At 35.3% G+C, this 53,531-nt stretch carries 41 protein-coding genes and 5 pseudogenes (1 of these 46 only partly in view); 32 read left to right on the top strand and 14 right to left on the bottom strand.

Going from position 1 to position 53,531, the window contains the following annotated elements:
• The 8 genes and pseudogenes from ACFQZ1_RS21100 to ACFQZ1_RS21135 form a co-directional block, all read left to right on the top strand.
• Positions 1 to 406 (top strand): annotated as a pseudogene (locus tag ACFQZ1_RS21100) (PhnE/PtxC family ABC transporter permease) (its annotated part extends 219 nt beyond the left edge of the window); the annotation flags it as partial.
• A 165-nt stretch (positions 407 to 571) separates the two neighbouring features.
• Positions 572 to 1,306 (top strand): MerR family transcriptional regulator, encoded by a 735-nt coding sequence (locus ACFQZ1_RS21105; protein WP_377884111.1) that lies wholly within the window; start codon positions 572 to 574, stop codon positions 1,304 to 1,306.
• Positions 1,307 to 1,757: 451 nt separating this feature from the next.
• A complete protein-coding gene (gene tkt, locus ACFQZ1_RS21110; RefSeq protein ID WP_377884112.1) occupies positions 1,758 to 3,758 on the top strand; it encodes a transketolase in 2,001 nt (666 codons plus the stop codon).
• 246 nt (positions 3,759 to 4,004) lie between these two features.
• The gene (gene sirA, locus ACFQZ1_RS21115; RefSeq protein ID WP_377884113.1) at positions 4,005 to 4,445 is read left to right on the top strand and encodes a sporulation inhibitor of replication protein SirA; all 441 of its coding nucleotides are present in this window, start codon (positions 4,005 to 4,007) and stop codon (positions 4,443 to 4,445) included.
• A gap of 78 nt (positions 4,446 to 4,523) precedes the next feature.
• Positions 4,524 to 4,745, top strand: a complete 222-nt coding sequence (locus ACFQZ1_RS21120) for a YneF family protein (protein WP_098309636.1) — start codon at positions 4,524 to 4,526, stop codon at positions 4,743 to 4,745.
• Positions 4,746 to 4,871: 126 nt separating this feature from the next.
• Complete coding sequence (locus tag ACFQZ1_RS21125) at positions 4,872 to 6,623, top strand: ABC transporter transmembrane domain-containing protein (RefSeq protein WP_377884114.1); 1,752 nt, start codon at positions 4,872 to 4,874, stop codon at positions 6,621 to 6,623.
• Complete coding sequence (locus ACFQZ1_RS21130) at positions 6,623 to 8,386, top strand: ABC transporter ATP-binding protein (protein WP_377884115.1); 1,764 nt, start codon at positions 6,623 to 6,625, stop codon at positions 8,384 to 8,386. The genes ACFQZ1_RS21125 and ACFQZ1_RS21130 overlap by 1 nt, the downstream gene beginning before the upstream one ends.
• 200 nt (positions 8,387 to 8,586) lie before the next feature.
• A complete protein-coding gene (locus ACFQZ1_RS21135) occupies positions 8,587 to 9,165 on the top strand; it encodes a DUF2238 domain-containing protein (protein ID WP_377884166.1) in 579 nt (192 codons plus the stop codon).
• A 339-nt stretch (positions 9,166 to 9,504) separates the two neighbouring features.
• Here ACFQZ1_RS21135 and ACFQZ1_RS21140 read toward each other — a convergent pair whose 3' ends face one another.
• On the bottom strand, positions 9,505 to 9,711 hold the full coding sequence (locus ACFQZ1_RS21140) for a DUF3903 domain-containing protein (RefSeq protein WP_377884116.1): 207 nt from the start codon (positions 9,709 to 9,711) through the stop codon (positions 9,505 to 9,507).
• Between the two features lie 139 nt (positions 9,712 to 9,850).
• Between ACFQZ1_RS21140 and ACFQZ1_RS21145 the strand changes: the two genes are divergently transcribed.
• From ACFQZ1_RS21145 to ACFQZ1_RS21160, 4 genes are all read left to right on the top strand, one after another.
• Complete coding sequence (locus tag ACFQZ1_RS21145) at positions 9,851 to 10,249, top strand: NUDIX hydrolase (protein ID WP_377884117.1); 399 nt, start codon at positions 9,851 to 9,853, stop codon at positions 10,247 to 10,249.
• A gap of 240 nt (positions 10,250 to 10,489) precedes the next feature.
• Positions 10,490 to 11,395, top strand: coding sequence for an acetoin biosynthesis transcriptional regulator AlsR (alsR, locus tag ACFQZ1_RS21150; protein ID WP_377884118.1), 906 nt, complete (start codon positions 10,490 to 10,492; stop codon positions 11,393 to 11,395).
• A 271-nt stretch (positions 11,396 to 11,666) separates the two neighbouring features.
• Positions 11,667 to 13,562, top strand: coding sequence for an FtsX-like permease family protein (locus ACFQZ1_RS21155; protein ID WP_377884119.1), 1,896 nt, complete (start codon positions 11,667 to 11,669; stop codon positions 13,560 to 13,562).
• 171 nt (positions 13,563 to 13,733) lie between these two features.
• Positions 13,734 to 14,309 (top strand): FtsX-like permease family protein, encoded by a 576-nt coding sequence (locus ACFQZ1_RS21160; protein WP_377884120.1) that lies wholly within the window; start codon positions 13,734 to 13,736, stop codon positions 14,307 to 14,309.
• A gap of 84 nt (positions 14,310 to 14,393) precedes the next feature.
• Here ACFQZ1_RS21160 and ACFQZ1_RS21165 read toward each other — a convergent pair whose 3' ends face one another.
• On the bottom strand, positions 14,394 to 15,302 hold the full coding sequence (locus ACFQZ1_RS21165; RefSeq protein ID WP_377884121.1) for an EamA family transporter: 909 nt from the start codon (positions 15,300 to 15,302) through the stop codon (positions 14,394 to 14,396).
• A gap of 383 nt (positions 15,303 to 15,685) precedes the next feature.
• Between ACFQZ1_RS21165 and ACFQZ1_RS21170 the strand changes: the two genes are divergently transcribed.
• A complete protein-coding gene (locus tag ACFQZ1_RS21170) occupies positions 15,686 to 16,393 on the top strand; it encodes a cytochrome c biogenesis CcdA family protein (RefSeq protein WP_377884122.1) in 708 nt (235 codons plus the stop codon).
• Between the two features lie 89 nt (positions 16,394 to 16,482).
• Entirely contained in the window at positions 16,483 to 16,989 is a 507-nt protein-coding gene (locus ACFQZ1_RS21175) for a CcdC family protein (RefSeq protein WP_377884123.1), read from the top strand.
• 26 nt (positions 16,990 to 17,015) lie between these two features.
• Here ACFQZ1_RS21175 and ACFQZ1_RS21180 read toward each other — a convergent pair whose 3' ends face one another.
• Positions 17,016 to 17,447, bottom strand: coding sequence for a DUF2621 domain-containing protein (locus ACFQZ1_RS21180; RefSeq protein WP_377884167.1), 432 nt, complete (start codon positions 17,445 to 17,447; stop codon positions 17,016 to 17,018).
• 104 nt (positions 17,448 to 17,551) lie between these two features.
• Positions 17,552 to 17,851 (bottom strand): hypothetical protein, encoded by a 300-nt coding sequence (locus ACFQZ1_RS21185; protein WP_377884124.1) that lies wholly within the window; start codon positions 17,849 to 17,851, stop codon positions 17,552 to 17,554.
• A gap of 257 nt (positions 17,852 to 18,108) precedes the next feature.
• On the opposite strand from ACFQZ1_RS21185, the gene ACFQZ1_RS21190 reads away from it, so the two are divergent.
• Positions 18,109 to 18,801, top strand: a complete 693-nt coding sequence (locus ACFQZ1_RS21190; protein ID WP_377884125.1) for an aspartate/glutamate racemase family protein — start codon at positions 18,109 to 18,111, stop codon at positions 18,799 to 18,801.
• Positions 18,802 to 19,024: 223 nt separating this feature from the next.
• On the opposite strand, the pseudogene ACFQZ1_RS21195 reads toward ACFQZ1_RS21190, so the two are convergent.
• Positions 19,025 to 19,552, bottom strand: a pseudogene (locus ACFQZ1_RS21195) (class I SAM-dependent methyltransferase); the annotation flags it as partial.
• 215 nt (positions 19,553 to 19,767) lie between these two features.
• Here ACFQZ1_RS21195 and hutP point away from each other — a divergent pair.
• The 6 genes from hutP (at position 19,768) to ACFQZ1_RS21225 (ending at position 30,220) form a co-directional block, all read left to right on the top strand.
• On the top strand, positions 19,768 to 20,208 hold the full coding sequence (gene hutP / locus ACFQZ1_RS21200; protein ID WP_336481194.1) for a histidine utilization transcription antiterminator HutP: 441 nt from the start codon (positions 19,768 to 19,770) through the stop codon (positions 20,206 to 20,208).
• Between the two features lie 107 nt (positions 20,209 to 20,315).
• Positions 20,316 to 21,833, top strand: coding sequence for a histidine ammonia-lyase (hutH, locus tag ACFQZ1_RS21205; protein WP_377884126.1), 1,518 nt, complete (start codon positions 20,316 to 20,318; stop codon positions 21,831 to 21,833).
• Positions 21,834 to 21,849: 16 nt separating this feature from the next.
• Positions 21,850 to 23,508, top strand: coding sequence for a urocanate hydratase (gene hutU, locus ACFQZ1_RS21210; RefSeq protein WP_377884127.1), 1,659 nt, complete (start codon positions 21,850 to 21,852; stop codon positions 23,506 to 23,508).
• Positions 23,509 to 23,520: 12 nt separating this feature from the next.
• A complete protein-coding gene (gene hutI, locus ACFQZ1_RS21215; protein ID WP_377884128.1) occupies positions 23,521 to 24,792 on the top strand; it encodes an imidazolonepropionase in 1,272 nt (423 codons plus the stop codon).
• Positions 24,771 to 25,742 (top strand): formimidoylglutamase, encoded by a 972-nt coding sequence (gene hutG, locus ACFQZ1_RS21220; protein ID WP_377884129.1) that lies wholly within the window; start codon positions 24,771 to 24,773, stop codon positions 25,740 to 25,742. Before hutI ends, hutG begins: the two co-directional genes overlap by 22 nt.
• Before the next feature lie 269 nt (positions 25,743 to 26,011).
• Positions 26,012 to 30,220 (top strand): S8 family serine peptidase, encoded by a 4,209-nt coding sequence (locus tag ACFQZ1_RS21225; protein WP_377884130.1) that lies wholly within the window; start codon positions 26,012 to 26,014, stop codon positions 30,218 to 30,220.
• A 181-nt stretch (positions 30,221 to 30,401) separates the two neighbouring features.
• On the opposite strand, the gene ACFQZ1_RS21230 is transcribed toward ACFQZ1_RS21225, so the two are convergent.
• The 3 genes from ACFQZ1_RS21230 to ACFQZ1_RS21240 all read right to left on the bottom strand — a co-directional run bounded on the left by ACFQZ1_RS21230 (position 30,402) and on the right by ACFQZ1_RS21240 (position 33,528).
• Positions 30,402 to 31,817 (bottom strand): IS4 family transposase, encoded by a 1,416-nt coding sequence (locus ACFQZ1_RS21230; RefSeq protein ID WP_377884131.1) that lies wholly within the window; start codon positions 31,815 to 31,817, stop codon positions 30,402 to 30,404.
• Between the two features lie 159 nt (positions 31,818 to 31,976).
• Positions 31,977 to 32,444: a GNAT family N-acetyltransferase gene (locus tag ACFQZ1_RS21235; protein ID WP_377884132.1), complete on the bottom strand. Its 468-nt coding sequence runs from the start codon at positions 32,442 to 32,444 to the stop codon at positions 31,977 to 31,979.
• Positions 32,445 to 32,742: 298 nt separating this feature from the next.
• Entirely contained in the window at positions 32,743 to 33,528 is a 786-nt protein-coding gene (locus tag ACFQZ1_RS21240) for a TrmB family transcriptional regulator (protein ID WP_377884133.1), read from the bottom strand.
• Positions 33,529 to 33,641: 113 nt separating this feature from the next.
• Between ACFQZ1_RS21240 and ACFQZ1_RS21245 the strand changes: the two genes are divergently transcribed.
• Positions 33,642 to 34,409: a TSUP family transporter gene (locus ACFQZ1_RS21245; protein WP_377884134.1), complete on the top strand. Its 768-nt coding sequence runs from the start codon at positions 33,642 to 33,644 to the stop codon at positions 34,407 to 34,409.
• 125 nt (positions 34,410 to 34,534) lie between these two features.
• On the opposite strand, the gene ACFQZ1_RS21250 is transcribed toward ACFQZ1_RS21245, so the two are convergent.
• Positions 34,535 to 35,056 (bottom strand): hypothetical protein, encoded by a 522-nt coding sequence (locus ACFQZ1_RS21250; protein ID WP_377884135.1) that lies wholly within the window; start codon positions 35,054 to 35,056, stop codon positions 34,535 to 34,537.
• Positions 35,057 to 35,681: 625 nt separating this feature from the next.
• Here ACFQZ1_RS21250 and ACFQZ1_RS21255 point away from each other — a divergent pair.
• Together ACFQZ1_RS21255 and ACFQZ1_RS21260 are read left to right on the top strand one after the other, a co-directional pair.
• Complete coding sequence (locus tag ACFQZ1_RS21255; RefSeq protein ID WP_377884136.1) at positions 35,682 to 36,839, top strand: serine hydrolase domain-containing protein; 1,158 nt, start codon at positions 35,682 to 35,684, stop codon at positions 36,837 to 36,839.
• 605 nt (positions 36,840 to 37,444) lie between these two features.
• Entirely contained in the window at positions 37,445 to 38,776 is a 1,332-nt protein-coding gene (locus ACFQZ1_RS21260) for an erythromycin esterase family protein (protein WP_377884137.1), read from the top strand.
• Positions 38,777 to 39,109: 333 nt separating this feature from the next.
• On the opposite strand, the gene ACFQZ1_RS21265 is transcribed toward ACFQZ1_RS21260, so the two are convergent.
• The gene (locus ACFQZ1_RS21265; protein ID WP_377884138.1) at positions 39,110 to 39,682 is read right to left on the bottom strand and encodes a recombinase family protein; all 573 of its coding nucleotides are present in this window, start codon (positions 39,680 to 39,682) and stop codon (positions 39,110 to 39,112) included.
• A gap of 863 nt (positions 39,683 to 40,545) precedes the next feature.
• On the opposite strand from ACFQZ1_RS21265, the gene ACFQZ1_RS21270 reads away from it, so the two are divergent.
• The 3 genes from ACFQZ1_RS21270 (at position 40,546) to ACFQZ1_RS21280 (ending at position 44,940) form a co-directional block, all read left to right on the top strand.
• Entirely contained in the window at positions 40,546 to 41,217 is a 672-nt protein-coding gene (locus ACFQZ1_RS21270; RefSeq protein WP_377884139.1) for a response regulator transcription factor, read from the top strand.
• Positions 41,214 to 42,293, top strand: coding sequence for a HAMP domain-containing sensor histidine kinase (locus ACFQZ1_RS21275; RefSeq protein ID WP_377884140.1), 1,080 nt, complete (start codon positions 41,214 to 41,216; stop codon positions 42,291 to 42,293). Before ACFQZ1_RS21270 ends, ACFQZ1_RS21275 begins: the two co-directional genes overlap by 4 nt.
• Before the next feature lie 430 nt (positions 42,294 to 42,723).
• The gene (locus tag ACFQZ1_RS21280; protein ID WP_377884141.1) at positions 42,724 to 44,940 is read left to right on the top strand and encodes an MMPL family transporter; all 2,217 of its coding nucleotides are present in this window, start codon (positions 42,724 to 42,726) and stop codon (positions 44,938 to 44,940) included.
• 335 nt (positions 44,941 to 45,275) lie between these two features.
• Here the strand turns inward: ACFQZ1_RS21280 and ACFQZ1_RS21285 are convergent.
• Together ACFQZ1_RS21285 and ACFQZ1_RS21290 are read right to left on the bottom strand one after the other, a co-directional pair.
• Positions 45,276 to 46,705, bottom strand: a pseudogene (locus ACFQZ1_RS21285) (IS4 family transposase).
• A 329-nt stretch (positions 46,706 to 47,034) separates the two neighbouring features.
• The gene (locus ACFQZ1_RS21290; protein ID WP_377884142.1) at positions 47,035 to 47,802 is read right to left on the bottom strand and encodes an alpha/beta fold hydrolase; all 768 of its coding nucleotides are present in this window, start codon (positions 47,800 to 47,802) and stop codon (positions 47,035 to 47,037) included.
• Between the two features lie 201 nt (positions 47,803 to 48,003).
• Here ACFQZ1_RS21290 and ACFQZ1_RS21295 point away from each other — a divergent pair, with 201 nt between their 5' ends.
• The 3 genes and pseudogenes from ACFQZ1_RS21295 (at position 48,004) to ACFQZ1_RS21305 (ending at position 50,408) form a co-directional block, all read left to right on the top strand.
• Positions 48,004 to 49,215: a helix-turn-helix domain-containing protein gene (locus ACFQZ1_RS21295; RefSeq protein ID WP_377884143.1), complete on the top strand. Its 1,212-nt coding sequence runs from the start codon at positions 48,004 to 48,006 to the stop codon at positions 49,213 to 49,215.
• A gap of 60 nt (positions 49,216 to 49,275) precedes the next feature.
• Positions 49,276 to 49,461: pseudogene (locus ACFQZ1_RS21300) on the top strand (MepB family protein); the annotation flags it as partial.
• A 179-nt stretch (positions 49,462 to 49,640) separates the two neighbouring features.
• Positions 49,641 to 50,408: an arylamine N-acetyltransferase family protein gene (locus ACFQZ1_RS21305; protein ID WP_377884144.1), complete on the top strand. Its 768-nt coding sequence runs from the start codon at positions 49,641 to 49,643 to the stop codon at positions 50,406 to 50,408.
• A 19-nt stretch (positions 50,409 to 50,427) separates the two neighbouring features.
• Here ACFQZ1_RS21305 and ACFQZ1_RS21310 read toward each other — a convergent pair whose 3' ends face one another.
• Together ACFQZ1_RS21310 and aiiA are read right to left on the bottom strand one after the other, a co-directional pair.
• Positions 50,428 to 50,610: a hypothetical protein gene (locus tag ACFQZ1_RS21310; protein ID WP_377884145.1), complete on the bottom strand. Its 183-nt coding sequence runs from the start codon at positions 50,608 to 50,610 to the stop codon at positions 50,428 to 50,430.
• Between the two features lie 438 nt (positions 50,611 to 51,048).
• A complete protein-coding gene (gene aiiA / locus ACFQZ1_RS21315; RefSeq protein WP_377884146.1) occupies positions 51,049 to 51,801 on the bottom strand; it encodes a quorum-quenching N-acyl homoserine lactonase AiiA in 753 nt (250 codons plus the stop codon).
• A 483-nt stretch (positions 51,802 to 52,284) separates the two neighbouring features.
• Here aiiA and ACFQZ1_RS21320 point away from each other — a divergent pair.
• Both ACFQZ1_RS21320 and ACFQZ1_RS21325 read left to right on the top strand, forming a co-directional pair.
• A pseudogene (locus ACFQZ1_RS21320) lies at positions 52,285 to 52,761 on the top strand (recombinase family protein); the annotation flags it as partial.
• Positions 52,762 to 52,861: 100 nt separating this feature from the next.
• A complete protein-coding gene (locus ACFQZ1_RS21325; RefSeq protein ID WP_377884147.1) occupies positions 52,862 to 53,227 on the top strand; it encodes a cupin domain-containing protein in 366 nt (121 codons plus the stop codon).
• Positions 53,228 to 53,531 lie beyond the last annotated feature (304 nt).

Here is a 53,531-nt window from a genome sequence, read left to right on the forward strand (position 1 = left end):
CTTTTTATAAAAGCAGTTGGCCCTGGTTCTTTTGCAGGAGTTTTAGTTTTAGGATTACATTCAATTGGGATGCTTGGGAGAGGCTATTGAAAATATTGATAAAGGTCCTAATGAGGCATTAGTTGCTACTGGAGCGAATCGTTTTCAAGTGCTTTGGTTTGCAGTTTTGCCGAAAATCTTTCTAGATTTTTCATCTTATACGCTGTATCGTTTTGAAATTAACGTCCGCTCTGCTGCTATTTTAGGTGTAGGGGGGATTGGAACACCATTAATATCTGTATTGAGCTCTCGAAATTGGCCTCGTGTAGGAATTATTTTGCTAGGGATTATTATAATGGTAATTGTCATTGTCATTGTCATTGTCATTGATTTCATTTCTAGCTCAATTCAAAAACGGATTGTATAAAGTTCAGCTTCCTTCAGTAGGATCGCAAATGGTGGAGCTTGGTAGTTTTTATTGAAAAACACCTTCTATTTCATGTGAATGAATAGAGGGTGTTTTTTATATATTTTTCTATTGACCCTAACGCTACGTTATACTTTATTGTAGGAAATGAGGGAGGGAAAAGCGATGACAATGAAAGTGAAAGAAGTAGCAAATTTAGTTGGTATTAGTGTGCGCACACTACATCATTATGATGAAATTGGGTTATTAACCCCGGAGGAGACGACCGAATCTGGTTATCGTCTTTATTCCAACGATAATTTGGGGACATTGCAACAAATCCTGTTTTTTAAAGAGCTTGGCTTCCCTTTACAGAAAATTAAAGAAATTATCAATGATCCCTCATTTAATCGGGAAGAGGCACTCGTTTTGCATCGTAAAATGTTGCTTGAGAAGCGCTCTAGACTCGATAAAGTGATTGCGACGATTGATAAGACGATTCAACATTCGAGAGGAGAAATTCAAATGACGAACAAAGAAAAATTTGAAGGATTTGATTTTATTCAAAACCCATATGAGCAAGAAGCACGCGAAAGATGGGGAAATGAAGCTGTTGACAAGGCAAATAAAACAGCTGCAAACATGACGAGAGAGAAACAAGAAGAATATAATGCAATCTATAGAAAACTTGCAGCACTTCGTAATGATTCACCTGAATCAGCACAGGCTCAAAAAGCAATTAAAGAATGGTATGATTATTTGCAGAACTTTGGTCATTATTCATTAGATGCATTTAAAGGTCTAGGGCAAATGTATGTCGATGATGAACGTTTTACAAAAAATATTGACCAATTCGGTGAAGGTTTGGCAGAATTTATGCGTGATGCCATGGCAGTGTATGCAGAGCGTAATAAAAAGTAAAATGTATATTTACAAATTTAAAGGTCCTATTCTCCATTTGGGAGAATAGGACCCTTTGTTTGTGGAATAAGAAAAAATTGGATTTTCTATTAGAAAATGAAGCGTGGTTATCAATCATGATCAAAATACGATATTTTAAATCATAAAAAAATATGTGTATCATTTCGGATGCAATGTTTAAAGATAATGAGGAATTATATGTAATTACTGATTGGTGCAAGAAATAAAGGATTTAGGGGTATAAGGAAGACTTGGAGATAAAAGTATGAAAATCTAAAGAATATAGCAAATTGAACTCCCGATACATCATGAATTTTAGTACGTTTTTTGAACAAATCTGAAAAAACATCAACATATTTGTCCGTACATGTTGTATAATCTTGCAAGGAAAGATATCATATAGTTGTGTAAAACGAAAACGTTTACTACTATAAGCGAAGGGAAGAATAGCATGTCACATTCAATCGAACAACTTTCTATCAACACGATTCGCACACTATCCATTGATGCGATTGAAAAAGCAAACTCTGGTCACCCAGGAATGCCAATGGGTGCAGCACCAATGGCATATACACTATGGACGCAATTTATGAAACATAATCCAAATAATCCAACATGGTTTAACCGTGATCGTTTCGTATTATCTGCAGGGCATGGCTCAATGTTACTTTACAGCTTACTTCATCTATCTGGTTATGACGTAACAATGGATGATTTAAAGAATTTCCGCCAATGGGGAAGTAAAACACCAGGTCATCCTGAGTTCGGTCACACACCAGGTGTAGATGCAACAACAGGTCCACTTGGACAAGGTATTGCAACAGCTGTTGGTATGGCAATGGCTGAAAGACATTTAGCAGGAAAGTACAACCGTGATGAGTATAACGTTGTTAACCATTATACATACGCAATTTGTGGAGATGGAGACTTAATGGAAGGCGTTTCTGCTGAAGCATCTTCATTAGCGGCTCATTTAGGATTAGGCCGTCTTGTTGTGTTATATGATTCTAACGATATTTCATTAGATGGTGATTTAAATCGTTCTTTCTCTGAAAGTGTAGAGGATCGCTATAAAGCATATGGCTGGCAAGTTATCCGTGTTGAAGATGGGAACGATATCGGAGCAGTTGCGAAAGCGCTTGAAGAAGCAAAAGCTGACGAAAAACGTCCAACATTAATCGAAGTAAGAACAACAATCGGATTCGGCTCACCAAACAAATCTGGAAAATCAGCTTCACATGGTTCTCCGCTAGGTGTAGAAGAAACGAAATTAACAAAAGAAACATATGCTTGGGCATTTGAACAAGACTTCCATGTACCAGAAGAAGTGTATGAAAACTTCCGTAAAACAGTACAAGATGCTGGGCAAACAGCAGAAGCTGAGTGGAATACAATGCTTGATGGTTATGCAAAAGCACATCCTGAATTAGCAGCTGAACTGCAAGCAGCAATGAAAGGTCTTCTTCCAGAAGGTTGGGATAAGAACTTACCAACATACGAACTTGGTTCAAAAACGGCAACTCGTTCATCTTCAGGACAAATTATTAATGCAATTGCTGAATCTGTACCATCATTCTTTGGTGGATCTGCAGACCTTGCTGGTTCTAACAAAACATACATGAACAAAGAAAAAGACTTCACAAGAGAAAACTACAGCGGTAAAAATATTTGGTACGGTGTACGTGAATTCGCAATGGGTGCAGCAATGAACGGTATCGCACTTCATGGCGGTTTAAAAACTTACGGTGGTACGTTCTTCGTATTCTCTGACTACTTACGTCCAGCAATCCGTCTTGCTGCGTTAATGAAACTGCCAGTAACATATGTGTTCACACATGATAGTATCGCAGTTGGAGAAGATGGACCAACGCATGAGCCAGTTGAACAGCTTGCAGCTCTTCGTGCAATGCCAAACGTATCTGTTCTTCGTCCTGCTGATGGTAACGAATCTGTTGCAGCTTGGAAGTTAGCGTTAGAATCTACAAACACACCAACAGCATTAATCTTAACTCGTCAAGATCTTCCAACATTAGAAGGTGCAAAAGATGATACGTATGAAAAAGTTGCAAAAGGTGCATACGTAGTTTCTGCAAGCAAGAAGGAAACTGCTGATGTAATTTTACTTGCAACTGGATCTGAAGTAAGCTTAGCAATTGAAGCGCAAACAGCATTAGCACAAGATGGTGTTGACGCAGCTGTTGTCAGCATGCCGTCTATGGACCGCTTTGATGCGCAATCTGCTGAATATAAAGAATCTGTATTACCAAAAGCAGTAACGAAACGTTTCGCAATTGAAATGGGTGCTACTTTCGGATGGCATCGTTACGTTGGTCTTGAAGGAGATGTATTAGGTATCGATACATTCGGTGCTTCTGCTCCTGGTGAAAAGATTATGGAAGAATACGGATTCACTGTAGAAAACGTTGTTCGCAAAGTAAAAGAAATGCTTTAATGATTTTGGAAAAATCTCTCCGGCATGGAGGGATTTTTCTATATAAAAGGGTTTATTCCGCTGTTCAGAGACGGTAAGACTCTAACTGGTAAGATGTTTCCATCAATAAAGTGAAAATCCATGTTGATGGAAGTGTCGCTTTATTCGACAGAAAAAGTTTTTTCTTTCTCCGCAGTCAGACAATCATTGCATATTTGTTTCTATATAATGAAGGGAAATGAAGTTGTCCAATGCGGGAGGGAAAGTATGAGAACGTATGAACTGTATTTAATTCAAGAAGATGTTACGAAGTCGTATTTCGGTCGTGAGTTTTTATTGTTTGATTTGTTTGCCCGTTTTGCGCAGTCTCGTTCCCTTTCAGAAAAGAAAGTGTTGTATAAACAAATGAAATATATTACATTGCCCTTACAAGTAATGAAATTACATCATAAAATGGAACAGGCACTGCGAACATACGGGAAATATGAAAGAAATGAGCATACGCATATTATATCTAATGAAAATGTGTATGGGAAAGTGATTATTAAGCCGCAGTATATTCGAATGCATACTTCCGAAAATGTTGAAATGGAAACAATTATTTTTGAAGTACTTAGAAAATGCGAATTAACATTTCTTGCGATGGATTATGAGAGTAAACAATACGGATGGTTAAATCCTCTCAAACAAGCACGTACTTATATATAAAAAATGTCGAATACAATCTTGTCTTATTGAAAAGGTTTTAGTACACTGTAAGGTAGACAACATGAAGGAGGAAAATATATGTCAATTTGGGTAGTTGTTCTAGTGGGCGTTTTAGCACTAGTAGCAGGCGTTGCGTTAGGATTTTTCATCGCACGCAAATATATGATGAACTATTTACAAAAAAATCCACCGATTAATGAACAAATGTTAAAAATGATGATGATGCAAATGGGACAAAAACCATCCCAAAAGAAAATCAATCAAATGATGAGCGCAATGAATAAACAACAACTGAAATAAGCGCTATAAAAGGCACTCGTATTCGAGTGCCTTTTTATTTTGTCCCTTAAAAATGTTTCAAACTTTTAAAAATTCAGTAATTTTGATAAACTGAAAACATCGCTCATTTGGGATAGGAGGTATATAATGAAAGTTTTTTTAGACTTGGCGTGGTTTTTTAAGCAGGAGAAACGAGCGTACATAACTGGGGTTTTTTTGTTGTTCGGTGTTGCTCTACTTGAACTTGTGCCGCCAAAAGTGATCGGTATCGTTATTGATGAAATTAGCAATAATGCATTAACAGCTGAGAAGCTATTACAATGGGGAGGGATCTTAGTTGTGGCTGGGGTGATGATGTATATTTTGCGTTATGCGTGGCGCATAATGATTTTCGGCTCTTCATTAAAGTTAGCACGTCAATTACGTCAAAAACTGTATAAGCACTTTACAAATATGAGCCCATCATTCTACCAAAAGCATCGTACTGGTGATTTAATGGCACACGCAACAAATGATATTCAAGCAGTTCAGCAAACAGCTGGTTCTGGGGTGTTAACGTTTGTAGACTCATTAGCGGTGGGCGGATGTGTTCTTGTTGCGATGGGGGTTACGATTAGTTGGAAACTAACACTACTTAGTTTAATTCCAATGCCAATCGTAGCGATTGCGACAAACTATTATGGAACGTTGTTACATCGTCGTTTTCATAAAGCGCAGCAGGCTTTTTCAGAAATCAATGATAAAGTTCAGGAAAGTATGAGTGGAATGAAGGTAATTCGTTCACTTGGCCAAGAAAAAGAAGATTTACAAGCATTTCGCGATAAATCGGAAGATGTAGTACAAAAAAATATTCTTGTTGCTCGCATTGATTCATTATTTGATCCAACAATTTCTTTAATTGTAGGTTTTTCTTTCTTAATTGCAGTGTGTTATGGTTCCGTATTGGTTATTCGTGGTGAGCTTACGATAGGTGAACTTATTACGTTTACTTCTTATTTAGGGACGCTTGTATGGCCGATGTTAGCGTTTGGTTGGCTGTTTAATATTATGGAGCGTGGCCGTGCTTCTTATGATCGTATTCAAAATTTATTTATGCAAGTGTCTGATGTAGTGAATAGAGAAGAGGCAAGTGAAGAAGTAGCAAGTGGCAATATCGAGTTTGATATTGAGACATTCTCGTATAAGAAAAATGAAGTAATAAATCTACAAGATATTCATTTTTCTTTACGAAAAGGGGAAACTTTAGGAATTGTAGGACGTACGGGAGCAGGTAAAACGACATTATTAAAATGTTTAATTCGAGAATATGATCATTTTGATGGAGGCGTGCGAATTGGAAAAACTGATATTCGAGATATGACACTACATGCTATTCGTTCCGCTATTTCATATGTACCACAGGATCATTTTTTATTTTCTACGAGTATAGGAGAAAATATTGCATTTGGAAAACCAAGTGCTACATATAAAGATATTGCACATGCTGCAACTATAGCGTGTATTCATGAGGATATTACGAAATTTCCAGAAGGATATGAAACAGTGGTTGGTGAACGCGGTGTTTCTTTATCGGGTGGTCAGAAACAACGTATTTCGATTGCGCGTGCATTATTAACAAATGCTGAAATTTTAATTTTAGATGACTGTTTATCAGCGGTAGATGCGAAGACAGAAGAAACGATTTTGGCGGCATTAAAGCGTGAACGCCAAAATAAAACGACTATTATTACAGCGCACCGCTTAAGTGCAATTCAACATGCAAATTTAATTCTTGTTATTGATGATGGAAAGATTGTGCAGCGTGGTACTCACGAAAGTTTAATGCAACAAGATGGTTGGTATAAAGACATGTATGAGAGTCAGCAATTAGAAACTCTAGTTGAGAAAGGAGGAGTATGATGCACGAGAAAAAACAAAGTGACTTATGGCGTTTATTATCATATTTGAAGCCGTATAAGAAACTGCTGACTGTTGCATTTTTATTTTTAGTTGGTGCAACTGTTGCGGAAATGATGGGACCTTTTTTAATTAAGATATTTATTGATGAACATTTAGTTCCGAAGAATTTTGAGCAAAATGTATTAGTGACGTTATTTGTTGTGTATATAATCTTTCATTTATTAAAAGTGTTCTTTACGTATTTGAATTTATTATATTTCCAAAATATTGCCTTCAAAATTGTGCAAGATATGCGTGTAGAAGTATATGAACATGTTCAAAGTTTATCGCTTAGCTTCTTTGATCGTACACCAATTGGAACGCTCGTTTCTCGGATAACGAATGATACGGAAGCAATTAAAGATTTCTTCGTAAGTGTATTATCTACTTTTGTAAAAAATATTGTATTTTTAATTGGTATTTTAATATCTATGTTTCTACTTAATGTGAAACTTGCTTTATTTTCATTACTTCTTATTCCAATTATGATTACGATTATGGCTTTTTATCGTCGCAAGAGTTCAGTCTTTTATTTAGAACTTCGCAATCAATTGAGTATATTGAATGCAAAGTTGAATGAATCTATTCAAGGTATGAGCATTATTCAAGTATTTCGTCAAGAAAAACGGATGCGTAAAGAATTTGAAGAAGTGAATGAAAAGCACTATGGAGCAGGACGTCGCAATTTGAAGTTAGATGCACTGTTTTTACGTCCGGCAACCGATCTTGTTCATATTATGGCAATTGTATTGGTGTTAACGTTGTTTGGAATTGATGCAATGCATAGTCCCGTTGAAGTTGGTGTATTATATGCCTTTGTTAACTACATTCATCGTTTCTTTGATCCAGTAAACGAAATGATGATGAAACTGTCTTTCTTCCAGCAAGCAGTTGTGTCATCATCGCGTGTGTTTCTTTTAATGGATGAAAAAGATTTAGCACCAGTACAACAAGGTAATGGAACTCCGCTCATGACGGAAGGGGAAATTGAGTTTAAAAATGTTACCTTTTCTTATGATGAAAAGCGCGATGTACTTAAAAATGTGTCTTTTCATGTAAAACCGGGGCAAACTGTTGCTTTTGTCGGGCATACAGGTAGTGGGAAAAGTACAATTATGAACTTATTGATGCGTTTTTATCATATAAATCAAGGAGAAATTGTAATTGATGGAGTTCGGTTAGAGAACTTTCAAGAGATGGAAATACGAAAACGTATCGGTCTTGTACTACAGGATGCTTTCTTGTTTGCTGGAACAGTTAAACAAAACATTCGCATGTATGATGAAAGTATTACGGATGAGGAAGTGGAAGAAGCTGCAAAATTTGTGCAAGCAAATGCATTTATTGAGCAGCTATCAGATCAATATGATACAGAGGTCGTTGAAAGAGGAGCGGCGTTTTCAAGTGGTCAAAGACAACTTGTAGCGTTTGCGAGAACTGTTGCTACAAATCCGAAAGTATTAGTACTAGATGAGGCAACAGCAAACATTGATACAGAAACAGAGGAAGCAATTCAAACGGCACTGCAGCGTATGCGAAAAGGGAGAACAACCATTGCGATCGCACATCGCTTATCGACAATTCAAGATGCTGACCAAATTTTTGTAATGCATGATGGTCAGATTGTTGAGAGGGGAACGCATCAAGAATTGTTGATGCAACAGGGTTTATATTACAGTATGTATTTGTTACAGAATAAAGGAAGCCTTCAGAAAGCCTTGTGAGAACAAGGTTTTGAAGGCTTTATTTTGTTAAAATGAGCATATGGGATTTAATACTGAATTTCTAGAGAGTTTTTAATAAGGATTGTATGAGATAAGGTAATTTATATTTAAATTAAATGTATATTCTTTGGATGTGTTGAAATATGGTATAAGTAACTTAATTATAGGAGGAGGAGAACTTGACGATATATCGTTCACATATGCTATTATTTGTTAGTTTTTGGATCGCTGTACTTATCTCAGGAATACAGCCGAAAGATTTGTTTACGTGGTGGCTAGAGGTATTACCAGCTATTATTCTTGTATTGATTTTAGCAGCAACATATCATCGTTTTCAATTTACGACGTTTACATATGTTTGGATTTGGTTCCATATGCTTATATTACTTATTGGTGGACATTATACATACGCAGAAGTACCTCTCTTTAATTGGTTACGTGATACGTTTCATTTAGAAAGAAATTATTATGATCGCGTAGGCCATTTTGTGCAAGGGTTCGTTCCTGCTCTTTTAACACGTGAGGTTCTCATTAGAGTAGTAGAAATTCAAAAAAGGGGATGGTTATCAATCCTTGTAATTGCTGTGTGCTTAGCATTTAGTGCGCTATATGAATTACTTGAATTTTTAGTTGCCAAATTGACAGGAACAGCAGCAAATGCCTTTTTAGGTATGCAAGGAGATTTGTGGGATACACAGTGGGATATGACTTTAGCATTAATAGGTGCAATTGTAGCTCTTTTATTGTTTAGAAATGTACAAGATAGAAAGATGAAATAAGGGGATTAATATGTATTACATATTAATTATATATGTAATACATATTTCCCATATGAAGAAAAATACTATACTATAATAAATGTAACATTTGAATGTTTGATGTATTACCGGTAATATCCCTATCCCTTTTCTAAAAATGCGAACTAGATTTACCCTTTTCCGGAGAATTTATTATAGATTGTACGGAAATATTGTTCGATATCCATTATGGAACGTACATGATGGAAAAATCCCGATCTCTTAGAGGATGCCCCTAATCTTCATGTGATAATATGTACGGAAAGAAAGCATGAATGTTTTCTCCGTTTACGATCGGAAAAAGAAAGCTGACCATTTTGGTCAGCTTTCTTTTTTTTCTACAATGATGTCTTCCCTTACAATCTCTGTTTTTAATAATAATGATTTTCCAAAACGGCGCTGACATTCTTCAGTTATTTTTTGAACTGCTAATGTGTTAGAAGAAGCAGCAATAGTTACCGATGTTTGTCTCGTTCCTCGATTTTCCTCACAAAACACACAATCCACAACATACTTAGAAACTTTCACAGAATCCTTCCTTTCTGTTTTTTAGGAGTGCACTGTCTTTGAAGTTGCTGAAAGTATTCGATAGATTACAAGTTTTTTCCTCTTTTTTCGAGGGGAAATCAAGTAAAAGACAGAATAATATGTAGGGGAGGGATAGAGGATGAAGCGTTGGATTGGAGCAGCAGCAATTTGTATGAATGATAATAATGAAGTGTTAATGGTCTTACAAGGGAAACGAGAGGAAGAAAAACGTTGGTCTGTACCTTCAGGTGGGTTGGAAAAAGGAGAAACGATAGAAGAGTGTTGCATACGTGAAGTATGGGAAGAAACAGGGTATCGTGTTGAAGTTATTGAAAAAGTGCACGAAAAAATAGGTGTTACATTCAATATTCCTGTACAAGTTCACTATTATGTTGTGAAAATAGTAGGGGGAGAAAGAAAAATTCAAGATCCGGATGGATTGATTCATAGGATTGAGTGGAAACCACTCCAAGAACTTAAAAATATTCCCCTTTCATTTCCGGAAGATTATGAGTTGTTGTGTCAGTGGAGTATTTAGTGTAAATGCTAGGAAATGATTGAGGCGAGAAATATGAAAATGGATATGGAGAGATAATTAAATATTGAAGGGAATAAAAGAAAACGTATATTAGGATTCTCTTGTATACGTTTTCTTTTATTCCGTAAAAGCACGATTGGTGAGGGCTTTCCATTAGTGGGGGGGTTAAAAATATTTGTCTAATATATAATTCTTATGTTATTAATTTATTATATATATTAATAAAAAAGGGTGTTCTATATGGAATTACGGCATTTGCAATACTTTATTGTTGTAGCAGAAGAGCTTCACTTTGGAAGAGCGGCAGCTCGCTTACAGATGACGCAGCCACCGCTTAGTCAACAAATTCAACAATTAGAACAAGAAATGGGAGTTACACTATTTTCAAGAACGAAACGAAGAGTAGAGTTAACAGAAGCAGGAGAATTGTTTTTAAAGGAAGTGAAAAAAGCTTTTACGCAAATTGAGAAAGCAGTCGAAGTTGCCCAGCGAGCACAAAGAGGAGAGATTGGATCGCTGTCTATTGGTTTTGTTGGTTCAGCAATGTATGATATTTTGCCGCCAATCGTTCGAGAATATCGAAATAAATTTCCGAATGTATCCGTTGTACTGCATGAATTATCTACACCAGAACAAGTAGATGCACTTCATGATAATCGAATTGATATCGGGATGCTGCGTCCACCTATTACAAGTCAGTTATTACAATTGGAAACAATTCAACATCTTCCTTGTACACTTTGCTTACCGAAGGCGCATCCGCTTGCGAATAAACAAGCAATATATATTGAAGACTTGCAAAAAGAATCCTTTGTTTTTATTTCTCGAAATGTTTGGCCAACATTATATGATAATATTCTCTCTTTATGCCGAGGTGCAGGATTTAGTCCGCAAATTGTACAAGAGGCAACAGAGTATCAAACAGTAGTAGGACTTGTTGCCGCTGGAATTGGGATAACGGTAATACCAGTGTCTGCAAATAAATTATATCAATCAGAAGTTGTATATAAAGAAATATGTGATTCTAATTTTGTGGCAGAACTAGCAGTTGCGTATCGAAAAGCAAATATAAATCCAGAATTACAAGAGTTTTTGAAAATAGCGAAAGCAAGGAGAATGAATTTATCCTGCACTAACGGGCAGTAAGGTTGTGGAAGAACGGGAAGAAAAACTGCCCGTAAGAGCCCGATTGGTTCAACTAACCATCGGAGAAAAGGTACTCCGATGGAAGTTTCACTTTATAAAATGACGAGAAAAATGACAAAACTGTAAGATTGTACTGAAGCATGTAAGGAAGTTCAATGTTTTCTTCATTCTTTTTTTATTATAGTGAAAGAGAAGAAAGAATAAGGAGATGTCATGCTCATGAAGATACATATTTTGATAAAAATAAAAAAAGCGTGGGAGGGGAAAAGAGATGACGTTTTCTCAACTTGCGTTTAAAAATGTTAGTCGAAATATACGTGCATATGCCGCGTATTTTTTAAGCAGTGCATTTTCAGTTATGATTTTCTTTTTATATGCTTTATTTATTTATCACCCTGATATTTATGGAAGTAAGGAATTTCCAGGTGCTGTGCGGCAAGGAATGCTTGTTGCAGAATACATTATTTATTTCTTTTCTTTTTTCTTTATTTTTTACTCTGTTAGTTCATTTTTAAAGGTTAGGAATAAAGAGTTTGGTATTTTTGTTATTCATGGTATTACAAAGCGGCAATTGATTCGGATGATTTTCTTTGAAAATATGATTGTCGGGATAAGTGCTCTTATAAGCGGTATTGCTTTCGGTTTTTTATTTGGAAAGTTATTTTTTATGTTAGCAAGTACAGTGATGAACTTAAAAAGTTTGCCGTTTTATATGCCATGGCAAGCTATGAAATTAACAGCGGTTGTGTTTTTGGTATTGTTTTTCATTGTTGCTTTTATGACAAGTTTATTTGTGCAAAGCAAAAAAGTGATCGCGCTATTAAAAGGGAATAAGAAGCCAAAGCCTGAACCGAAAGCTTCTATTTTATTATCTATAGTTGCAGCAAGTTTGATCGCAATTGGATATATTTTATCTATGGCAGCAACTCCTGGTACTATCATGTTTTTATTGTTACCTGTTACAACAATTGTAATTATTGGTACCTATTTTTTATATTCACAACTTAGTGTATTTATCATAAGGTTTTTAAAACAATGGAAACATATATATTGGAAGAAAACAAATTTATTATCCTTTTCTATGTTAGCTTACCGCATGAAAGATAATGCACGTATGTTCTTTATGGTAACGATTGTGTCGACTGTTGCTTTTTGTGCCATTGGAACGTTTGCTGCTTTTTTAGAAGCGCAAAAGGATGAAACGATGAATAACATACCATTTGCTTTTAGTTTGATGACTTATAATGAACATCAAGCACAGAAAGAACAATACGAAAAAGAAATTGAAGCTACTTTTCAAAAGGAAAAAATTATCTATAAAAAGGTCAGTGCAAAGTTGAGTTTTCAAGCAATTTCTAATCAGACGCAACTAGCGGTTATTATGAGTCAGGCTGATTATAATATATTTGCAAAGCAGCTTGGTTATGAAACGGTGACATTAACAGGGAAAGAAATAGCTCGTGTTCCTTCTTTTGGACAAAGTAATTATATTGATACTTCTAAAGAAACAGATGTAACGTTACAAGAAAGCGGAACACAACTTCATGTTTCTCGTGTGTTGCAACATAATATTTTTTCCGGCGCTGTATTTCCGGGGCAAATTCTTGTTGTTTCTAATGAAATGAAACAATTGATTACAGAGGGACAGAAAACAGTAAGTTATACAGCGTATGAAGTGAAGAACTGGGAAGAAACGACGCAAGTAGCAGCGCAATTAGAGAAACAAATAAACCAAAAAGGGCAATATGAATTTTCATCACGCATTACAACTTATAATGAGATTAAACAAATGACAAGCATTATTTTATTTATCGGTTTGTTTGTCGGAGTGATATTTTATTTATCTGCTGTCAGCTTTTTATATTTTCGTTTATTTACTGATTTAGAAACGGATAAACAATATTATCAATCGCTTATGAAACTAGGTATGAGCGAAGACGAAATGAAACGAATTATGACTGTACAAATGGGAGCATTATTCTTTATTCCGATTCTCATAGCTGTTTTACATACGAGTGTAGCTTTAATGACGTTGCAAAAATTATTCATAACAGAGATTCTTCGTTCTTCACTTATTGTTATTGGGGTATTTTTATTCGTTCACACATGTTACTTTTTACTATTAAGAAAACGATACTTTTTACAACTAAAAAAGCAAATTATGTGATAAAAACAGCGATGTTACTTTGTAACATCGCTGTTTTTATCTTCAATACAATATGTATTTTTCAATCTAAGTCTAAAGGCTTAGATATAATTCCTATTGGAGTTCGATGCGAAGGCACATATCATTTTATATACTAATTTGTGGTATAGGAAGTTATACGGAGGAGTTGTTATGTCGTTATTTCAATTAGCAAGGAAAAATATACAGGTACATGCGGCAGAACGGTTACTACATTTTGTTTTTATAGCTTGTAGTGTAATTGTATATTTTCTCTTATTATCCATTCAATATAATGAAGCTGTTGTAGGAGCATTAAAGCATAAATCGTTATTTATGAAATTTTTATATTATGGATCAACAATAGCCTTCAGTTTTTCATGTCTGTTCATACTGTATGTACATGCTCGTTTTATGAAAAAACGCCAAAAAGAATTACAATCGTATCGATTAACTGGCACGAAACGAAGGCAAATAGGGCTTATACTATGCTATGAGCAACTCATGATAGGAGGAGGAGCACTAATAGTGGGGCTTCTTCACGGTATGTTATTTTTAAAGTTATTTACTGTTGTTATTCTGAGAATAACGGGTTGTCATGGGATAAGTAGTGCACCGATTACAATATATGGTCCTTTGTATACAGCTATTTTATTTCTTATTATGATTTTACTGACGATGGGACAATGTTATCGATGCGTGTATCAGTTGACTGTTATAGACTCATATAACGTGAAAGAGAAAGTATAAAGTGAAACTTCCGTCAGTGGGGGGGTACTGTCCGTTAATGCAGGATAAAATGAAAACCGGGCTTCCTAGAGAAGTCCGGTTTTTTTATGCTGCCACTTTTTTATGTGTATGCTGTCTTGTGTATCGTCCGCGCATTTTATATGCAATTTGAGGAATTGTAATGCCGACAAGGATAAGCGTAACACCAAGCCATTGTGAAGTCATTACAGCTTCTTTTAAAAGAAGTACGGACATAATTGTTGTAACTGGTAGTTCAGCAGCGCCTAAAATCGTCGCTAAACCAGAGCCAATTTTGGGAATTCCAATTGTAAATGTAATGGTGGGAATCACAATACTAAATGTCCCTAATGCTAACCCGTATTTCCATAATCCGTTTGTAAGTGCACCATTGTATATAAACGTTGGTGGGAAAGCAATCATTACTAATGTTAATGCGCCTGCCATAAGCAATACGCCGCGAGGTAATGATGGGACTTCTACTGCCACTCTTCCGCTCACGAAAATATAAAAAGCAAATGCAATTGCTGATAATAGTCCGAAGAAAATCCCCTTCATATCAACGCTTCCCGCTGATTGTTCGAGTAATCCGCTAGAAAGAAATGTTCCAGCTATTAAGAAAAGTACAGAAATCATTTTCTCTCTTGAAGGGAATGTTTTTGTTGCAACTGCTTCAATAATAATTCCGATCCAAACAAATTGAAATAGTAAAACAATAGCGATAGAAGCTGGTACAGTTTGTAATGAACCGTAATAAAAAATACCTGTTAAGCTGGCTGATGTTCCTGCGATAAACAAAACAATCATTTGCTTTAATGGTACACGATGTCTAGAGATTAATAATGTAATCGCAAGTAAAATGAACCATCCGAACAAATATTGACTTCCGATTACTTCTCCTAGCGTAAATCCTTCACTGTACGCAAATTTAACAAAGATTGCTAAAATACCGTAACTACATGCTCCTAATAAAACGAGTAATGAATAACGAAGCATCTATATCCCTCCAATCACTTCTATATGGTAATCCTGTTCAAAACGAACAAATATAGCTAGATGGAAGTATACAAAATTAAAAATGTAGGGTCAACTGAAAGAAAAGTGTGACATTTTATAGAATAATAATAAAAGTATGATGTTTATGCATAATGATGAAAAAAAGAGAATACATTACTTGAGAATATAAGGAGAATATGAATATAACTTTCATTATAAAAAAATATTTTTCGATAATAAATCAAGTGAAATATAAACGAGATAAATAGGAGGATTATGAATAAGATTTCGCTATATTCATAGTGATAATAGTATGTTCATGAATTTTTCATGGTATTCGCTGTAGATTTTGCTACAATAAATAAGAAGAGAGGAGGCGTAATATGCAAGATATTAATATCTTTTTAGCGTTTGGGGCAGGTTTTTTATCATTTATTTCTCCATGTTGTTTACCGCTCTATCCAGCATTTTTATCGTACATAACAGGGATGTCTATTTCTGATTTAAAAGAAGAGAATGCCATGCTTCGTAAACGGAGTATGTTGCATACAGCATTTTTCTTAATTGGATTTTCGATTATTTTTATTGCAATTGGTTTTGGAACAAGCTTTGTAGGGGAATTTTTTGTAGATTATCAAAATTTAATTCGCCAATTAGGAGCTATTTTTATTGTTGTTTTCGGTCTCATTATAACAGGAGTGTTTAAACCAACATTCTTAATGCAAGATCGAAAAATTACATTTAAAAGTAGACCGAGTGGTTACTTTGGTTCTACTTTAATTGGAATCGCATTTGCTGCGGGATGGACACCTTGTACAGGACCGATTTTAGTGTCGGTTATTGCACTTGCTGCGACAAATCCACAATCAGCGATGTTATATATGGTTGCTTACATACTTGGTTTTGCAATTCCATTCTTTATTTTGTCGTTCTTTATTACAAAAATGACTTGGATTAAAAAATATAGTGCATCGTTCGTTACAATTGGCGGTTATATTATGATTGCGATGGGTGTATTACTTTATTTTAATGGTCTTACAAAAATCACTATATTCTTTTCGAATTTATTTGGTGGATTTAAAGGATTTTAGTCTTTTTTATAGAAATGTTGGAAATACTAAAAGTAGAGCATATAATGAGACTATATTTTCGATATTTCCAAAACAAAGGGTGAGTACGAATGAATTTAGCTCTTTTATCAAGTATTTTTGCGATTTGTATGGCTGTCGGAGTCATGTTTATTCGTTTAAAAGCGGCAAAAAAACCAGCAACCTTGAAAAAAATTGTACTTCCACCAATCTTTATGAGTACGGGAGCAATTATGTATCTTCTCCCTGAATTTCGTTTAACAGCGCAAGAAATATTAGAAGCAATTACAGTAGGGTTAATTTTTTCTATTTTTCTTATTAAAACGTCAAAATTTGAAATACGAGGACAAGAGATTTATTTAAAACGCTCTAAAGCGTTTATCTTTATTTTAATCGGTTTACTTGTTGTTCGTATTGCATTTAAATCATATTTAAGTCAGTCACTTGATGTAGGACAATTAAGTGGAATGTTTTTCTTACTTGCGTTTGCTATGATTGTATCTTGGCGCGTTGCAATGTATCGTTCGTTTACGAAATTACAAAAAGAAATGAAAAAACAATCTGAGTTTTATAATGAAAAAGATATAAAATTAACGTAAAAAACCTCAAGAATTCTTGAGGTTTTTTATTTTGCAAATAACGATTGATAACGTGAGTAGTCAATTTGCTTTTCTTTTAATTTTTTTATTAAAAATTTATGATCCCGTTTTGGAGTTGCTAAAATATATCCTTTAATGATTAAATCTTCTGTTATTTGTGATGCTCTTTCTTCTAAAGCGAGTGCACCAATTTTACCAGCTATTTTAGAGCGAGCGACATCGCGAAATAGTTCTGGAACAGGGCTGACAAGCTCTTCTAATAAAGCTCTTTGCTCAGCTTTCCATAAATGTCTCGTTTCATCGATATAATGTTGTTCCCAATCTAAGATGGACATACCATCTTCTTTCGGTAATCGTTTTAAGAATTTTCGGAACATAAAGTATCCACCAATAGACATGAGTCCTAGTAAAATAACTGTCCATATGACAATAAACCAACTGAACCATCCCTCAAGCAACATAATTCCCCCTTTTATGCTATTAGAAACCGATTCTTTTATGTTTATTATAAGCAGTGAGATTCACAGAAAGCAAGAAAGCTTGACCTATTGGCCAAGCTTTCTTATACAAAGTATAATTGTTCAATTCGGAATGTTTCTGTATCATCTTCGAAATATTCGATGATTAGCGTGCCAACTTTGCGATTTTTATCCTCGGTTGTGAAAATAGAGTAAGAAGTAAAGCGTGCTGCTGATAAGCCGCTAATATGTGTAGGAAGGGCAATATATTCGTTGTTTTGAAAGAAAGTCATAAGCTCAATGTCTTCAAACTGCTTGCGATTTTCAACTGCTTCTCCAGTATAACGCTTTTGCAATTGTTTCAATGTTTCGTTCCATGATCGTACCTTAGTGTCGTATACCATTGTTCAAGCTCCTTACTGTATGTAGTGAAAAGAACATACGTTCCTATGTAGTATACTCCTTTTAAAAGAAAAGGAAAAGCAAAAAATAATGTAAGCTTGGTTTTTCAAGCTTACATAGCGGAAAAATACGTTCAATTTAATCTCTGTTTTTTATTATAAGACAGATAGAAAAAGGAAACAAGGAGATAAGTATCTTGCTTATAATTTTGAAAATTCCATATAATTAATGGAGAAGATTTTTTGTAGGGAGGAAAATTATGAAAACGATTGGGCTTATTGGTGGAATGAGCTGGGAATCAACTGTAGAGTATTATCGGGTTATTAACGAAGAAATAAAAAACAAATTAGGAGGGTTACATTCAGCAAAGTGCCTTTTATATAGTGTTGATTTTGAAGAAATTGAACGTTATCAATCAGAGGATAACTGGAAACAAGCAGGTGAAGTGTTGGGGGAAGCTGCATTTTCATTAGAAAAAGGTGGAGCTGATTTCATTGTTATATGCACAAATACGATGCACAAAGTTGTAGATGACGTAAAAGAAAAAATCAATATTCCTATTTTACATATTGCCGATGCTACGGCTAATCAAGTAAAAAAGAAAGGAATTAGCACGGTAGGTTTACTTGGAACAAAATATACAATGGAGCAAGAATTTTATAAATCTAGATTAAAGTCAAATGGTATGAAGGTGATAGTCCCAAATGAAAATGATAGGGAATTTGTAAATAAAGTGATTTATGAAGAATTATGCTTAGGAAAAGTGTGTCAAAAATCAAGAGATTACTACAAAGAAGTAATTAAACGTTTAGTTTGTAACGGAGCCGAAGGAATTATATTAGGCTGTACAGAAATTGGGTTATTAGTAAAACCAGAGGATTCTAGCGTTCCATTATTTGATACGGCTTTCATACATGCTGTTGAAGCTGTTAATAAATCTTTAGAAAATTGAGGGAATCCAACGAGAACTAAGGAAATGTCGTTCACAGGCTATTTTTTTTATCATATCTGGCGAGAAGACCCCACCTCAAGCGTGAAGTGCTAGGTGGGGAATGAATCGCTTTTTTTGTTTTTTTAAGTATATAAATAGAAACGTACGTTCTTGTTTGGTATACTTTATGTATACAAAACAAGAAAGGAGCGTGTCCAATGAAAAAAGCATATTTTCAATTCGTATCTATATCAGGCACATGATAGAGCATGTGACGGGCAACAATCCAATCGTAAAAATTATTGGGAAAAGGAAGTTTTATTGCGTTTCCAACTACCCATTCAATAGATTTCTTTGTATTTTTGCTATTCTTTTTCGCTTCTTGAATCATAGCGGGGGATTGATCTAACCCTGTAAGCTGACCTTGGTGACCAAGCTTTTGTAATGTTATAAGAAACTTTCCAGATGCACAGCCAATATCTAATATTTTTTCTTGTCCTGTTAATTGCAATTGAGAGATTACTATTTTATCTAAATTTACTTGTTTTTCTTCATATTTCATATGTGTATCGATTCGTACTTGTAGATAATCACTCACTGTATATTATCGTTTCACATCATTCATCTTTTGAGATTCCACTTGCGCACAAAAATTGCGAATGGCATGCGTTAACACTTCTGTTTTGTTAAGTCCTTCATATACCAAGGCTGAATCAAATCTTTCTAACAAGTCGTTACATATTCTAAAATGAATATCTTTTCTTTTGACCATTTTCTTCCTCCTCTAAGCCGTTAGAGAGAATATAGCATGCGTCAAATTTTGCTGTAAATAAATTGTGTACACAATTGTAGGTTACTTTTGTAAAAAAATGTGTGATAAATATTTTTTACTAAAATTCTTATAGTAAACCATTGACGAATTAAACGTTTTCATTTATTCTTAAATTAAGAAATATTTAAACAATTCAAAAGAAAAGAGAGAGTCACATGCTTCTTCATGGAACACAACGAATTGGTCGCATGGCGATGCTTCTTGCACTTGCGGAGGAACATGAGAGTCCGATTTTATCTCTTCCAAAAGGATGGAAATATTGTACGGGCAAAGTCGGTTCAATGAATTCGCAAAAAGTTGTTGCTGCAATGGAAACAGCTGCACGTAGTAACCATGTTATTCAAACAGACGTTTACAGAGAAACACACGCGCTTTACCATGCAATTATGGAAGCGTTGTACGGAGTAACGAGAGGACAGATTCAGTTAGCAGACGTTCTTCGTACAGTAGGGCTTCGATTTGCGATTGTGCGCGGCACACCATACGACGGTGAAAAAGAAGGCGAATGGGTTGCTGTTGCGCTATATGGTACGATAGGTGCGCCTGTGAAAGGATCAGAGCATGAGGCGATTGGATTAGGTATTAATCACATATAAAAAAACTGCCCATAGTTAATTAGTTAAGAGGGGGCCTTACTTTTTAGGACATTAGTCTGTCCTAAAAAGATAAGGTCCCCTTTTGCTTTTTTAAAAGGAGGAAAATCATGATTACATTAACTGGACATTCATTAACATTGAAGGAAATGAAGCGAATACTGTTTGAAGGAGAGCAGGTAACGGCTTGTTCAAATAGTATGCAAAAAGTTACAGAATGTAGGCAAGCTGTAGAGAAAATTGTTGAAGAAGGTAAAGTTGTTTACGGCATTACAACAGGGTTTGGAAAATTTAGTGATGTACTGATTCAAAAAGAAGACGTGAAAGCGCTTCAACATAATTTAATCCAATCTCATGCATGTGGTGTTGGCGAACCTTTCTCTGAAGAAGTGTCACGCGCTATGCTTGTGTTACGTGCAAATACAATGTTGAAAGGTATTTCTGGTGTTAGACCACTTGTTGTAAATATGCTTCTTGAACTTGTGAATCGTCAAATTCATCCCGTTGTTCCGCAGCAAGGTTCACTTGGAGCGAGCGGAGATTTAGCACCGCTTTCTCATCTTGCTCTTGCTTTATTAGGAGAAGGGGAAGTGTTTTATAAAGGCGAGCGTGTTCATACGATGATCGCTTTAACAAAAGAAGGATTAGAACCAATCACATTAGAAGCAAAAGAAGGCTTAGCGCTTATTAACGGAACACAAGCAATGACTGCTCAAGGAATTGTAGCGTATTTAGAAGCAGAAGCAATCGCTTATCAAGCGGAATTAATTGCTTCGATGACGATTGAAGGGTTGCAAGGCATTATTGATGCATTTGATGAAGATGTTCACCTTGCGCGTGGATATAAAGAGCAAGTAGAAGTTGCAAATCGTATGCGTAATGTGCTTCATGATAGCAAACTTGTTACGAAACAAGGAGAACTTCGTGTACAAGATGCATACTCACTTCGCTGCATTCCACAAGTGCACGGAGCATCTTGGCAAGTGTTGAATTATGTGAAAGAAAAGTTAGAAATTGAAATGAATGCTGCAACAGACAATCCACTTATTTTTGACGGCGGTCAAAAAGTAATTTCTGGTGGTAACTTCCACGGACAACCAATTGCGTTTGCAATGGATTTCTTAAAGGTAGGAATGGCAGAGCTAGCAAATATTTCTGAACGTCGTATTGAGAGACTTGTCAATCCGCAGTTAAACGATTTACCACCGTTTTTAAGTCCAGAACCAGGTCTTCAATCCGGTGCGATGATTATGCAATATGCAGCAGCAGCACTTGTTTCAGAAAATAAAACATTAGCTCATCCAGCGAGTGTAGATTCCATTCCATCATCAGCAAATCAAGAAGATCACGTAAGTATGGGAACAATTGCGTCACGTCATGCACATCAAATTATTCAAAATGTACGTCGCGTACTAGCAATTGAAACGATTTGTGCGATGCAAGCAGCTGAATACCGTGGTATTGAACAAATGAGCACGCAAACGAAAGCGTTCTATCACCAAGTTCGCCAAATTGTACCATCTATTACAAACGATCGTATTTTTTCAACGGATATTGAAAACACGGCTCATTGGTTAAGAACAACAAATTGGACGATGGACCGTATTAATGCAAATACAACACTATAATAAGGGAGAGATTACAATGGAAAATGTAAAACAAACAATTCGCGCGCCAAGAGGTACTGAGTTAAATGCAAAGGGTTGGGTACAAGAAGCAGCACTTCGTATGCTTATGAATAACCTTGATCCTGAAGTAGCAGAAAAACCTGAGGAGCTTGTTGTATACGGTGGTATCGGCCGTGCTGCTCGTAACTGGGATAGCTATCATGCAATTGTAGAATCTCTTAAAAATTTAGAGAGTGATGAAACATTATTAGTTCAATCTGGGAAACCGGTTGCAATTTTCAAATCTCATGAAGATGCACCTCGCGTTCTTCTAGCAAACTCAAACTTAGTACCAAAATGGGCAACTTGGGAGCATTTCCGTGAGCTTGAGAAAAAAGGCTTAATGATGTATGGCCAAATGACAGCTGGTAGCTGGATTTACATTGGTACACAAGGGATTTTACAAGGAACGTATGAAACATTTGGTGAAGCAGCACGTCAACATTTTGGTGGTTCATTAAAAGGGACATTAACAATTACTGCTGGTCTTGGTGGTATGGGCGGAGCGCAGCCGCTTGCTGTTACGATGAACGGCGGTGTTGTGATTGCAATTGATGTTGATAAACGCAGCATCGATCGCCGCATTGAAAAGAGATATTGTGATATGTATACAGAATCTCTTGAAGAAGCATTAGCTGTTGCGAAGGAATATAAAGAAAAGAAAGAGCCTATTTCCATTGGATTATTAGGTAATGCAGCTGAAATTTTACCAGAGCTTGTAAAACGCGGCATTACACCAGACTTAGTAACAGACCAAACATCTGCACATGATCCGTTAAATGGTTATGTTCCAGTTGGATATTCATTAGAAGAAGCAGCAGTGCTTCGTCAAGAAGATCCAGAGCGTTATGTCCAATTATCAAAAGAAAGCATGACAAAACACGTGCAAGCAATACTTGATATGCAAAAGAACGGTGCAATTGCGTTTGATTATGGTAACAACATTCGTCAGGTTGCATTTGATGAAGGCTTAAAAAATGCATTCGATTTCCCAGGATTTGTTCCAGCATTTATTCGTCCGCTATTCTGTGAAGGAAAAGGACCATTCCGCTGGGTAGCACTTTCTGGTGATCCAGAAGATATTTATAAAACAGATGAAGTTATTTTACGTGAATTTGCTGATAATGAGCATTTATGTAATTGGATTCGTATGGCACGTGACCAAGTTGAATTCCAAGGACTTCCATCTCGTATTTGTTGGTTAGGATACGGAGAGCGTGCGAAATTTGGCCGTATTATTAATGAAATGGTAGCGAACGGTGAATTATCTGCACCAATCGTTATCGGCCGTGATCATTTAGACTGCGGATCTGTTGCTTCGCCAAACCGTGAAACAGAAGCAATGAAAGATGGCAGTGATGCTGTAGCTGACTGGCCAATTTTAAATGCGTTAATTAACAGTGTAAACGGCGCAAGCTGGGTATCTGTTCACCACGGCGGCGGTGTTGGTATGGGATATTCTCTTCATGCAGGAATGGTTATTGTTGCGGATGGAACGGAAGCCGCAGCAAAACGAATTGAGCGCGTGTTAACTTCTGATCCTGGAATGGGTGTTGTTCGTCACGTTGATGCTGGATATGATCTTGCGGTGCAAACAGCAAAAGAAAAAGGCGTTAATATTCCGATGATGAAGTAAGGGGGAGAAACTATGCTAGACATTTTACTAACGAATATCGGTCAATTATTAACAATGGATCAAGAAGATGGATTACTACGACGGGAAGCGATGAATACGCTTCCTGTCATTGAAAACGGTGCGGTAGGTATTGAAAATGGTGTTATCACATTCGTAGGAACAATGGAAGAAGCGAAGGAATTACATGCAAAAGAAGTTGTGGATTGCGAAGGGAAAATGGTTTCACCAGGTCTTGTTGATCCACATACACACCTTGTATTTGGCGGCTCTCGTGAAAATGAAATTGCTCTCAAACTACAAGGTGTACCGTATTTAGAGATTTTAGAAAAAGGCGGCGGAATTCTTTCTACTGTAAATGCTACAAAACAAGCAACAACAGAAGAACTTGTTGAAAAGGCAAAATTCCACCTAGACCGCATGTTGTCTTTTGGTGTAACAACAATGGAAGCGAAGAGCGGTTATGGATTAGATGATGTAACAGAGTGGAAACAATTAGAGGCGGCAGCACAAGTTCAGAAGGAGCATCCAATTGATATTGTGTCAACGTTCTTAGGGGCTCATGCAGTGCCGAAAGAATATAAGGGAAAATCGAAAGAATTTTTACAGTGGATGCTTGACTTGTTACCAGAAATTAAGGAAAAGCAATTAGCAGAGTTTGTTGATATTTTCTGTGAAACAGGAGTATTCTCTGTTGGAGAATCAAAAGAATTTTTACTCAAGGCGAAAGAACTTGGTTTTGATGTGAAAATGCATGCGGACGAAATCGATCCGCTTGGCGGTGCGGAAGCGGCTGCTGAGATTGGTGCAGCATCAGCTGACCACTTAGTCGGAGCATCTGATAAAGGGATTGAGATGTTAGCAAATTCAAATACAGTTGCTGTACTGCTGCCAGGTACAACATTCTACTTGAATAAAGAAAGCTTTGCTAGAGGCCGTAAAATGATTGATGATGGTGTAGCAGTAGCTTTAGCGACTGATTTCAATCCTGGTAGCTCCCCGACAGAAAATATTCAACTCATCATGAGTATTGCGATGTTAAAGTTAAAAATGACACCAGAAGAAGTGTGGAATGCTGTAACAGTAAACTCAGCGTATGCAATTAATCGCGGTGATGTAGCTGGAAAAATCCGTGTGGGGCGTAAGGCAGACATCGTATTATGGGATGCATACAATTATGCGTATGTACCGTACCATTACGGCGTTAGTCATGTAAATACAGTATGGAAGCAAGGGAATATTGCGTATACAAGAGGTGACAAGGCGTGGAGCAAGGCCACTATTTAAAGAAGAATGCAAAGTTTATTGACCGTGAAGTAACGAAATGGAGTGATATGATTAAGAGTTGGGATGAAAGTGAAGAAATTTTTGGAGCAGCATTAATTGGTGCCCCGCTTTCAAAACCATCCATTAGTCATTCAGGAGCATGTTTTGCACCGAATACGATTCGAGCGATGTTAGATGCTTATAGTACGTATGCAATTACAGAAGAGCATGATATGAAAGATAGTGTTCTGTATGACTGCGGTGATATTACGATGCATGTCACGGATATAAAAGAAAGTCATGCTCGCATTGCGAAGACGTTAGAGAGTCTTACAAAGTTGAACCCAAAGATGGTACCGGTTGTTCTTGGCGGAGACCATTCTATTAGCTTTCCAAGTATAAGTGGTTTTGCAAGAAGCAAAGGGAAAGTTGGGATTATCCAATTTGATGCTCATCATGATTTACGTAACTTAGAAGATGGCGGACCTTCAAATGGGACACCGTTTCGTAGTTTATTAGAGAATGATGTTATTACAGGAAAGCAACTCGTGCAAATAGGGATTCGAAACTTTTCTAATGCCCGTACTTACCATGACTATGCAAAAGAACATGGAGTAACAGTATATACAATGCAACATGTTAGGGAGCGTCATATAAAAGATATTATTACAGAAAGTATTGAATTACTGCGTCGTCAAGGTGTTACATCAATTTATATTTCTGTTGATATGGACGTATTAGATCAAGCTTTTGCACCAGGGTGTCCGGCAATTGGACCGGGTGGTATGGATAGTACCACATTACTTGATGCAATGACAGTACTTGGGCAAGAACCTCTTGTGGCAGGTATGGATATCGTGGAAATCGATCCAACACTTGATTTTCGTGATATGACAAGTCGCGTGGCTGCGCAGGTAATTATGAGCTTTTTATTAGCGCGCGAAACGATGTTTGCTGCTTGCGAAAAGTGAACTTGATCCATGGATGACATAGTATATTTTTAATTCATCAATGAAACAGAAAAGCTAACAATCAATTGGCTTTTCTGTTTTTTATTTGTGAAGAGTTACATATTTCTCATGCGTTATGTCAAAAAATGATACTTTTTTTCTTTAAATTGTCGAAATATGTTTACAGTTATTAGAAAATAACGTATATTCGAAATAATTGGTTTTCTAACAAAGACATAGAATTTATATTGCGAAAACCGTTTATTTCATTTTATGGAGGTTAGGGCGTTATGGGACAAAAAAAGAAACATAAAGCGGTTGTAGCTGTGCTTACTACAGTACCTTTGTTGTTTTCAGCAACTGCATTTGCGGAAACAAATCAAACGGGACAAGCAGCACAAATAGCAAATGTAACAGAAAAGGTAAAAAAGCAGTTAGCTAATGCTTCTTCGCCGGATGTACAGCTAAATGAGAAAGCAGAAGTACGTGTTATTGTGAAACTAAAAGAGCAGTCTGTTCTTGAATATGCAAAAAAGAGTGGACTAGACTACTCAAAAATCTCTAAAAGTAAAAAAGAAGAAATTCAAAATCAAGTACAAAGTAAGCAAGAAAGTGTAAAGAAAAAGATTAAAAAAGAGGGCATTAAAATGTCCTATGAGCAAAGCTTTGACACTGTGTATAACGGTTTCAGTGGAAGTATAAAAGCAGGAGAAATTCAAAAGATACAAAGCCTTTCAGAAGTAGAAAGTGTACATATTGTAAATGAATATAAACGTCCTGAAGAAAAACCAGATATGATCACAAGTAAAGAGATGGTACAATCACAGCAAACATGGGGAGATTATGGTTATAAAGGGCAAGGTATGGTTGTAGCTGTAATTGACACAGGAACTGATTATACACATAAAGATATGAAAATATCAGATCCTTCCAAAGAGCGCTTGACGCAAGAAAAAGTAGCAAAAACAGTTGATCAAAACGATATGAAAGGAAAGTATTATACAGATAAAGTTCCATACGGATATAATTATTTTGATAATAATGAAGAAGTGCGTGATATAGGGCCTGGGGCAAGCATGCACGGTCAACACGTATCAGGAACTGTTGCGGCAAATGGTGATGAAAAGGCGGGCGGTATTAAAGGTGTTGCACCAGAGGCACAGATTTTAGCTTTAAAAGTGTTTAGTAACGATCCAAACTATGAATCTACATTTGGAGATATTTACATTAAAGCTATTGATGATGCGATCAAGTTAGGTGCAGATGTTGTGAATATGAGTTTAGGTTCATCTGCTGGATTTGTTAATGATAGTAATCCTGAATCAGAAGCTATTCAAAATGCAATTGATAATGGAATTGTAATGTCAATTTCAGCTGGTAACTCGGCATATGCAGGTGAAGGGGCTAATGTACCGTTCGCTTCAAATCCTGATTACGGTACAGTTGGTTCACCAGGTATTGCTCGTAACTCTCTACAAGTCGCTTCTATTGAAAATACTCACATTCAATTAGATGCAATGCAAGTGAAAGTAGATGGAGCAGAGCCTATTAAATTTGGTTGGAAAGCACAATCTGGTCCTAATTTCTTAGATACATTGAAAGATAAAGAAGTAGAATTAGTATATGTTGGTGACGGCGCTGAGAAAGACTATGAGGGAAAAGACGTAACAGGGAAAATTGTTGTAGCAATTCGTGATGCTGCAAATCCAAATTATACGGAAATCCAAAAGAAAGCCGAGGAAAAAGGAGCTGTTGGTATTATTGTGCGTCCACGTGTTGCTCACGGTGACTACGTGTCTATGGCATTAGATGCACCAAAAATTCCGCTTGCTTCTGTAAGCATTAAAGATGGAAACACATTAAAAGAATTGTTGAAATCAGGTAAAAAGGTATCGGTTACATTTGATGGATCTCGCGAAGAGATTGTTAATAAAGATGCTGGTACAATGTCTAGCTTCACATCGTGGGGTGTAACACCGAGTTTAGATTTTAAACCAGAAATTACAGCACCAGGAGGAAAGATTTATTCTACATTAAATAATAATCAATATGGTTTAATGAACGGTACATCTATGGCAGCACCGCATGTATCTGGGGGAGCGGCACTTGTTCTTGAACGTGTAGAGAAAGAATTTAAATTAACAGGTAATAAGAAAGTGTTACGCGCAAAAAATCTATTAATGAATACTTCTAAGCCAGTGTTAGATAAAGGTGACTATAATACTCAATTAGGTTTAGAAAATTACGTGTCTCCGCGTCGTGAAGGTGCTGGACTTATGCAGCTTCATGCTGCTGTAGAAACACCAGCTATGGTTTACGACAAAAATACTGGTGAAGCAAAAGTTACATTAAAAGAAATTGAAGGGAACACAGCAACATTTACGTTAGCTGTTGAAAACTTTAGTGACAAACCGTTAACGTATAACGTAAGCGGAAATGTCCAAACGGATTTAGTTGTAAAAGAAAAAGACGGTATTGATCATATGGCACTTGAGCCGCAAGAATTAAAAGGTGCAAAAGTAAATGCTCCAGCTGCAATCGAAGTAGAAGCTGGGAAAACGAAATCTTTTGATGTAACAATTGATTTATCGAAAGGAACAGTTCTCGATCCTTCATTATCGTCACAAGTATCACCAGAAACTGTATTCCCAAATGGATACTTTGTTGATGGATTCATTAAATTAGAAGCAGTCAACAAAGATGGGCAGCCAACATTGCATATTCCGTTTGTTGGATTTAAAGGAGACTGGAGTAAAGCACCGATTTTTGATAACAGTATATACGATGAAAAGTCATACTATGGACGCGCAGGGTTAGTAAATGAAAAGGGTGCGTACTTAGGGAAAAATGAAATTACAAAGCAGTTTAATAAAGATAAAATTGCAATTTCTCCAAATGGAGATGAATTAAATGATCATGTAACACCAGTGTTTTCTTTACTGCGCAACGCAGAGAAATTAGAAGTTGCTGTTGTAGATGAAAAAGGAAAAGTACTTAGAAAAATTCGTACAGATGAGTTATTAAGAAAGAATTATGATGGCAGTCGCCCTGAAAGAGAGTTTTATTTCTCAGATAATTATACATGGGATGGCAAAATAAATAACAAAGTAGCCCCAGATGGCACGTACTACATTCAGCTAAAAGGAACATTAAATGGAAAAGAACAAACGGTGAAATATCCAGTAATTGTTGATACGAAAGCGCCAGTCGTTACATCGTTTATTGACAACGGAGATGTCATAATTGGAGCTCAAGATAGTGGGACGGGTGTGAATTATTTACGCGTTGCTTACGTAGATAAAGATGGAAACATTGCGAAAGTATTCCCAGAAATGTTAGCTCCTGATACAACGAAGTTTACGTTGCCTGAAGATGTGCCAACAGGATTGCATGTAGCAGTTATTGCGTTTGACTATGCAAATAATGCGACTGTGTCATTTGTAAATGACAAAAAAGAAGCAAATCTTCCGGTTATTGATTTGAAATCTCCAGAAACATTGAAGTCGTGGAATACAAAGGACGTTGTCTTTGAAGGAAGCGTATCTGATGAATCCGGTATTGCTGAGTTTAAAATTGACGGAAAAGATATTCAATTAAAACCAGACGAAAAAGGAAATCTATATTCGTTTAAAACAACTTTACCATTTGAAGATGGTATACATGCTGTAGATGTGTATGCAAAAGATGGTTCTGGAAATAAATTTTCTATTCAGCGCCAATTTATCGTTGATACGAAGGCGCCAAAACTTACTGTTACACGTGCACCAAAGTATGTCGGTAAAAATGAAGAATCAACGAAAATTAGTGTTGATATTGAAGACAATTTTGATGAAGCACGTTTATATGTAAATGGCAGCGAAGAGTACGCACATCCATTTGATGAGCCGTATGAAATGAGGGCATTTAAGCATACTGTCGAAAATATTGAGGTACCATTAAAAGATAACGTAAATACATTTAAGATTGAACTTGTTGATGTTAGTGGTAATAAAACAGTAAAAGAAATTCAAATCGTAAAAGGTGCATCTGGTTGGGTTTATGATCAAGATGTATGGTATTACTACGATAATAACGGAGTAAAGAAAACAGGTTGGGTATCAACAGGAAACAAATGGTACTACTTAAATGACAGCGGAGCGATGGAAACAGGCTGGGTATCAGTAGGAGGCAAGTGGTACTACTTAAATAACAACGGAGCGATGGAAACAGGCTGGGTATCAGTAGGAGGCAAGTGGTACTACTTAAATAACAGCGGAGCAATGGAAACAGGCTGGGTATCGGTAGGAGGCAAGTGGTATCACTTAAATAACAGCGGAACAATGGAAACAGGCTGGGTATCAGTAGGAGGTAAGTGGTACTACTTAAATAACAGCGGAGCAACGGAAACAGGCTGGGTATCAGTAGGAAGTAAGTGGTATTATCTTTACAACGATGGTTCAATGGCAGCGAATACTGTTATTAATGGTTATAAACTTGGATATGACGGTGTATTAATGTAAGGAAGAAAGGAGAGGGTAACGTACCTTCTCCTTTTTATTAGGGGTAGCACCACATCGCTATCAAGCTAAGCTCATACAACGTCAATTATAGTAAAGTTTGTTTCGTTTTTCTAAAGGCTAGGTGTAGGGAATTGAAAGATTTGCATACGAAATAAACCCTAATGGGTTTCATTTTTTTGATTTAAGCCGCTTGATTATTAGACATGGTACAATTGTAAACGACATCTAATATATCAAAGACTGTTTTCTTCTCATACCTATGAGATTTTCGCCCGTTTTGCTGTAGGAGGTTAAACAGACGAAGGAGAACCTTTGATAATTCTTGGGTGTCTTTCTGTATAGCTTGGAAAAGAAGAAGAAAGTAATCTTTAATCATATACATGGCCTTATATTCACTCAGTTCTCGTTTCTTTTTTATAAGAAGTAATTGCCGCATTTGAAACATGGTAGAAGAACAGAGTAGAATGGCAATCAGTTGCCCATACAAATGGCATTCTAATCGTTCTCGTTTTATCTTTTTACAATGATGAATATGAAAGAATGATTTCCATGTTTTAAATATAATCTCGATTTGCCAACGTAAAGAGTACCAATCATGTACTTGTCCCATCGGGGTATTTGTCATATATACATTGATACCGCTAAGTCGTTTACTACGAGCAGAATACTTCATTCCTTTCTTTTTTTCTCTTACAGTTTGATCTTGTAATCGTTTTTGTTGTTGTTCTTTTGTTAGTCGATGAACAATCACACGAGTTGGGACTTTATCAGTCATTCCTACATAAGCGTTGGATATTTCACATGTTTGTCCTGGTTGAAGAGAGTTCATTACAATCTCCATATCTATGTGGATATACTCTGTACTTTTCTTAATTCTGCCATCTTGAAAATAATCAGGGTTAGGATTTTTTTGATAAATAAGTGTATTCGATTTGATACGTGAGATATAATAAGCCTTTTTATCTTGTATATGTCGAAAATCTTTCAAGTGAAAATAACCTAAATCTCGGATACATAAATTATTCGCTGTCACATTTGGGACACACAGAGAACCATAGGTTCGATCATGTTGTTTACCTGGACCTGTATGAATATGTAGGAACTGTCCACTTAATAGATCATACTCAAGCTGAATCTTCACCCCCGCTGTATGGCTGCATCCTCCTGCACCTGGATAAACAGGTGAAAATACATCGGGAAGTTGAAATGCAGTTGAATCTAGGATACGAATACGCTTGAAAATAGAAGTGTATGGAGAAGTGAGCAGCTTAGTTGAAGATAACTTTTGGTTGAGAAGTTTCGCTAACACTTGTTGTAGAAATTGCACGGCTGTGGCATTAAATCGTTGATTCAGTCCCTCAGGACTGATGAGCACTTCTGTTGATGCTTCTAAACAGCTACATAACTGAGTTAAAGAGGTTTTAGCAACACTTTGACTAATCCATACACATAAAGCTACTAAATCTTTTGCTTGGTACTTACTGGTTCGTTGTACAAAACCAACATCTCTAGCAAGATCCCGTAAGGTATTTGGAGATAAAAAACTTTGAATCTCTTGAGCAAATAGTTGTAATTCATCAGATACAGAAATAGACATACAAAAACGCCATCCCTTCCTATGATTCTACGGAAAGAATAACGTATTGTATAGAGATAATACAGTTATTTAATTATTGAAAATCCCTATGGTTACTACTAGAAAAATGAATAATAAAGTTGTTTAATTTGAGAGCTAAATCTTTAATGATGGCCCCCATCATTTCAATAATACATATTTAAAAATATCGACATTTTCACCTTGTTCATCTAGAACTGTTTCAATGCGCTCCCAACCTCTTTTTTCATAGTAAGCTGAAGCATTTTCTGTCTTTAAAAATACTTTTGAATAACCTATTTTTTTCATATGTTTTAGCAAGTCTTTGATTAAATAAAACCCTATTTTTTGACTTCGGTATGAAGGTTCAACATATAAAGATGCTAACCAAGGTTTATATTGAGGTTTTTCTTTCCAATCGTTTTCAAATATGGATACTGTTCCTACACATTGTCCATCTACATTCGCTATAAAAGTGATTGGAAATTCATCTGCATATGTTCTCTTAAAAAAATCGACAACTTCTTCATATGTTTTTTTACTGCTAGTTGGTACAACAAATTCTTTGTAAACCATTTTTGCAACATCTTCTATATGTTCTGGCCGATTTACTAATAAATCAATATCCATAAATTCCCCTCCGTTTTTAAATTCTAATTACTGTCCTTGTGTTAAATATCCGATTACCGAATATTCTATATAATCATTATAAACGATATGGAAAAAACCGACACTAAATCTCCTAGTATCGGTTTTATTTTTAAACAACTATATTATTCGTGAACACGTATTTTTTTCACTTTGGGGGGATTTCTTTTTATTTGCTACCGATAATGTTACGTTATGTTAACCGAACATGTATAGAATATACATGGTTCCTTGTTCAACGGTTAAGTTGAACAAGGAACTTTAATTTAAATAATGCTTCTTATTCCTCCATAAAGAATGCTTTCCGCTCTGTAGTAATCCAATTCTCCAAATTGTCTTGGCTACGTCTAACAAGTCGATTCACTAGCACGTCATGCCACACATAATCCTCTAATAGATAAATATGAACAGGGTCATCTGTATAAAAAGCAACACTACGCTCCTCAATTGATGGCCCATAAATCATCTCTTTAGAATCTATGGACAGAATAAACCAATGTTCTGTAGATCTGGTTTCTGTATAAGGTGTTATACGATGGATTTCTAAATTTTTAATGGGATTTTCAACATGTAGTGTAATACCTTGTACCGTGACTTTATTAGCAACTTCAACCAGTTCCTCCTTCAACATCTCATACATATCATCCCACATCGATATGACAATACGCTTTTCTGCTTTTTTTAGTAATGTCTGACAATAACTAATTATCGTCTTATAGTCCTTTAAAGTAATCACTCGATTGTCTGCTTTTTCCTCGGAAGTTTCTAGGCTTTTTAATGATTCACTTATTACTTCATAAATGGATTGCCACTCTGATTGAGCTTTCTGCAAAAAGATTTCAACAGGTAAAGGTGAATATCGAGTGGTGTCATCTATTTCTTCCTTCATGACAATTCCTTTTTCAACAAGATTACTTAATACATCATAAATACGTGCTCTTGGAATGCCTGAGTCCTTACTTACTTGGTAGGCTGTAACAGGACCTTGTTTAACAAGAGATACATAAGATTTAGCTTCATATTCGTTAAAACCTAATTTTTTGAGCTGTTGCACTATATAGTTCAATTTCTCGTCCTCCAATTGTTCTTTTCCTATATTTTCAACGTTACAGTAACCATTTACATTTAGTGAATTATTAGTTACTATTTAAGTAGTGACTATAGAAAGGTTGATTATATATGGATTTCCACTTAGACCCATCGATATTAATTATTTTAATTGTTTTTGGTTTTTTAGCTTCATTTATTGATTCAGTAGTAGGGGGTGGTGGACTGATTGCTTTACCTGCTTTATTATTTACGGGACTGAATCCAGCAGGGGCAGTAGCTACGAATAAATTAGCATCGACAATGGGGTGTGTAACTAGTAATATTGTGTTTTATCGTTCTGGTAATCTTGATTTGAAATCAGCGTTTAAATTATTTCCACTCACTTTCATAGGTTCCATAGTAGGTGCATGGACTGTTCATTTAATGAACCCAGAGATACTGAAGCCTTTGATGTTACTAATGCTCGGTGCTGTTGCTATTTATACGATATTCAAAAAGGATTGGGGTAGTATTTCCACTCATAAGAAATTGTCCGTTCGGCACTTCATTATTTTTACCTTTTTTGTTTTTGTTATTGGTTTTTATGATGGATTTCTAGGTCCTGGCACGGGTTCATTTTTAATGTTTTCCTTTTTATTAATTGGGTATGATTTTTTAAAGGCAGCAGGTAATGCGAAGTTTCTTAATTTGGGAAGCAATATTGGTGCATTGTTGATGTTTATGTGTTTAGGACAAGTAAACTATGTGTATGGCTTTATAATGGGAATAGCACAAATTGCTGGTGGGATCATTGGCTCCAAATTTGCTATAAAAAAAGGAAGTGGGTATGTTCGTGCCCTTTTCATTACAGTAACTTGTTTATTATTAGCGAAAAATATTTATGATTATATTCAATAATTTCTAAAATTAACTTCCCATATCGAATTTTATGTTAACAAAAAAGTAGACTGATTATCAGTCTACTTTTTATCTGTATTTCTGTATTATTAAAAGAACTAATCTTTTAACTCATCATTTTTAAATCAATATAGTTCATTCATATCTAGTTCGAATGATTCTAAAGGCCAATATCTATCATCATTTGCTGGTTTTGCATATGCATAAATAGTGACTGTATCAGGCATTGAATATCCAAGGTTGTCATAAATTCTGTAGATCTTATCAAGGATATACTCTTTATCCTCTGAAATTCGTGCAATATTTCCTGTTCTTTCATTTTCATTTGGAGTTACAGAGATTATATCTTGATTCCAATCAAGATCATTCAAAAAATCTTGCCCATCAGGACCTTCGATTGTAAAAATAATTTCATCGTAGTATTTATTTGTAAAATTATTACTTAACTCTTTAGCATAAAATCTAACTTTACCACTACTTGTTACTCTAACATCAACATAGGCGTTACTTTGAACACTATTAATGCTTTTTTCTACTACATTATTAGAATAATTACTTACTATACTTGTTTCTGCCGCAAATGCATTTCCAGCACCAGAAAGCATAATCCCTGCTGCCAAGGTTCCTACTAATACTTTATTAAACATTATAACATCCCCTTATCTTTTATTTTTTGAAACAAGTCCATTTTATAAGATTACTCTTTCTCTAAACTTTCATTTATCTTAAATGAACCTTACAAAAATTATGTAAAACAACGAATGAGGCTTACATCAAATGTCTTTTTTGTTTAAAGATTTGAACCTAGCCGGAAGGAGAGCATAAGGTTTTTTTGCTATCAGGGGTACAGCCCTATGCCTATCAAGTTAATAGAACTGAGTTTTCTTAAAATAAAAACCACCGAATTATAGAAGTGGTTTTGAACGTAAGGAATTTGTAAGAAAGGAGTAAGAAAAAAGAGATTTTCATTGTGTATGATCAAAATGTAGAGAAGAACGAGAGGGGGAATAGATACTATATATTTATATAAAAACAAATTAATTAACAAAACTCTATGGAAGAAAAGAAGAAATTACAGAGGTTAACATACATCTGAAAAAGGGGGATTAATCATTTATTAGGTCAGAAAGTTGTTTGTAGAAATAATTGGTGCACAGATGATTGCAAATCCACTCTTGCCCTTTTGTCTTTGGTTAAGATGAAAGCTGTGTGACTAGTATAAAACAGCAAATAACTACCGATACAATATGAATAGAGGAGAGGAATATCTTTATGAAAAAGCATTGTCAAATTACATCTACAGGTTTAGTCCTTTTAATGACTGGAAGTTCTCTGTTATACACAACACCAACCTCAATTGTAAAAGCGGAGTCCATTCAAAATGTATCTAGTCCGTTACAAACAAGCACTCAAAGAGAACGTAATTCCGTCAAAGAGGCAATGCGGGATACATTGCAACTTGGATATCCTGGGATACTTGCTAAAACTTCTGAGGGTGGAAAAACATGGAGTTATGCCGCTGGGTTAGCGGACCTGAGCACCAAGAAACCAATGAAAACAGATTTTCGCTTTCGCATTGGTAGTGTAACGAAGACGTTCATTGCAACAGTTCTACTTCAATTATCTGGAGAGAACCGTTTGAATCTAGACGACTCCATTGAAAAATGGTTGCCTGGTGTCATTCAAGGAAACGGATATGATGGTAACCAGATTACTATCCGGCAGATATTGAATCATACAAGTGGTATCGCTGACTACACAAGGTCAAAAGACTTTGATATGATGGATACAAAAAAATCGTATACGGCTGAAGAATTCGTAAAGATGGGGGTTTCTCTTCCCCCAGACTTTGCCCCAGGAAAGGGCTGGTCTTATTCAAACACAGGATACGTAGTACTGGGGATCCTTATTGAAAAAGTAACTGGAAACAGCTATGCGGAAGAGGTTGAAAATCGGATTATTGAACCGCTTGATTTGTCAAATACATTCCTACCTGGCAATTCAAGCGTGATTCCAGGCACCAAGCATGCCCGTGGCTATTTCCAACTAGACGGAGCAAGTGAGCTAAAAGACGTTACTTATATTAACCCAGGTAGCTCGGATGGAGATATGATTTCTACTGCTGACGATTTAAACAAATTCTTCTCTTACTTACTCAGTGGCAAATTACTGAAGGAACAGCAACTAAAACAAATGCTTACTACAGTTCCTACAGATAGAGAAGGAACCGGATATGGTCTTGGGATCTATGAAACTAAGCTTCCAAACGGTGTCTCGATATGGGGACACCAGGGTAAAGTTCTAGGGTTTACCACTTTTGCTGGTGGCACACTTGGAGGCAAGCATACATTGGCCGTCAATTTGAACAGCCTTAAAGCTGATATTCCTGATCCATTTAAAAATATTTTACTTGCTGAATTTAGCAAGTAGGTAAAAAGGAAAACCGGATAAATTTTGTCATAGTTTTTATAGTTAAAAATATGCCTTTCTGGTTCAAAAACAACTTACTCTAAAAATTTTTTTTAGAATAAAGCAAGTTCTTAAGTTGATAGGCATGAGGTCCCGCCACGTCGCCATCAGACTAGGGTTTTGGAGTATCCCCTAAACGAAATTTTGTTTCTCTACAGGTAGTCACTTTGAGATGTCAGTTCATTTTTTTCTTTTTTTTCTTTAATTGATGAGTGTGGGGGAGCACCCATCGCTATCAACTTAAGAGATTTTAATACTCGTAATTAAGTACCAAAAAACGTTATCCTTTCTAATCTAGTTTAACCGTTTGAAAAATGACTAACTTGAGCATTAAGCTTACGGAATGAATAACCAAATAACCTGCTCCCTTTATTTTTGGATTGAAGGTTATTTGGTTTTATATTGGTATGAATGAATTAAGAATTTCTTAAGAACCTATTAAGAAATAAGTTAGTTTTAGGAACTAGAATAAATTTATCTTAACAGTAATAAGAGAATTAATAGTTTAAACTGAGGTCCTTAGAGCATGTCAAAAAACTAACAAGTAAGTATTTCAGGAGGGTTTTATGAAAAAGAAAATGATTATTGCACTTGGTGTTTCTGCTATAATACTGACTAATTTTGTAGGAAGTACTTATGCAGACTCGAAAACAGAAGTTTCTGTTACAGCTCCCTACAATACAAATCAAATAGCGGAATGGTTAGAAATGCATGCAAAGCCTTTAAAAACAACTAATCCAACTGCATCTTTTAATGATTTAAAACCACTTAAGAATATGGTAGGTTCAGCTTCAATTGTAGGTTTAGGTGAAGCTACGCATGGGGCTCATGAAGTTTTTACAATGAAACAGCGCATTGTTAATTATTTAGTATCTGAAAAGGGATTTATCAACTTAGTTTTAGAAGAGGGATGGGACAGAGCTTTGGAGCTTGATCGATATGTTCTTACTGGTAAGGGAAACCCAAGCCAACATCTATCACCTGTATTTAACACAAAAGAAATGTTAGATCTACTTAGTTGGATTCAACAATATAATGCTGATCCAAAACATAAATCTAAAGTGCGTATCATTGGGATGGACATTCAATCAGTAAACGAGAATGTTTATAATAATATAATAGAATATATAAAAAGAAACAATTCAGATCTTGTACCTAGAGTAGAAGAGAAGATAAAAGGTCTTATTCCTGTAACAAAGGATATGAATACTTTTGAGAGCCTTACGAAAGAAGAAAAAGAAAAGTATATTTCAGATGCTAAACAAATTAGTGCTTTATTAGAGGAAAATAAAAGTTATTTAAATGGGAAATCTAAAGAGTTCGCATGGATAAAACAAAATGCTCGTATTATTGAACAGTTTACTACAATGTTAGCGTCACCTCCTGATAAACCATCGGATTTTTATTTGAAACATGATATTGCAATGTATGAAAATGCGAAGTGGACTGAAGAACATTTAGGAAAAACCATTGTATGGGGACATAATGGACACGTTTCGAAAACAAATATGATTCCTTTTATATACCCTAAAGTAGCTGGGCAGCATTTAGCAGAATATTATGGGAAACGGTACGTATCTATTGGAACGTCAGTTTATGAAGGACAATATAATGTCAAGAATAGCGATGGTGAATTTGGCCCATATGGAATATTAAAATCGGATGATCCAAACAGTTATAACTACATCTTTGGACAAGTTAAAAAAGATCAATTTTTTATTGATTTACGTAAGGCAAACGGCGTGACAAAAACTTGGTTAAACGAACAACATCCAATTTTCGCTGGAATAACTATGGAAGGGCCTGATATACCAAAAACTGTTGATATATCATTAGGTAAAGCGTTTGATATACTTGTTCAAATTCAAAAAGTGAGTCCATCTCAACTACATCAATAAATTTAGAATAATGTGCCTTAATGAAGTGTAGTGTTAAGTGTCAATAGAGTTGTTTGAAAATGTCAGTTAGGTTATTTTCATTAAAGGATTATTAAATGGAATAAATGTTTTCAAATTAGAGACGATGTGGGATAGAAGCACAGTATCATCAAGTTAACAAAATAAAATTCTCCCTAAAATGAAAAAATACGCTATTCTTGGTTCTGTTGCAAAGTTTTCTAAACTAAGCTACACTTTCGAAAAAGAAAACGAGGAGAATTAGGGGTACGGAAACGATTCAAAGAATAACCCGCCACAACTGAAATTTTTTCCAATTTAGGCGGGTGTTTTTTCTTATATTTTATCTTGCAGTTTCCTATATAAAGCTGATCTTGAAACATTGGTAATTTCACAAATTTGTTTTACTGTCATATTTCCTTCTTCATATAGCTTAAGTGCATAATTCATTCCAGCATGCTTTTCATGATACTTTATAACTCTTCCTTGATACTTTCCTTCTTTTTTTGCAAGGTCTATTCCTTCTCGTTGACGCATTCGAATTAAGTCTCGTTCTAATTGGTTTACTCCACCCATAACCGTCATCAAAAAATGACTATATGGATTTTCTTCAGATAGATCCAACCAAGTATCCTTTAATGATTTTAAATTTGCCTTTTTATTTTTTATGTAATCAATTAATTCAAATAAGTCTCGTGTACTACGAGTAATTCGAGTTAAGTCCGTTACATAAATTATATCGCCTTCTCTCAGGCCGTTTAACATATTTTGAAGTTCAGGTCTGTCTTGTGTAGCACCTGACACTTTTTCTTCATATATAATGTCTATTCCAATTTTATTCATTTGCTGTAATTGTCTCTTTGGGTTCTGATCAACAGAACTCACTCGAACATACCCTATTTTTCTCATATTCTACTCTCCTATTTTGAAACAAGTCATATGGGACACCTTGAAGTACCATTATACCAGGTTCAATAAAACATCCCAATAGGGTTTACTCTATTGGAATAAACTAGGATTGACCATATAAAAATTCAAATTTTATCCCTGCAAGTATATAAATATTTATCAGCAAAATTAATACTTTTTTGTATTTAAGGGTCACACGACATCGCTATCAAGCTAATATTTTGAAGTACCCCCAAAATGAACATTTCCTTTTTCTACAGTTAGTTATTTGGAGAAGTCAGCTCTTTTTTCGTTTTTGGGGTGTTTACTTTTCTTAAGTTGATAGGCATGGGGAATAGCAAACGAACTATTAAAAAACTCCTTATAAATAAAGGGTTTGAACTTTTTTAAAAATAAGCATGTCAAAACATATACATTTCAATTGAAACATTTCAAATAATCATAAGTCGTATTTTTGAAATAAAAAATTCTAGATTTATAGCTATGTCATAAAGTATGCTTTTTGACAGTAATCACAACGTTTCATTACTGTTGTTTAAAAACCTTAGTCATGAGTATTCCATTAAAGGGCCATTTAATTAAATAACTTACTTTAAAGAAAATTGGATATTAATGTGAATTTAGATCATATTTGTGAAGGATTGAACTTAAACTAACGTGCAGGATAGTTGAAAAAGGCTTATTGAAGATTATTTTTATGTATTAATTTACACAGAATGGCTGTAGTTTGCACAAGGATTACGCACTTTAACAATTTTTAAACATTTTACTGATATTATAATGCAGAATATATGATGAAATAGATTTTTAGTGATGTTATGTTAATGTATGAAAAAGACAGATAAAAAAGAGGCGAATTATTTATGGTTAATATACTTGTAGTGGAAGATGATGTAAAGCTAAACCAGATTGTGTGCACATATTTAAATGATAATGGTTATAATTCAACTGGCTGTTTCAATCCTCGTGAAGCCTATGATTTAATGTATAATTGTTTATTTGATTTAATTATTTCAGATATAATGATGCCGGAAATAGACGGGTTTGAGTTCGCAGAGACGGTTAGAAATATTAATCAGACGATACCAATTTTGTTTATGACAGCCCGTGACGATATTACTTCAAAACAAAAAGGATTCCGAGCAGGAATTGATGATTATATGGTAAAACCCATAATTATGGATGAACTGTTAATGCGTGTAGGTGCACTTCTTCGACGTGCAAATATTGCCAATGAAAGAAAACTAGTTGTAGGTAGTCTTGCTATGAATGCTGACGAAATGACTGCGACAGTTGGTGGTGAGGAAATTCCTGTTACCGTAAGGGAATTTAATATTCTTTATAAAATGTTATCTTATCCCAAGCATACTTTTTCACGTGCACAGTTGATGGATGAGTTTTGGGGAGTGGAGAGTAATACCAGTCTTAGAGCTGTGGACGTGTACATCACAAAACTGCGGGATAAATTCTCTTGCTGCAACGATTTTAAGATTGTGACAGTACATGGCCTTGGTTATAAAGCGGTATTGTTATGAGGAAAGGAAAAAATACTAACAGGGAGAATGATCTACGAGTTAATACTAAACATATCTCAGTCATGGGTTTTGTATGGACATACCTGATACTGTTAGTTTTAACTGCTGGTCAGACTTTTATATTTCGTGCCTTTTTACACACTGAAAGGCTGCCAATGGGGTATATATTGGGTATGATGGGATACTGGGCAATCGTTACCCTGATATTTTGTCTGGTAACCGCAAGACAACGTTATCTAGCTTATGACACACCTATGAGGAAACTTAGCGAAGCTGCCAAGAAAGTAGCAGAGGGTGATTATTCTGTTAGGCTTCCACCGCTTCGGAAAGATGGAAAAAAGGATTATGTGGAAGTAATGTTTGAGGACTTTAACAAAATGGTAGAAGAGTTGGGAAGTACGGAAATGATGAAAAATGATTTTATAGCAAATGTTTCTCATGAGATCAAAACGCCTCTTTCTGTTATTCAAAGTTATGCCATGGCATTGCAGAAGGAAGATTTGACTCCAGAAACGAAAAAAGAATATACTCATACGATCATAACAGCATCTAAAAGGCTTAATACACTTGTAACGAATATATTGAAACTTAATAAATTAGAAAATCAGGAAATTCGTGTGTCAGCTAAAGCCTATGATTTATGCCGTCAAATCAGCGAATGTGCATTATCATTTGAGGAGTTGTGGGAGGGAAAAAATATAACATTTGAGGCAGATATTGAAGACCGTGCAATCATTTTTGCAGATGAGAGCATGTTAGAAATTGTTTGGAATAATTTGCTTTCAAATGCAATCAAATTTACAGATCCTGGAGGAACAGTCAAGCTCACGCAGACATCAGATTCTGGAATGGTAACGGTAACGGTTGAGGACAGTGGATGTGGCATGAGTAAAGAAACAGTGGTGCACATTTTTGATAAATTTTATCAGGGTGATACTTCCCATTCGCAGGAAGGAAACGGACTTGGGCTTGCGCTTTCCAAGAGAGTCATTGAAGTCGCGGGTGGCAGCATAACGGTAAAAAGTACGCCAGGCATTGGCACCGCCTTTACAGTAAAATTAAAAAAATATGAGTAGCTTTATATCATCTCAAACAGCTTTCTGATTTTGGAAAGCTGTTTTTTTTTTGCAAATTCGAATTAACATTTTGTAAACAATTCTTTGACAACTTCTAAACAAATTCAATCCATAATGTATGCATCAAAAGAAAACCATCAGGAAGATAAATGGAAACCTTTTGGCAGTTCTAATTGTTATTTGTGTTGAAAAACCAAATTAGGAGATGAAATGTTATGAAAAATAAGATGTTATATGTAGTTGTATATGGTGCATCCGTAGTAGCTGGATTAATCCTTTTTACTGCAGGAAAAATAGCACAAAAGAAAACTACGTTAAAGAACCAGGCTTGAATTAACATTTTACAAACATTTCTTTGACAACTTCTAAACAAATTCAATCCATAATGTGTACAGCAAAACACTAAAACGAATTTTGAAAGGAGATTCAAATGGCAAAGTATCTTTACAAATTGGGCTTATGGTCTGTTAAAAATAGAAAAAAGGTGTTCCTAGGTGCCATTGGGCTATTTATTGCATTATCGATCATCGCTATAAGTATGGGACCAAGCTTTAGTGGAGGAATGACAATACCTGGCACAGAATCTACAAAGGCAGGGAAATTGTTGGAGAAAGAGTTTCCTGCAACAAAAAATACCGGCGCTACAGTTCAGTTAGTGATGAAGGCACCAAAAGATAAAACTTTGGAATCTGAAGATGTAAATAAGGTTATTACGGAAACTCTAAACGAAATAAAGAAGGATAAGGCGGTTACTTCAGTAGCAACCCCATTGCAACTTCATAATTTAAGTGCAGACAAAAGGATTGGATATGCCGACGTTAACTTTAAGGTTTCGGCTGATAACGTTACACAGTCCTCTAAGGATAAAATATTAGACAAGATAAAAATAACACGACATGCTGGTATTCAAACAGAGATAGGAGGGAATGTCACTTTTACAAAAATTGATACAGGAGAAAAAACTGAAGGTATAGGAATTCTGGTTGCATTCATGGTATTAGCCATAACTTTTACTTCTTTTTTAGCCGCTGGACTGCCAATCATTACTGTAATACTGGGATTAGCAATTGGAATCATGGGAATTCTGATAGGAACCAAATATTTTTCGATTGCTTCTATGGATCTCTCTTTATGTGGAATGTTGGGATTAGCTGTCGGGATTGATTATGCTTTATTCATTATATCCCGATTTAGACAAGAGGTGAGCAAAGGAAATGCTATAAATGAATCGGTAGCTATAGCCACTGGAACTGCAGGAAGTGCTGTCGTATTTGCAGGTATGACCGTAGTAATCGCGCTTCTTGGATTATCGGTTACAAATGTTCCATTTTTAACCTCGATGGGAACATCCGCTGCACTATGTGTATTCATGGCGATATTGGTTGCCATCATGGTAGTCCCTGCCATGCTTGGAATGATGGGAGAAAAAATTAGCCCATTCAGGAAAAATAAATTTTTACAAAAGATTACCCGAGTCAATAAAAAACAAGCCAGTTCAAATAAATGGGGCATTGTTGTTACAAAACGTCCCTTTCTCGTTACCATATTGGGAGTAGTTTTACTGGCCATAATCGGTATTCCTTTTTTTCATATGGAATTAGGACTTCCAAATGATGGAACAAAATCAAAACAAGTTACAGAGAGAAGGGCGTATGATTTACAGACAGAGGCATATGGTCCGGGATTCCATGCTACTTTAGTTGTTGTAGCAAAAAACAATAATCCATTAACGGATGCAAAAAATTCAATAGAAAAAGCAACAGAAGATATAAAAAATTTATCTAATGTCAAAAGTGTTAGTCCACCAATTCCAAGTCCTTCTGGAAAGGTTTATATGATTTCTGTCACTCCAAAAACTGGACCTGATGATATTAAAACGAAAGATCTAGTGAATGAAATTAGAGCAAAATCGAAAGTCATGCAGAAAGAACAGCACATCCAATTGTTTGTCACGGGTACGACAGCGGTTAATATTGATATATCTCAAAAATTAAACGATGCATTACCGAGATTTGCTTTACTAATAGTAGGGTTTGCCTATCTACTGTTACTACTTGTATTTAGGTCGATTCTTGTCCCATTGAAGGCAGTGCTCGGGTTTCTTCTTTCAGTGGTAGCCACACTGGGATTTGTGGTGTATGTAATACAAGATGGACACTTAATGAATGTATTTGGGTTACCTACTACAAGCCCTGTTTTAAATTTCTTACCTGTCCTTGTGGTCGGTATATTATTTGGATTGGCAATGGATTATGAAGTTTTCTTAGTCAGCCGGATGCGCGAAGAATATACACACACAGGGAATGCTAAAAAATCCATTTTGGCTGGAATGAACGCTAGTGGGAACGTGGTGACAGCGGCAGGATTGATCATGATGGCAGTCTTTTCTGGATTCGTTTTCGCAGCAGACCCAATTGTTAAATCCATGGGATTGGCTCTTACATTTGGTGTCTTCTTCGATGCCTTTGTTGTTCGATTGACCATTGTTCCCGCCGTAATGACGCTTATGGGAAAATCAGCTTGGTATTTACCAAAATGGTTGGATAAAATCTTACCGAATATTGACATCGAGGGAGAAACTATTATGAAACACATTGATAATAAATCTAATAAATCTTTAACTCGGATGAGTGTAGAAAAAAGCTAAGTAAATTTGTCAATGAATAAGATTATAAAATTCGCGTGTTCCCATCTAAGAAGCAGATTCTTTTGTGTAATTTAGGACGTTGTGATTCTGCAACTGCATGGTTGAAATAAATGTAAAACTAACGACCTTGTAATCCGAAAAATGGAAAGAAAACAAAGGCAGAGAACCAACGGTCTCTGCCTTTTTCCTATTAAGGAGTCCCACCCCATCGCCATCAAGCTAAGTCTGTATATGTTTAATTTCAGGTGAGATTTTTAATTTCTTCTAAAGACTTAGTATAGGTTATTTAAAGATTTGCATACCAAATAAACCCTATTGGATTTCAATTTTTCGAATTAAGCTGCACTATTGTTAAACACGGAACAATGGTATACGACACCTAAAATATCAAAGATTGTTTTCTTCTCATACCTATGGGACTTTCGCCCGTTTTTCTGCAAAAGGTTGAACAAACGAAGCAAGATCTTTGATAGCTCTTGGGTGTCTTTTTGTAGAGCTTGATAAAAAATTGGAAAATAATCTTTAATGATATAAACAGCTTTATATTCACTCAACTCTCGTTTCTTCTTGGCGAGGAGTAATTGGCGCATTTGAAACATAGTGGAGGAACAAAGAACGATACTAATTAATTGCCCATATAAATGACACTCTAATCGTTCCAGTTTTACAGAATTACATTGGTGAATACGAAAAAATGATTTCCATGTTTTAAAGATAAGTTCAATTTGCCAACGTAATGAGTAAAAATCGTATACTTGTTCCTTTGGTAGATATTCCGAAGGGATATTTGTAATATAAAAATTAATTGCACTGAGACGCTTACTGCGTTCTTTATAGGTGATTTGTTTCTTGTGTTCTTTAGATGCTAAATCCTTTTGTCTACGTTTCATTTGCGTTTCAGTTAATTTATACAGAATTAGTCTTGCAGGAAGCTTTTGATACATTCCAATATAGATTTCAGGAATTTCGTAGGTTTCGCCTGGTTGTAACTGGTGGATAAACTGTTCCATATCCAGTTGTATGTACTCTGAATGTTTTTTTATCGTTCCATTTTGAAAATACTCTGGCTCTTTATTTTTTGATACATTCGAGTATTGAGCTTTAATCGGGAGATAAAATAAGCGCCACATTTGTCTATGGTATGTAGATCTTTTAAATCGAAGTAACCTAAATCACGTATACATACATCTTGCGGTTGAAGAGACGTTAGACAAGTAGAACCATAGGTTTTATCATTATGTTTTCCAGAACCTACATGAACATGTAGAAACTGACCACTTAGTAAATCGTACTCTAATTGAATTTTCACACCAGCACTATGACCGCTGCCTCCTGAACCTTGGTATGTAGTAACAAATTTATCTGGAATCTGAAAATGTGTAGAATCCAATACACGAATACGACGAAAATAGTTTGTATATGAAGTTGAAATTTGGCTAGATGAACAAAATTGTTGGTGGAGTAAGTACGCTAAGAGTTGTTGTAAAAATTGCACAGCCTGAGAGTTAAAGCGTTGATTGAGTCCTTCTGGACTCATAGAAATACCTGTGTTAGCTTCTAATCGACTACATAATTGTGTCAACGAAGTATGAGCTATGTTTTGGCTTAACCAAACACATAAGGCTACTAAATCTTGTACGCGGTATTTACTTTTTCGTTGAACAAATCCTACTTTTCTAGCTAACTCATCCAAAGCATGTGGTGACATATGTCGCTGTAATTCATTAGAAAACAATTGTAGTTCATCCGAAATTGATAAATTCATATAAAAACGCCATCCTTTCGCTATATGTTTACAAAAAGAATAACATTTTTTATAGTATGGATATAAATCCACCTTAGCGTGATGGCGATAGAGTACCACCAATAAAATGGGAAAAACATATCCTAGAATTTCCTTTAGGATGAAAAAACTATTTTTCTACGATAGCCAATTGCTATTTAGAAAAAAAGGTACCGTTTCCTATATTAAATGTGGTGTTATTGCACAAGTGACACACCCAATATAAGAGGATACCTAACATGAATGTAAACTAAATTATTAATGTACGTAATAATGATTCAACAATATGAATTTTAAGTTATAATAAATTATTACAGAGCAGAGTGTTTGTTAGTATTTACCGCATCCAATATATCCCTTATTATATCAACAACAACTTGAGGTTGATCAATATGTATTGCGTGTCCAGCATCTTCAACAATAATATGTTTTTTATTAGTCGACAAGTTAGCAAGTTCTCCCTGGAATTTCATCCAAGTAGCCATAGACTCCACTGTATGAAAAGGCTGCAGCCCCCCTGTTACAACAATGAGTGGAATATTTCCAAGTGATTTAGAAGTACGAACTTGTTCTAAGCTTTCTTCCACTTCATTAAGAGAACCTTCCAAAGTAAATTGATTATAATAAGCCTCCTGAATTTCTTTTGTAAATAAAGAGGGCAATATTCTGTTTTGATCCTCGTGAGTTGAGTCTAAGAGAACGACTCCTACTACTTCCTCTGGATATGTGCTTGCAAATAATCTTGTATTTAATCCTCCAAATGAGTGCCCGACCAACACATATGGAGGTTTTATATCTGCTTTATTAAGTAAGAGACGTAGATTTTCGACACTTTGTTGACTATGGCGAGGTCTTTCATTCATTCCGCTTTTACCAATACCGGCTCTATCATAAATAAACATTTTTGAGAACTTTGAAACCTCATCTCTAATCGGATTCCAGCTTTCTAAAGTAGCTCCATATCCAGAATCAAAAACTAGAGTTGGACCTTCATTATTTTCCCCTAACAATTCATAGTATAATTCAATACCACCTATATCTAGTCTTTTTCCCTTTTCATTCCCAATTAATTCACTCACATCCAGTCCCTCATTTCTCACTTTGATATAAAAAGGAAAAGTCACTTCTATTTAGAAAACTGACCTTTCCAGTCATCCATCTAAAATTCCAAATTTAACAAGTTCAATTTAATTGAACTTATCGTAACATGTACTGATTTTCTTTTCAAGCTAAAGTTTAATATAATTGAACTTGTAGATTAATTAAAAAGGATGTTAAAAATGAATGAGTTAGGAAAAAGAATAAATAAATTAAGAATAGACAGAGGTATGACACTTGTAGAACTAGCTGGCAATAAAATGTCGAAAGGGATGTTAAGTATGATTGAAAATGGGCGCGCGAATCCTTCAATGGATAGCTTAAAATTTATTGCGCGCCAGTTGGGTTGTGATCCTCAATATTTGTTAGGGAACCCTACATCCGATGAGCTAAAGTACTTATTTAATAAAGTTGAGGAAGCGTTTGAAGAAAATAATGATGAACAGATAATTAATTTGACACAAGGCATGCTTGACCAACAGTTTCCCATTTCATTTGAATCTGCTAGAATATTGGAGATTTTCGGAAGAACAGTTATGAAGTCCGATCAAAAACGTGGAGAAATGTTGATAGAGCAGGCAGTAGCAATCTATGAAAGGTTATCCCTTTATAGCCACTGCGTGGCTGCTAAAGTACATGTAGTAGAATGCCATGCAAAAGAGGGAGATTATCATGGTGCTCTGATAATGTTACGAAATGTAAGAAAAGGATATGATGAAAAGGCCACAGTGATTGATAAGGTCGTTGAGATAGAAGCGAATTACGTTGAAATGGTCATACTCTTCGGGATAGGTGACTATAAATCAGGAAAGAGTAAACTTAATCAATTAATTGAAATATTTAAGAGGAAAATGGTCTTTTATAAGATGGATAATATTTTTCGAATTGCAGCGTTCCAAGCCCTTCTTCATAACAATGAAAATGATTATACCTATTTTATAAAGAAGGCAGAACAGTTTGCTGTTTTTAGTGAAAACGATAAGTCCTTAGCTTTCACACTTTTACTTCAAGCTCATTATCACAATCAAATACCAAAGGATTATGATCAAGCCCTCTTTTACTTAGATAAGTTTGCTACCCTAGTAAATGGGAATCTCGGAAGTGACTATTATTATCTTGAAAAAGGGAAAGCGTTATTAGGAAAAGGGCATGTAAAAGAAGCTCTTGAAGCATTTGAGCAATTTAAGATGCCAAACATGACAATTTACCCACTTGAATTATGCATTCTCTATACTGCAGATGCATATAGGGCGAATTGTCTTTTACAACTTGGAAGAGTAGAGGAAGCACTTATCTATGCGCAGAGGGCAGCTAGTAAAATAGATTCGCTACCTCAAACGCCTTATCAAGGTTTTATCAGTAGCACCTTAGAATTAGTGAATAAAAGCTTATAATAAAATTTTCGTTTTGGGGATATTTCAAAAACTTAGCTTGATGGGCATGTGGTGCTACCCCTTAAAGAAAAAATATTGAGAACGCAAAGTCAAACAGGGAAAATGGCAATGAGAATTTATCCTGTTTGGGATACCACCGTTAGCAATCAAGCTAAAAAGAGCCAAATGTGGCAACTTCAATATTTTGTTGATTTAAGTGATATTAATAATTTGCCTATAGATAAACTATTAAATTTATATTCGTAGCTTTTGGTTTGCCCCAAAAAGAAGTAATTACAGAAAAAGCATTTGTAATGACGCCTCCTATGTGAATCGTAATTTTTGTACCGGTACAGTTAAACGAAATGTACGTTGTTACAGTGCCCCTTAAAATTTACAATCAGCATATATTATTTAAACTTATAAATTTTTAAGGGGTGCTAAATATGACAAGTTTACAAGATCAGCTTTTCGCAAGATTAAATCTTAAAAAACGTAATGAAGTAACGTTTGAAGAATTACCTACTATACTTTTTTCGTTTGCGCATACTATACCATTTGAGAATTTAGATGTTATAGCACGTAATACGAATCAAATCTCTCTGGAAAACTTACGAGAGAAAATTTTAACTAGTTCCCGTGGTGGACTTTGCTACGAATTAAATACTCTTTTTTACTATTTCTTAAAAGACTGTGGTTATGATGTACAACTGGCATTAGGTACGGTTTATAAAAATGATATAAATGCATGGGCACTTGAGGATGGCCATATAACAATTATTTTAATCTTTGATAATGTACAGTATTTAATTGATGTAGGTATAGCTTCGTTAGTACCTCTTGTTCCCGTACCTTTTACTGGTGAGTCTGTTTCTTCAAAAAATGGTTCGTACCGGGTGAGACGAAAAGATACGAGTAAAGGAAATTATGTTTTAGAAAGAATAGATGCTGATGGAGAATGGAAAGTTTGTCATGCTTTTTATAAACATATTATTGATGAGATAGTAGTAAACGATGTTCAAAGAAGAGTGATAGAAGATGAGAAGTCTATTTTTAATAAAGGACCAATTGCAGTAAAGTTGACGAACTCTGGTCATATTTCATTAACGAATACAAGTTTAACTGAAATTATTCATGGGGAAAAAACTAAGCGTGAAATTACAGAAGATCAATATAGAGAGTTTTTATATACTTTATTTGCTATTAAGTTATGAATAAACAAATAGCCGGTTCTTATTCAGAAGCGGCTATTTTTATTATTTTTGGTGTAAATGGTTTTGGTCTAATATGTTTTGGAAACTGCGGTATAGTTAATGTTTTTAATGTTTCCGCAGCTTCTTCATATGTATGAAAAATTGGTTCTTTTCCATCATCTCCTTGTAAAACTAGCCCTTCATCTCGGATTACATATGGCATAAAACCACCCCTTCTATTAAAGAATTATGTTCTTTTGCAGCAGAATGCTACGATTTAAAGTTTGATTTTCTTAATACATATAATACACTAGAACAGTATGAACAAGTATGTACAATGAATTTTGAATGTAAAGGAAGATTATTATGTCAGTTATTGATAAATTGAAACTTAATAAGTATACAAATATGGTCGTTATTAACGAACCAAATGATTATGACATTTTTACAGGTAAAGAAACTGCATTCTGGGGTACAGACCCATAGCCATCAAGCTAAGAAAAGCAAATACCCCAAAACGAGAAAATTGACATCTCTAGGTGAAAATATACATTTTTTTATTTTGGGGGCTTTATAAAATTCTTAAGTTGATGGAGATGTGGTGCTACCCCCACGATAAAAAGTCATGAGCTAACGAGCTCATGACTTTTTATATGCAATATCACAAATAATCTGGGAACACTTTACAGCCCTTTTCTTGCTCCATATCATGTCCAAAGAAAATAATCGGATTTTCTTTCCTAACAACATCTTTTAAACGTTTTATTGAAGATAAAGCTAAATCCGGATCAAATCCAGCAAACGGTACTTCATCTTCAAAGTTTTCTTTCGTATATGATGCATCAATAGTTAGTAACACTGGACCTGATTTTTCCGTCTCAATTAATAATGACTGATGCCCTGGTGAATGTCCCGGTGTATATATTAATTGAACACCTGGCACTACTTCATAATCCCCTTCAATGATTTTATAGTTTAAATTCGGCAATATACATTCTTTCAAATATTCCTCTCTGTGGAGTGCTGCCTCATATTCAGCACGCTGTACAATAATTGGTGTATTTGTAAAAACGCCATTTCCTCCTGCATGATCAAAATGCAAGTGAGAACTAATGACATAAAGAAGATCTTCTGGCCCATATCCGGCACGCTTTAAAATATTTACGATCCTATCGTTCTCATTCATTTTAGGTAAAATTTGACCTTCAACAAATGTACCTTTAAAAAGATTCTCATTATTAAGCGCACTTTCTGGCATACCTGTATCTACTAAAATAGGTCCCTCTTCTGTCTCCAAAAGATAACACCAAACAGGTAAGTTTAATAGTTTACCCGGTGTAAGTGTACTATTAACTGAAGAATGATCCAACATACAACGACCTGCTGGGACGAAATAAAGCTTCTTTACTGTCATTATGTATCCACCTTTACAAATAATTTAGGATAAAACAATACAATATTTCGCTTATTAGAAATAAACTCCTTCTCACCTTTCATTATTTCAACTATTATTATTACAAATTCAGTGATACTGGAAAGCCTATGCAGGAATTCAGTCCGCCTTTAGGCATAGGATAAAAGTGTCACTTTTCCGTAGAAAAGTAAACGTCAAGTAGGGGTACAGCCGAGATACGTGTAATTTTGAGTCATAAACTTACTTTTATTTCCAAACATAATCAAATTGGCGTTTTCTTTATTATTTTTGAACCTATTATCACACACCCTAATCATACAATCGAAACGAAGTGTTTTCAGTAACTAACTAATGAATGATTAGGGTGTACCCATAATAGACAAATTCCTTAATAAAAATAGATGAAATGATATTTATAAGTTTAATAAATTGTATCTGGAAATAAAAGTAAGCCTATAACCTATTTTTACACGTATCTCGGTCGAACCCCTTTCTGGAGCAACAAAGGATCGTGAGCAACTTCAAAAAATGTTAGAGGATTTACGGGAAGGTGACATTATTTATGTTACAGACTTAACTCGGATTACTCGTAGTACGCAGGATTTATTTGAATTGATTGATTTAATACGAAGTAAAAAGGCAAGCTTAAAATCACTCAAGGATACATGGCTAGATTTATCAGAAGATAATCTATACAGCCAATTCTTAATTACAGTAATGGCAGGTGTTAACCAATTAGAGCGAGATCTTATCCGTATGCGACAACGTGAAGGGATTGAATTGGCAAAAAAAGAAGGCAAGTTTAAAGGCCGGTTAAAGAAATATCATAAAAATCACGCAGGAATGAATTATGCTGTAAAGCTATATAAAGAAGGAAATATGACCGTAAATCAAATTTGTGAAATTACAAATGTGTCTAGAGCTTCATTATATAGAAAGCTATCCGAAGGGAACAAATAGTCCTTCCTTACCCCATATTCTGGAATAAGGACAGCACAATTTTTCATTTAAAGAGCCATAATGTAGAATATAAGAAGCAAGGGAAAGAGGAGGAATCTAAATGGATTATCATCCGATTAATCTAAGGGAAAAGTTGTCTAAATTTAGTGACCAATGGTCGCCCAAAGTCATTGGTGAAATGAATGACTATCAGTTTAAGCTGGTAAAGGTTCTAGGGGATTTTGTATGGCACGATCATAAAGAGACTGATGAGGTATTCATAGTACTTGACAGTGAGATGGCCATCGCTTTTCGTGATGGAGAGGTCAAACTCTCTAAAGGAGAAATGTATGTTATACCAAAAGGTGTGGAGCATAAGCCCTATGCTGAAAAGGAATGCCATATAATGCTGGTGGAGCCAAAAGGTGTAGTCAACACTGGTGAAACCAAAGGCGAATTGATTGCTGAAAACGATGTATGGATTTAAGCTAATAAGATAGTATGTAATTGAACAAACCAATTACCGATCACTTTCACCAAATAGGATATGGACTCACTAAAATGTTCTTCAAGAAACGGGCGCTTTAATGGAGTAACTAAAGCCTAATTTCTCACTTATAATCCCGAGAAATTAGGCTTTTTATATTTGGATTTCTTTAACGTTGTAAATCCGCATTTTCCTGACGCTACCCCATGCCCATCAAGCTAAGAAATCAAGTTACCCCCTAAACAAAAAATCTCACTTTTTATCTGAAAAAAGTGAGATTTTTTGTTTACTATCAAACTAGCAG

It is taken from the genome of Bacillus sp. CGMCC 1.60114 (assembly GCF_042676365.1).
Classification (GTDB): Bacteria; Bacillota; Bacilli; order Bacillales; family Bacillaceae_G; genus Bacillus_A; species Bacillus_A rhizoplanae_A.

Coding starts and splice junctions, on each gene's coding strand:
- ACFQZ1_RS21105 (WP_377884111.1), top strand. CDS start 572: ATGACAATGAAAGTGAAAGAAGTAGCAAATTTAGTTGGTATTAGTGTG.
- tkt (WP_377884112.1), top strand. CDS start 1,758: ATGTCACATTCAATCGAACAACTTTCTATCAACACGATTCGCACACTA.
- sirA (WP_377884113.1), top strand. CDS start 4,005: ATGAGAACGTATGAACTGTATTTAATTCAAGAAGATGTTACGAAGTCG.
- ACFQZ1_RS21120 (WP_098309636.1), top strand. CDS start 4,524: ATGTCAATTTGGGTAGTTGTTCTAGTGGGCGTTTTAGCACTAGTAGCA.
- ACFQZ1_RS21125 (WP_377884114.1), top strand. CDS start 4,872: ATGAAAGTTTTTTTAGACTTGGCGTGGTTTTTTAAGCAGGAGAAACGA.
- ACFQZ1_RS21130 (WP_377884115.1), top strand. CDS start 6,623: ATGCACGAGAAAAAACAAAGTGACTTATGGCGTTTATTATCATATTTG.
- ACFQZ1_RS21135 (WP_377884166.1), top strand. CDS start 8,587: ATGCTATTATTTGTTAGTTTTTGGATCGCTGTACTTATCTCAGGAATA.
- ACFQZ1_RS21145 (WP_377884117.1), top strand. CDS start 9,851: ATGAAGCGTTGGATTGGAGCAGCAGCAATTTGTATGAATGATAATAAT.
- alsR (WP_377884118.1), top strand. CDS start 10,490: ATGGAATTACGGCATTTGCAATACTTTATTGTTGTAGCAGAAGAGCTT.
- ACFQZ1_RS21155 (WP_377884119.1), top strand. CDS start 11,667: ATGACGTTTTCTCAACTTGCGTTTAAAAATGTTAGTCGAAATATACGT.
- ACFQZ1_RS21160 (WP_377884120.1), top strand. CDS start 13,734: ATGTCGTTATTTCAATTAGCAAGGAAAAATATACAGGTACATGCGGCA.
- ACFQZ1_RS21165 (WP_377884121.1), bottom strand. CDS start 15,302: ATGCTTCGTTATTCATTACTCGTTTTATTAGGAGCATGTAGTTACGGT.
- ACFQZ1_RS21170 (WP_377884122.1), top strand. CDS start 15,686: ATGCAAGATATTAATATCTTTTTAGCGTTTGGGGCAGGTTTTTTATCA.
- ACFQZ1_RS21175 (WP_377884123.1), top strand. CDS start 16,483: ATGAATTTAGCTCTTTTATCAAGTATTTTTGCGATTTGTATGGCTGTC.
- ACFQZ1_RS21185 (WP_377884124.1), bottom strand. CDS start 17,851: ATGGTATACGACACTAAGGTACGATCATGGAACGAAACATTGAAACAA.
- ACFQZ1_RS21190 (WP_377884125.1), top strand. CDS start 18,109: ATGAAAACGATTGGGCTTATTGGTGGAATGAGCTGGGAATCAACTGTA.
- hutP (WP_336481194.1), top strand. CDS start 19,768: ATGCTTCTTCATGGAACACAACGAATTGGTCGCATGGCGATGCTTCTT.
- hutH (WP_377884126.1), top strand. CDS start 20,316: ATGATTACATTAACTGGACATTCATTAACATTGAAGGAAATGAAGCGA.
- hutU (WP_377884127.1), top strand. CDS start 21,850: ATGGAAAATGTAAAACAAACAATTCGCGCGCCAAGAGGTACTGAGTTA.
- hutI (WP_377884128.1), top strand. CDS start 23,521: ATGCTAGACATTTTACTAACGAATATCGGTCAATTATTAACAATGGAT.
- ACFQZ1_RS21225 (WP_377884130.1), top strand. CDS start 26,012: ATGGGACAAAAAAAGAAACATAAAGCGGTTGTAGCTGTGCTTACTACA.
- ACFQZ1_RS21230 (WP_377884131.1), bottom strand. CDS start 31,817: ATGTCTATTTCTGTATCTGATGAATTACAACTATTTGCTCAAGAGATT.
- ACFQZ1_RS21235 (WP_377884132.1), bottom strand. CDS start 32,444: ATGGATATTGATTTATTAGTAAATCGGCCAGAACATATAGAAGATGTT.
- ACFQZ1_RS21245 (WP_377884134.1), top strand. CDS start 33,642: ATGGATTTCCACTTAGACCCATCGATATTAATTATTTTAATTGTTTTT.
- ACFQZ1_RS21250 (WP_377884135.1), bottom strand. CDS start 35,056: ATGTTTAATAAAGTATTAGTAGGAACCTTGGCAGCAGGGATTATGCTT.
- ACFQZ1_RS21255 (WP_377884136.1), top strand. CDS start 35,682: ATGAAAAAGCATTGTCAAATTACATCTACAGGTTTAGTCCTTTTAATG.
- ACFQZ1_RS21260 (WP_377884137.1), top strand. CDS start 37,445: ATGAAAAAGAAAATGATTATTGCACTTGGTGTTTCTGCTATAATACTG.
- ACFQZ1_RS21265 (WP_377884138.1), bottom strand. CDS start 39,682: ATGAGAAAAATAGGGTATGTTCGAGTGAGTTCTGTTGATCAGAACCCA.
- ACFQZ1_RS21270 (WP_377884139.1), top strand. CDS start 40,546: ATGGTTAATATACTTGTAGTGGAAGATGATGTAAAGCTAAACCAGATT.
- ACFQZ1_RS21275 (WP_377884140.1), top strand. CDS start 41,214: ATGAGGAAAGGAAAAAATACTAACAGGGAGAATGATCTACGAGTTAAT.
- ACFQZ1_RS21280 (WP_377884141.1), top strand. CDS start 42,724: ATGGCAAAGTATCTTTACAAATTGGGCTTATGGTCTGTTAAAAATAGA.
- ACFQZ1_RS21295 (WP_377884143.1), top strand. CDS start 48,004: ATGAATGAGTTAGGAAAAAGAATAAATAAATTAAGAATAGACAGAGGT.
- ACFQZ1_RS21305 (WP_377884144.1), top strand. CDS start 49,641: ATGACAAGTTTACAAGATCAGCTTTTCGCAAGATTAAATCTTAAAAAA.
- ACFQZ1_RS21310 (WP_377884145.1), bottom strand. CDS start 50,610: ATGCCATATGTAATCCGAGATGAAGGGCTAGTTTTACAAGGAGATGAT.
- aiiA (WP_377884146.1), bottom strand. CDS start 51,801: ATGACAGTAAAGAAGCTTTATTTCGTCCCAGCAGGTCGTTGTATGTTG.
- ACFQZ1_RS21325 (WP_377884147.1), top strand. CDS start 52,862: ATGGATTATCATCCGATTAATCTAAGGGAAAAGTTGTCTAAATTTAGT.